This is a genomic window from Streptomyces sp. NPDC006529 (genome assembly GCF_040611795.1).
Classification (GTDB): Bacteria; Actinomycetota; Actinomycetes; order Streptomycetales; family Streptomycetaceae; genus Streptomyces.
In genome coordinates this window covers 1-47201 of record NZ_JBEXPB010000049.1, presented here as the reverse complement: position 1 = coordinate 47201, position 47201 = coordinate 1, and the positions used below count along the sequence as shown (strand labels likewise).

Genomic DNA, 47201 nt, shown 5'->3' with positions numbered 1-47201 from the left:
GGCTACAACGTGGTCAACATCGGGATCAAGCAGCCGGTCTCGGCGATCCTGGAAGCGGCGGTGGAACACCGCGCGGACGTGATCGGCATGTCCGGGCTGCTGGTCAAATCCACGGTGATCATGAAGGAGAACCTCCAGGAACTCAACCAGCGCAAACTGGCCGCCGACTACCCCGTCATCCTCGGCGGCGCCGCCCTCACCCGCGCCTACGTCGAACAAGACCTCCACGAGATCTACGAAGGCGAAGTCCGCTACGCCCGCGACGCCTTCGAAGGCCTGCGCCTCATGGACGCCCTGATCGCGGTGAAGCGCGGCGTCCCGGGCGCCGCCCTGCCCGAGCTGAAGCAGCGCCGCGTCGCCAAGCGCGACACGCCCCTGGTCGTGGAGGAGGAGCCGGACGGCGGCCCGGCCCGCTCCGACGTCTCCGTCACCAATCCGGTGCCGGTCCCGCCGTTCTGGGGGACGCGGGTGGTCAAGGGCATCCCGCTCAAGGACTACGCGTCCTGGCTGGACGAGGGCGCCCTCTTCAAGGGCCAGTGGGGGCTCAAGCAGGCCCGCGCGGGCGGGCCGACGTACGAGGAGCTGGTCGAGAGCGAGGGCCGGCCGCGGCTGCGCGGGCTCCTGGAGAAGCTGCACACCGAGAACCTGCTGGAAGCCGCCGTGGTCTACGGCTACTTCCCGTGCGTGTCCAAGGGCGACGACGTGATCATCCTGGACGAGCAGGGCAACGAGCGGACCCGGTTCACCTTCCCCCGCCAGCGCCGCGGCCGCCGCCTGTGCCTGGCCGACTTCTTCCGCCCCGAGGAATCCGGCGAAACCGACGTCATCGGCCTCCAGGTCGTCACCGTCGGCTCCAAGATCGGCGAGGCCACCGCCAAATTGTTCGCCGCCGACGCCTACCGCGACTACCTCGAACTGCACGGCCTGTCCGTCCAGCTCGCCGAAGCCATGGCCGAGTACTGGCACGCCCGCGTCCGCGCCGAACTCGGCTACGCCGGCGAGGACCCGTCCCGGGTCGAGGACATGTTCGACCTGAAGTACCGCGGCGCCCGCTTCTCACTCGGCTACGGCGCCTGCCCCGACCTGGAGGACCGCGCCAAGATCGCCGACCTCCTCCAGCCGGAGCGCATCGGGGTCCACCTCTCCGAGGAGTTCCAGCTCCACCCCGAACAGTCCACCGACGCCATCGTCATCCACCACCCCGAAGCGAAGTACTTCAACGCACGCTGACGCGGACCGACGTACACTTGTCGGTCCCATACAGGCCGGTCGCCTGTTTCCCCGGGACATACCGGACGGGAGCGGTGACCGGCCTTCTCGTCCCCTCAGAGAGGTGTGCCGGATGACCAGCACCGTTCCCGCGCCCGTCGCCCGTACGGCCGACGGACATGCCCTCCAGGCGGTGCTGCTCGACATGGACGGCACGCTCGTCGACACGGAGGGGTTCTGGTGGGACGTCGAGGTCGACATCTTCGGCGAGCTGGGCCACCGGCTGGACGAGTCCTGGCGCGACATCGTCGTCGGCGGCCCCATGAGCCGCAGCGCCGCCTTCCTGATCCAGTCCACCGGCGCCGACATCGGCCTCGCCGAGCTCTCCGTCCTGCTCAACGAGCGCTTCGAAGCCCGCATCGCCGACGCCGTGCCCATGATGCCCGGCGCCGAGCGGCTGCTCTCCGAGCTCGCCCGGCACAACGTCCCCACCGCCCTCGTGTCCGCCTCGCACCGCCGGGTCATCGACCGGGTCCTGCGCTCGCTGGGCCCCGACCGCTTCGCGGTCAGCATCGCCGGGGACGAGGTGCCCCGCACCAAGCCCCACCCCGACCCCTACCTGATCGCCGCACGGACGCTGGGCGCCCACCCCTCGCGGTGCGCCGTCGTCGAGGACACCGCGACCGGGGTCGCCTCCGCCGAAGCCGCCGGCTGCCGGGTGGTCGCCGTACCGTCCGTGGGCCTCATCCCGGCCGCCCCCGGCCGTACCGTCGTCCGCTCCCTGGAGGACGTGGACCTGACCTTCCTGCGCTCCCTCATCACTTTGATGAACTGACCGCGCACGCTGGGTTTCCGAACGGAATGGGGGTCAGGGGCAGCTCCCACCGCAGACCGTCCGGTACGGAGCCCCGGAGGCCGAAATTCCATCCTTGCCAGGGCAGTTGTCCGGGTGACCTTCGTCACCGGGACGACTGCCCTGCGGCGTCTCCGGAGCCCCCGAGGGCTTCCCATGTGTCCCGATTGATCAGCTCCTGACCGAATCCGCGCGGACATCGGTGTGAGCCGCCGTACTCCCGCCCTCACGGTGCGCGTACACCCCCGCCGCGACCGATTCAAGCCATCCCTTCCAGGCCCACTAATGTCGACGCGGGCACTGCGCCGCACCTCAGCCGCCCCGTGCACACACCCCTGTGCCGGAGTCGCGTGGACCGATCGTCACACCACCGGCCCGATCGTTCCGCCCTGAACGGGCGACGCACGCAGCGCCCTTTTCACCGCTGTGAACAAGTGCCGGGTTGAGGGAGTTTTTCGAGGATGAACCGCAAGACCATGGTGCTGACGGCCGCGGCCGGCCTGCTCACCCCCGCGCTGACCGCCTGCGGCAGCACCAGCGGAACCGGAGCGGGCACAGGAGCGATCGTCGTCGGCACCACCGACCGGTTCGAGGCCGCCGACACGGTGCCCGCCCCGTTCGACCCCGCCTACGCCTACGACGCCGGGACCTGGAACGTACTGCGCCAGACCGTCCAGACCCTGATGCACACCCCGCGCGGCGGCGGACAGCCCGTCCCCGAAGCGGCCTCCGACTGCCGCTTCACCGACGCGGGCAACGAGAGCTACCGCTGCACCCTGCGCACCGGGATGAAGTTCGCCAACGGCGACCCGCTCACCGCCAAGGACGTCAAGTTCTCCATCGAGCGCGTCCTCGCCATCAAGGACGAGAACGGCCCGGTCTCCCTGCTCTCCACCCTCGACACGGTCGAGGCCAAGGGCGCGGACACCGTCGTCTTCCACCTGAAGACCCCGGACGCCACCTTCCCGTACAAGCTGTCGACGCCCGCCGCCGGCATCGTCAACCAGAAGACCTACGACGCCAAGAAGCTCCGCGAGGGCTTCGCCGTCGACGGCTCCGGCCCGTACACGATGAAGGCCGAGGTCAAGGACAACCACCTCGTCCGCGCCGTCTTCAGCAAGAACCCGAACTACAAGGGCGACATCAAACCGCAGAACGACAAGGTCGAACTGCGCACCTTCACGGACTCCGCCGCCATGGGCAAGGCCCTCACCGACGGCTCCATCCACATGGTCTCGCGCACCCTGTCGCCCGACCAGATCCAGGACTTCGCCGCCAAGCCGCCCAAGGGCGTCAAGCTCGTCCCGCTTCCCGGCCTCGAAATCCGCTACATCGGCTTCAACACCGAGGCCCCGGTCGTCAAGGACAAGGCCGTGCGCCAGGCGCTCGCCGCCGCCGTCGACCGCAGCGCCCTCATCTCCAAGGTCTACGGCAAGTCAGCGCAGCCGCTCTACTCCCTGGTCCCCACCACGGTCAACGGCCACGTCAACTCCTTCTTCAACAAGTACGGCGAGGCCAACACCGCCAAGGCCGCGAGCCTGCTGAAGGAAGCCGGCATCAAGACCCCGGTCAAGCTCACCCTGAACTACACCAACGACCACTACGGCGACGGCACCGCCGCCGAGTTCGCGGCCCTCAAGGCCCAGCTGAACTCCACGCAGCTCTTCGACGTCACCGTCCAGGGCAGCGACTGGGCCGCCTTCCGCCCCGCGCAGAAGAAGGGCGACTTCGCCGCCTTCGGCCTCGGCTGGTTCCCCGACTACTCCGACGCCGACAACTTCCTCGCCCCGTTCCTGGAGCAGGACAACTTCCTGGGCACGCCGTACGCCAACACCACGGTGCGCTCCAAGCTCATCCCCGAATCGCGCCGCGCCGTCGACCGCAGCGTCGCCGCCCCCGCGATCGCGGAGATGCAGGACATCGTCGCCGACGACGTCCCCGTCCTGCCCCTGTGGCAGGGCAAGCAGTACGTCGCCGCACGCGACGGCATCACCGGTGTGGAGTGGTCGGTCAACTCCATCTCCGACCTCCAGCTCTGGGAACTCGGCCGCGGCGTCAGCGGCTGAGCACCACGGCGACCGCCGGCCCGCGGCACCCGCGGGCCGGCGCCCACAAGACGGTTCGACTGTGAAGGACGTTCGTGATGAGACGTAACCAGTGGCTGACCGCCCCGCTCGGGGCGGTCACCGCCGCCGCGCTGCTCAGCGGTTGCGGCGCACAGGACGGCGGCGCCGCCGGCAACGGCAAGGGCGTCGTCATGGGCATGTCCGCGGACGTGCGCTCGACGGACCCCGCGTCCGGCTACGACCCCGGCTCCTGGCTCCTCTTCAACAACGTCTTCCAGTCGCTGCTCGCCTTCCCCAAGGGCGGCACCACCCCCGAACCGGACGCCGCCCGCTCCTGCGCGTTCGAGGGCAGCGACAGCAAGGTGTACAAGTGCACCCTGCGCGACGGGCTGAAGTTCAGCAACGGCGACAGCCTCACCTCCCAGGACGTCAAGTACTCCTTCGAGCGCACGCTGAAGATCAACGACGCCAACGGCCCCGCCGTCATGTTCGCCTCGGTCACCCGCATCGACACCCCCGACGACAAGACCGTCGTCTTCCACCTCAAGGCACCCGACGCGACTTTCCCCAGCAAGATCGCCTCGGGCGCGGGCTCCATCGTCGACCACCGCGAGTACCCGGCCGACAAGCTCCGCACCGACGGCAAGGCCGTCGGCTCCGGCGTCTACACGCTGGACTCCTTCACCACCAAGAGCGCCGCCTTCTCCGTCAACGGCGCCTACACCGGCACGGCCAAGGCCAAGAACACCGGCATCACGATGAAGTTCTTCCACGAGGACGAGGGCGCCCTCAAGACCGCCCTCGAAGCGGGCGACGTCGACTTCGCCTTCCGCGGCCTCGCCGCCAAGGACATCGCCGGCATGGCCGCCAAGACCGGCGACCAGAAGGTCCTGATCGTCCAGGGCGCCGGCGCCGAAGTCGAACACCTCGTCTTCAACATGAACGACCCCGTCGTCGGCAAGCTCCCCGTCCGCAAGGCCATCGCCTACCTCGTCGACCGCGAGGCCCTCGTCAAGAGCGTCTACGACGGCACCGCCACCCCGCTCTACTCGATCGTCCCCGCCGGCATCGGCGGCCACAGCACGCCGTTCTTCGACCGCTACGGCGGGAGCCCCCAGCCCGAGAAGGCCAGGGCCCTCCTCAAGGCCGCCGGCTACAAGGACAAGATCAAGCTCACCCTCTGGTCCACCCCGTCCCGCTACGGGCCCTCCACCGACCAGCAGTTCCAGGCCATAGCCAAGCAGCTCAACACCAGCGGCCTCTTCGACGCCGAGGTCAAGTCCGTCGAATTCGCCCAGTACGAGAAGGACATCCAGGCCGGCAAGTACGGCGTCTACGTCAAGGGCTGGGTCCCCGACTACCCCGACGCCGACAACTTCACGCAGCCCTTCTTCGGCCCCGACAACGTCCTCGGCAACAACTACGACAACAAGGAGATCACCGGGGCCATCATCCCGGCGACCTCCGCCAAGGCCGACCGCACCGCCACCACCGCCGACTTCACCCGCCTCCAGGACATCGTCGCCGACGAAGTGCCCATCCTCCCGCTCTGGCAGGGCAAGCAGTACGCGGTCGCCCGCCCCGACATCGCCGGCCTCCAGTGGTCCCTGGACGCCTCCACCGTCTTCCGCTTCTGGGAGATCAGCAAGGGCTGACCCGCCCAGGGCCGACCCGCCCCCACCCCAGCCGCCCGGCCGCCCCGCCTCAGGGAGTCACTGCGCTCCCGGGCGGACCAGGCCGCTCTCGTACGCGTACACCGCGGCCTGGACCCGGTCCCGCAGCCCCAGCTTCGTCAGCACATGACCCACATGCGTCTTCACCGTGGTCTCGCTCACGAACAGGTCCGCCGCGATCTCCGCGTTCGACAACCCCCGCGACACCAGCTTCAACACCTCCACCTCACGCTCGGTCAGCGTCCCCAGCGTGTTCGGCACGGCCGCCTCACCCGACGGCAGGTGCCCCGCGTACTTGTCCAGCAACCGCCGCGTGATGCTCGGCGCCAGCATCGCCTCGCCCGCCGCCACCACCCGGATCGCCTGCACCAGCTCCACCGCCGGCGCGTCCTTCAACAAGAACCCACTGGCCCCCGCGCGCAGCGCCTCCACCACGTACTCGTCCAGATCGAACGTGGTCAGCACCAGAACCTTCGCCGGACCGTCCCGCCCCGGACCCGTGATCTGCCGCGTCGCCTCCACCCCGTCCATCCGCGGCATCCGGATGTCCATCAGCACCACATCCGGCTGCAGCGCCCGGACCTGGTCGATCGCCTGCAGACCGTCCCCGGCCTCACCCACGACCACCAGATCCCCCTCGGCCTCCAGAATCATCCGGAAGCCGGTGCGCAGCAGGGGCTGGTCGTCGACCAGCAGGACGCGGATCGCCACAGGGTCTCCTTCGAAATAGGTCGGTCGGCAGGACGGCCCCGGACAACCGCGGCGGCCCGCCAGGACCCGGCCCATTCTGCCCTGACCCACCGCTCACGCCTGCGGCGCCCGCTCCACCTCCGCCCGCGGGGTGATGACCAGCGGATACACCGGGGGAGTACCACCGAACTCCGGACACACCGCCTGGTGATCACACCACCCGCACAGCTTCGTCGGCCGCGGGCGCCAGTCACCCGTCTCCGTCGCCTCCCGGATCGCCTCCCACAGCGCCAGCAGCTTGCGCTCCATCCGCTCCAGGTCCTCCACCACCGGGTCGTACGTGATCACATCACCACTGCCCAGATACACCAGCTGCAGCCGCCGCGGCACCACCCGCTTCAACCGCCACACCACCAGCGCGTAGAACTTCATCTGGAACAGCGCGCCCTCCGCGTACTCCGGCCGCGGCGCCTTCCCCGTCTTGTAGTCGACGATCCGCACCTCACCCGACGGCGCCACGTCCACCCGGTCGATGATCCCGCGCAGCCGCAGCCCCGAATCCAGCTCCGTCTCCACGAAGAACTCCCGCTCCACCGGCTCCAGCCGCGTCGGATCCTCCAACGTGAACCACCGGTCCACCAAAGACTCCGCCTCCGTCAGCCAGCCCGCCAGGGCCTCGCCCCCGTCATCCCCCGGAAACAGCTCCGTCAGCTCCGGCCGCGCCTCCACCAACCGCTCCCACTGCCCCGGAATCAACGCCTTCGCCCGCGGCGCCGTCCGCTCCACCGCCGGATGATCGAAAAGCCGCTCCAGCACCGCGTGCACCAGCGTCCCCCGCGTCGCCGCCGCACTCGGCTTCTCCGGCAACTTGTCGATCACCCGGAACCGGTACAGCAACGGACACCGCATGAAATCGCTCGCCCGCGAAGGGGAGAGCGAAGAAGGCCGCGCTGCTTCGGCCGGACCACTACCGGGGCTCGTCGTCATACCGAAACCCTACGACCCGCCGCCGACAGCACCGGCATACCATCGACGCCGACCCCCCTCGCACTGCATGATCGGAGCACCACACCGCGCCACCGCGCCCCCCACCCACCAGGCCGGACCGCACGGACAGCACCACACGGACAGCACCGACCGACCGAAGGACACCCGTGGCAGACACCGACGAAAACGGCGAGCACACAGGCCGCCGTTCCGGACCTGGCGGCGGAATCCTCATGGGACGCCCCTTCGGCGTACCCGTCTACGTCTCGCCCAGCTGGTTCCTCGTCGCCGCCCTCATCACCTGGATCTTCGGCAACCAGCTCGAACGCGTCCTGCCCGACCTCGGACCCGCCCGCTACCTCGTCGCCCTCTTCTTCGCCGTCGCCTTCTACGCCTCCGTCCTCGTCCACGAACTCGCCCACACCATCGCCGCCCTCCGCTTCAAACTCCCCGTCCGCCGCATCCAGCTCCAGTTCTTCGGCGGCGTCTCCGAAATCGAAAAGGAATCCGAGAGCCCCGCCCGCGAATTCGTCCTCGCCTTCGTCGGCCCCCTCCTCTCCCTCCTCCTCGCCGGAGCCTTCTACCTCGGCATGAAAGCCGTCGACCCCCCCACCGTCCCCGGCGTCCTCCTCGCCGGCCTCATGATCTCCAACCTCCTCGTCGCCGCGTTCAACCTGCTCCCCGGCCTTCCCCTCGACGGCGGCCGCATGCTCCGCGCCGTCATCTGGGGCCTCACCAAAAACCCCATGACCGGCACCATCACCGCCGCCTGGGTCGGCCGCGCCATCGCCGTCGCCGTCCTCTTCGGCCTCCCCCTCCTCACCGGCACCGGAATCATCAGCGGCGCCGGCACCCAGGACCTCGGCGGCATGGACACCGTCATGAACGCCCTCCTCGCCGCGATCCTCGCCGGCATCATGTGGACCGGCGCCGGAAACAGCCTCCGCATGGCCCGCCTGCGCCAGCACCTCCCCGAACTGCGCGCCCGCACCCTCACCCGACGCGCCATCCCCGTCGAATCCGCCACCCCCCTCTCCGAAGCACTGCGCCGCGCCAACGACGCCGGAGCCCGCGCCCTCGTCGTCGTCGACGGCCACGGCGACCCCACCGCCCTCGTCCGCGAAGCCGCCATCGCCTCCGTACCCGAACACCGCCGCCCCTGGGTCGCCGTCAGCACCCTCGCCCAAGACCTCACCGACGGCATGAAGGTCTCCGCCGAACTCGCCGGCGAAGACCTCCTCGACCGCCTCCGCGCCCATCCCGCCAGCGAATACCTCGTCCTCGAACCCGGCGGCCGGATCTACGGCGTCCTGTCCACCCTCGACGTCGAAAAGGCCTTCGTGAAGGCCATGGCACGCCCCCACCCATAGAGCCAATACACTGGTCACATGTCCGAACCGACCGGTGCCGCCCGCCGACGCGGGCCCTTCAAGGTCGGGGACCAGGTACAGCTCACCGACCCCAAGGGCCGCCACTACACGTTCACGCTCGAAGCCGGGAAGAATTTCCACACCCACAAGGGTTCCTTCCCGCACGACGAGCTGATCGGTGCTCCCGAGGGCAGCGTTGTCCGCACCACGGGCAACGTCGCCTACCTCGCGCTGCGCCCCCTGCTCCCCGACTACGTCCTGTCCATGCCCCGCGGCGCCGCCGTGGTCTACCCCAAGGACGCCGGCCAGATCCTGGCCTTCGCCGACATCTTCCCCGGCGCCCGCGTCGTCGAAGCCGGTGTCGGCTCCGGATCGCTGAGCAGCTTCCTGCTCCGCGCGATCGGCGACCAGGGCATGCTCCACAGCTACGAACGACGCCCGGACTTCGCCGAGATCGCCACCGCGAACGTGGAACGCTACTTCGGCGGCCCCCACCCCGCATGGCAGCTCACCGTCGGCGACCTCCAGGACAACCTGTCCGACACCGACGTCGACCGCGTGATCCTCGACATGCTCGCCCCCTGGGAATGCCTGGAGGCCGTCTCCAAGGCACTCGTCCCCGGCGGCATCCTCTGCTGCTACGTGGCCACCACCACCCAGCTCTCGCGCACCGTCGAATCCATCCGCGAGTTCGGCTGCTACGCCGAACCGCAGCCCTGGGAATCGATGATCCGCAACTGGCACGTCGAAGGCCTCGCCGTCCGCCCCGACCACCGCATGATCGGCCACACCGGCTTCCTCGTCACCGCCCGGCGCCTCGCCGACGGCGTCGAAGCACCCCTGCGCCGCCGCCGCCCCTCCAAGGGCGCCTACGGTGAGGACTACGACGGCCCCGGCAGCCGCTCCGCCGAACGCACCGCCGAGACCGAGCGCACCGCGCCAACCGACCGCGGCTGACCCACCCGCCGCACGGCCCGCACAACGCACCGGCGCCGGTGCGCAGTTCCCCGCTCACCGCGGGAACCGCGCACCGGCGCCTCTTCGTTGGACCACCACGGGCACCACCACGCACAACCACCACACAGGACCCCCGCGCAGCGCCACGACGGACCCGCCCGTTCCACCCCCGTGTGAGGTGTGGCACGATGCTGGCTCCCCGTCAGCGCCGCCCTCAGGAGACGCCCCGCGTGCCGCACACCCCCGCCGCCCCGGACCAGGCCCACACCGACGCCCGACCGGTGCACTGGATGGCCACCGCGGTGGCGCTGGCCGTCGTCATCGGCGCCGCCGCCCTCCTCCAGCCCGGCCCCGCCGCCGCCTCCGCCCCGCAGAACGCCGCCGCCGGACCCGCGGCCACCCCCGCCACCGCACCCGACCCGGCCGCCGTCGTCTTCCCGCTCGACTGCCACGGCGTACCCCAGCGCGTCATCGCCACCGCCCAGGGCGACCTCGACGGCGACGACCGCCCCGAAACCGTCGCCGCCGTCCGCTGCGAAGCCGGCTCCGGCACCCCGCCCCACGCCCTCTACGTCCTTACTGCGGCCCCGGCCGCCGACACGCCTCCCAGAGTCGTCGCCACCCTGCTCGCCCCCGGCGACCGCAAGACCGTCACCGACCTCGCCCTGCGTGACCACACCGTCACCGCGACCCTGCGCGGGTACTCCTCACCCCGGGTACCGGGCTACGCACCCGACGTGAAGCAGCAGTCCAAGTGGCGCTGGACCGGCGGAAAATTCAGCCAGGAGCTTACGGACCCGGACCCGAAACGGGTTTGATTCCGCAACCCCCGCTATTGCGCGTCGGGACCGTAGACCTCGACCCTGTCCGAAACCCGGCGCACGTGGATGCAGTCCCCCGGACATTCCTTGGCCGAATCGACCACGTCCCGCAACAGCGGCAGCGGAACCGGAGTAGTCGCCCCCGCCTCCTGCAACAGCTCGTCGTCCCCGCTCTTCACATACGCCAGACCATCGATGTCCAGCTCGAAGACCTCCGGTGCGTACTGCACACAGATCCCGTCCCCGGTGCAGAGGTCCTGGTCGATCCAGACCTCCAGCAGCTCCCCGCCCTCGCCGGCACCGCCCGTCTGAGCCTCGTGCTGCACGGTCATATCTCCTGCCGTTCCCTGTCTTCGGTGATCCACTCCGGTCACAAGTCGCAGCAAGTCGCGCGAGCCCTGACGGGTGTTGAACAGTTCGACCTTACAACCGGCTGCTTTCCGATGTTGAAGGGTGGGTATTTCCTTGGCGTGAGGGAGTACGCAAGGGTGAAGATCGGACACACCCCTACCGTCTTTGTGATCTAGGGGTTTCAATCACCACCAGCCCAGGTAGGGTCAGGAAGCGTCCAGCTCCCCTTGGAGGAGGTGAGGACCGTGGCAGCCCACGACGATGACATCACCCGCGGCATCCGGCCGGGGCGAGGGTCCGATGACCCCGCCGGTCAGGTTGCCTATCTCGAGCAGGAAATCGCCGTCCTGCGACGTAAGCTCGCCGACTCTCCGCGACACACGAGGATTCTCGAAGAGCGGATCGTCGAGCTCCAGACAAATCTGGCCGGTGTGTCCGCACAGAACGAGCGGCTCGCCAATACGCTCCGTGAGGCCCGCGACCAGATCGTGGCCCTCAAGGAAGAAGTCGACCGGCTCGCACAGCCCCCCGCCGGCTTCGGAGTCTTCCTCCAGTCGAACGACGACGGCACGGTCGACATCTTCACGGGGGGCCGCAAGCTCCGCGTGAACGTCAGCCCCAGCGTCGAACCCGAGGACCTCAGGCGTGGCCAGGAGGTCATGCTCAACGAAGCCCTCAACGTGGTCGAGGCCATGGCATTCGAACGGGCCGGGGACATCGTCACCCTCAAGGAGATCCTCGAGGACGGCGAGCGCGCCCTGGTGGTCGGGCACACCGACGAGGAAAGGGTGGTGAGGCTCGCCGAGCCGCTCCTGGACATCATCATCCGACCCGGCGACGCCCTCCTGCTCGAACCCAGGTCCGGCTACGTCTACGAAGTGGTGCCCAAGAGCGAGGTCGAGGAACTCGTCCTCGAAGAGGTCCCGGACATCGACTACGAGAAGATCGGCGGCCTGGGCGACCAGATCGAGCTGATCCGCGACGCCGTCGAGCTCCCGTACCTCCACCCCGACCTCTTCAAGGAACACGAACTGCGCCCGCCCAAGGGCATCCTCCTCTACGGCCCCCCCGGCTGCGGAAAGACGCTGATCGCCAAGGCGGTCGCCAATTCCCTGGCCAAGAAGGTCGCCGAGGTCACCGGCCAGCCCGCGGGGAAGTCCTACTTCCTCAACATCAAGGGCCCCGAGCTCCTCAACAAGTACGTCGGCGAGACCGAGCGGCACATCCGCCTCGTCTTCCAGCGTGCCCGGGAGAAGGCGAGCGAGGGCACCCCCGTCATCGTCTTCTTCGACGAGATGGAATCCCTCTTCCGCACCCGCGGATCCGGAGTCAGCTCGGACGTGGAGAACACCATCGTCCCCCAGCTGCTCGCCGAGATCGACGGCGTGGAAGGCCTGGAGAACGTCATCGTCATCGGCGCCTCCAACCGCGAGGACATGATCGACCCGGCCATCCTGCGGCCCGGCCGTCTCGACGTGAAGATCAAGATCGAGCGCCCGGACGCGGAAGCCGCGAAGGACATCTTCGCCAAGTACCTCAAGGCCAGCCTGCCCCTGCACACGGACGACCTGTCCGAACACCAGGGCTCCCCGGCCGTCACCGTCCACAGCATGATCCAGACCGTCGTCGAGCAGATGTACGCCGAGTCCGAGGAGAACCGCTTCCTCGAGGTCACGTACGCCAACGGCGACAAGGAAGTCCTCTACTTCAAGGACTTCAACTCGGGCGCGATGATCCAGAACATCGTGGACCGTGCGAAGAAGATGGCCATCAAGGCCTTCCTCGAGCACAACCAGAAGGGCCTTCGCGTCTCCCACCTCCTCCAGGCGTGCGTGGACGAGTTCAAGGAGAACGAGGACCTGCCCAACACCACCAACCCCGACGACTGGGCCCGCATCTCCGGCAAGAAGGGCGAGCGGATCGTCTTCATCCGCACGCTCGTCACCGGAAAGCAGGGCGCGGACACCGGACGCTCCATCGACACGGTGGCCAACACCGGCCAGTACCTCTGACACAGCGGGGCGGCTGCGGGTCCCCCCACCGGGGCACCCGCAGCCGACTGCTTTTCGGCCGCGGCCGGCCAAGCCGATGATTGAAATGATCTCCCCACCAGCGCGGAGCCGCTCTAGGCTCTTCCGTACCGCCGCATCCGCAGTGCGGGGACGGGCACCGCACACGCACCGGAGCACCAGCGGTACTTGAGCGCCGCTTCCGATCGGAAGCGCCGCCGGGCAAGGAGGGCCGCATGACCGTACGGCGAGTAATGGGGATCGAGACGGAGTACGGGATCTCCGTCCCCGGTCACCCGAACGCCAATGCCATGCTCACCTCGTCCCAGATCGTCAACGCCTACGCGGCGGCGATGCACCGGGCGCGACGCGCCCGCTGGGACTTCGAGGAGGAGAACCCGCTGCGGGACGCCCGCGGCTTCGACCTCGCCCGCGAGGCCGCCGACAACAGCCAGCTCACCGACGAGGACATCGGCCTCGCCAACGTCATCCTCACCAACGGCGCGCGCCTCTACGTCGACCACGCACACCCCGAATACAGCTCGCCGGAGATCACCAACCCGCGCGACGCCGTCCTCTGGGACAAGGCCGGCGAACGGATCATGGCCGAGGCCGCCGAACGGGCCGCCCAGCTGCCCGGCGCCCAGCCGATCCACCTCTACAAGAACAACACCGACAACAAGGGCGCCTCCTACGGCACGCACGAGAACTACCTGATGAAGCGGGAGACCCCCTTCTCGGACATCGTGCGCCACCTGACGCCCTTCTTCGTCTCCCGCCAGGTCGTCACCGGCGCCGGCCGCGTCGGCATCGGCCAGGACGGCCGCGAACACGGCTTCCAGATCAGCCAGCGCGCGGACTACTTCGAGGTCGAGGTCGGCCTGGAGACCACCCTCAAGCGCCCCATCATCAACACCCGTGACGAGCCGCACTCGGACGCGGAGAAGTACCGCCGCCTCCACGTGATCATCGGCGACGCCAACCTCTCCGAGATCTCCACCTACCTCAAGCTCGGCACCACCGCCCTCGTCCTCTCCATGATCGAGGACGGCTTCATCAGCGTCGACCTGGCCGTGGACCAGCCGGTGCGCACCCTGCACCAGGTCTCCCACGACCCCGACCTGCACCAGCTGATCACCCTGCGCAGCGGGCGCACGCTGACCGCCGTACAGCTTCAGATGGAGTACTTCGAGCTGGCCCGGAAGTACGTCGACGAGCGGTTCGGCTCCGACGCGGACGACCAGACCAAGGACGTGCTGGCCCGCTGGGAGGACGTGCTGGGGCGGCTGGAGACCGATCCGATGAGCCTGGCGGGGGAGCTGGACTGGATCGCCAAACGGGAGATCCTGGAGGGCTACCGCAGGCGCGACGGACTCGACTGGGACGCGGCGCGGCTCGGGCTGGTGGACCTCCAGTACTCGGACGTCCGCCCCGACAAGGGCCTCTACAACCGCCTGGTGGCCCGCGGCAAGATCAAGCGGCTGCTGGACGAGCCGGCCGTCGAACGGGCTGAGACCAAGCCCCCCGAGGACACCCGGGCCTACTTCCGCGGCCGCTGCCTGGAGCAGTACGCCGACGACGTGGCCGCGGCCTCGTGGGACTCCGTGATCTTCGACCTCCCGGGCCACGACTCGCTCCAGCGCGTCCCCACGCTGGAGCCGCTGCGGGGCACCCGGGCCCACGTGAAGGAACTCCTGGACCGCTGCCGCACGGCGGAGGACCTGGTCCGGGTCCTTTCGGGGCGCTGAAGGGGCCTGAAAGGCCCCCGGTCCGGGAATCATGAGAAGACCGGACGTTATGCCGGAGCTTTTCCGACAACTGCGGGGACGAATGTCGGACCCTCCTTGTAGGGTCCGACGTAGGGTCTGATCTTGAGGGATCCCGAATTCCCGGGTCTCTCGACGTGAGCGTGCGAACCGAGCGGGGTGAGGTAGACATGGCGACCAAGGACACCGGCGGCGGACAGCAGAAGGCGACGCGCTCGACCGAGGAGGTCGAGGAGACGACCGCCGAGGCGAGTTCGGACGTCCAGGAACGGCACGAGAAGCTCTCGGACGACGTCGACTCGGTACTTGACGAGATTGACGATGTCCTTGAGGAGAATGCTGAGGATTTCGTGAGGTCATTCGTGCAAAAAGGTGGCCAATAAGGCCATCCGGCCTTCGGATCGAAGCCATGGACGGTGCGGGCCAAAGGGTCCGTACCGCCCGGCCGCACATGGCAGCCCCAGTGCGAGGAGAGCGTCCGCACGGCGAATTCACCGACCGGGCGGGATGTCACGGCTCTGCCGAGAGAGTCCGGCGGAGCAGGTGGATGACGATCATCGGACGGGTAGGGTCCGAGGCGAACGCTGCTTCGGCCCCACGTAGGAACGGGCAGCTCAAGGATCGGCCGGACGTCATACGGCGTGCAGCCGCTTACGTGGAAGGAAACCTGTGGAACCCAACACTCGTAGCACAGGGCGTCTACCGGCAGCCTTCCTGACGCCGGGGTCGTCGTCCTTCATGGACTTCCTGGGCGCGCACTCGCCCGAGATGCTGCCGGGCAACCGCAAGCTGCCCGAGGGTGTCGTCGAGGCGCCGCACGGGACGACCATCGTGGCCACGACCTTCCCCGGCGGGGTCGTGCTCGCCGGTGACCGGCGGGCGACCATGGGGAACATGATCGCCCAGCGGGACATCGAGAAGGTGTTCCCGGCCGACGAGTACTCCGCGGTGGGCATCGCGGGTACGGCGGGTCTGGCCGTGGAGATGGTCAAGCTGTTCCAGCTGGAGCTGGAGCACTTCGAGAAGGTGGAGGGGACGACCCTTTCGCTGGAGGGCAAGGCGAACCGGCTCTCGACCATGATCCGGAGCAATCTGGGCATGGCGATGCAGGGGCTGGCCGTGGTGCCGCTCTTCGCCGGGTACGACGAGGCCAAGGAGAAGGGCCGGATCTTCTCCTACGACGTGACGGGCGGCCGCTCCGAGGAGCACGGTTACGCCGCCACCGGGTCGGGTTCGATCTTCGCCCGGGGGTCGATGAAGAAGCTCTACCGGCCCGACCTGACGGAGGAGCAGGCCACCACGCTGGTCGTGCAGGCGCTGTACGACGCCGCCGACGACGATTCGGCGACCGGTGGGCCGGACCTGTACCGCCACATCTATCCGATCGTCACGGTCATCACGGACGAGGGATTCCGCAGGCTGACGGACGAGCAGTCGCAGGAGCTCGCCCGCAAGGTCACCAACCGTCGGCTGGAGCAGCCCGACGGTCCGCGCGCCGCCCTGCTCTGACCATTCGCCGCCCCTCAGGAGCCCAGAAGAAAGGGACGGACAGCCGGTGTCGACTCCGTTCTATGTGTCACCCCAGCAGGCCATGGCCGACCGGGCGGAATACGCCCGCAAGGGCATCGCACGCGGCCGCAGCCTCGTCGTGCTGCAGTACGCCGACGGCATTGTGTTCGTCGGCGAGAACCCGTCCCGTGCGCTGCACAAGTTCAGCGAGATCTACGACCGGATCGGTTTCGCGGCCGCCGGCAAGTACAACGAGTACGAGAACCTGCGGATCGGTGGTGTGCGGTACGCGGATCTGCGCGGGTACACCTACGACCGTGACGATGTGACGGCCCGTGGGCTGGCGAACGTGTACGCGCAGACGCTGGGCACGATCTTCTCCAGTGCGGGTGAGAAGCCGTACGAGGTGGAGCTGGTGGTGGCCGAGGTCGGTGCGACCGCGGCCGGGGACCAGATCTACCGGCTGCCGCACGACGGGTCGATCGTGGACGAGCACGGTTCGGTCGCGGTCGGTGGCAATGCCGAGCAGATCAGTACGTTCCTGGATCAGCGGCACCAGGACGGGATGACGCTGTCCGAGGCGTTGAAGCTGGCGGTGCAGGCGCTGTCGAGTCAGGCGAACGGTGCGGACAAGGCGATTCCGGCGGAGCGGCTGGAGGTCGCGGTGCTGGACCGGACGCGGGATCAGCAGCGCAAGTTCAAGCGGATCCGGGGTCGTCAGCTGTCGCGTCTGCTGGAGGCGGACGTGCCGGCGGCGGCGCAGGCGGATGCCGTGTCGAACGATGAGGAGCCCGAGGACGCCGAGTAGGCGTCGCGGTCGTTTTGCCGGGTGCCCCGGTCGGTCTCTGTGGAGGCGGGCCGGGGCACCGGTGCGTTCAGGGGGCGGTGCGCGGCGGGGGCGCGGTGGAGTCGCGTACGACGAGTTGGACGGGGAGGTCGGGGGCGGTCCAGGGGGTGCCGTCGAGGACGGCGAGGAGGGCGGTCATGCCGTGTTCGCCGACGCGTTCGGCGGGGAGGGCGACGGTGGTGAGTTCGGGTTCGACGGCGGTGGCGAGGGCGAGGTCGTCGAAGCCGGTGACGGAGAGGTCGTCGGGGACGCGCAGGCCGAGGCGTCGGGCGGCTTTGCAGGCGCCGGCGGCGAGGATGTCGTCGTCGCAGATGATGGCGGTGGGCCGGTCGCCGGGGGTGCTGAGGGCGGCTTCCACGGCCTGTCTGGCGGCGTGGACGCTGAGGGCGGACCGGGTGGTGCGCAGGTCGGTGCGGGGGCCCAGGAGGCGGTTCAGGGCGGTGGCGCGGACGTGGAAGGTCCAGGAGTCGACGGCGGAGGCGAGGTGGAGGTAGCGCTGGTGGCCGAGGTGCTGGAGGTGTTCGGTGACTTGGCGCATGCCGTCGGCGATGGCGAGGTTGACGTGGGCGGCGGCGCGGTCGGCGGTGGGGTCGCTGTCGAGCATGACGAGGGGGAGGCGGTCGCCGCCGATGGCTTCGAGGGCGTGGGTGGCCATGGAGGAGGCGATGATGCCATCGAGGGCGGCTCGGGCTGAGGGGAAGGGGTCGCGGGCGGGTCCGGTGCCGTCGGGGGAGGGGTAGAGGACGACGCCGAAGCCGTGTTCGGCGGCGACGCGGGCGGCGCCGGTGTAGACGCGGGCGAAGAATTCGTTGGTGAGGGCGGGGACGACGAGGAGGGCGGTGCGGGTGCTGCCGAGGCGGAGGTTGCGGGCGGCGAGGTTGGGGCGGTAGCCGAGGTGTGCGGCGCTTTCGCGGACGTGGGCGGCGGTGCGTTCGGAGACGCGGCCGCGCCATTTGTCGGCGAGGACGAGGGAGACGGTGGCCTGGGAGACCCCGGCGGCGTGGGCGACGTCGCGGCTGGTGGGTCTCGTCACAGGGGGCTCCTGGGTGGGGCTGTGGCCGGGGGGCGGGGGGTTGTGGGGCGGCCGCGGGCGGGGTGGGTGGGGTGGACCGGGGTGGTGGGGCCATGGTACGTATGACGCGTCAGGTTATACGTATTACCCCGGCTGGTTCCGGGCGGAAAGGGGCGGTCATGGCCGCGGGATACGCGGAGCTGCTCAGGACCCGGCACGCGACGAGGCTGCTCGTGGGCACCCTGATAGGCCGGCTGCCCAACGGCACCGCCCCGATCGCCATCGTCCTGTTCACGCGGGCGGAGGGCGGCAGCTACAGCCTGGCGGGGGCGCTGGCGGCGGTGTACGGGGTGGCGAACGCGGTGGGGCAGCCGTTGCTGGGGCGGGCCGTGGACCTCTTCGGGCAGCCGCGGATCCAGTTGCCCGCGGCGCTGGTGTCGGCGCTGGGCATGGTGTGGCTGGCTCTGGCGGGGACGGGGTCGGTGTTCTCGGCGTATGCCGCCGTGGTGGTGGCGGGTCTCTTCACGCCGCCGCTGGAGGGCGGGCTGCGGGCGCTGTGGCCGGGGGTGCTGGGCGGCAAGGAGGAGCGGGTGCACGCCGCGTACGCCATGGACGCGGTGGCGCAGGAGGTCATGTTCACGGTGGGTCCGCTGCTGGTGACCCTGTTCGTGGCCCTGTGGGATCCGGCGGTGGCGCTGCTGGTGATCAATGGGATCGGGGTGCTGGGTGCGCTGTCGGTGGTGGTGAGCGAGCCGTCGCGGGCGTGGCGTTCGGCGCCGCGGGAGGCGCACTGGCTGGGGGCGCTGCGTTCGCGGGGGCTGCTGGCGCTGTTGGGGGCGTTCTTCTTCGTGGGGACGGCGCTCGGTTCGATCACGGTGGCGGGGGTGGCGTATGCCGACGGGCACGGTGGGCAGGCGGTGTACGGCTGGTTGATGGCCGCGCTGGGGCTGGGGGCGCTGGTGGGCGGGGTGGCCTATGGTGCGCGGCACTGGCCGGGTGCGCCGGAGCGGCGGCTGCGGGTGCTGGTGGCGTTGCTGGCGGTGTGTTATCTGCCGTTGATGCTGGTGCCGGGTCCGGTGGCGATGACGGCGTTGGCGGCGTTGGCGGGGGTGTTCCTGGCGCCGGCGATCGCGTGTGCGTTCATCGTGGTGGACCGGCATGCTCCGGCGGGGACGGTGACGGAGGCGTTCTCGTGGCTGGTGACGTTCTTCGGGGTGGGTGCGGCGATCGGTACGGCGGTGGCGGGTCCGGTGGTGGAGCTGGGGGGTACGGCGTCGGGTTTCGCGGTGGCGAGCGTGGCGGGTGCGGCGGCGCTGTTGGTGCTGACGGGTACTCAGCGGGTGCTGGCGGCGCGCGCGGCGGGTGCGGTGGGATCTGCGTCGGACGGGGTCTCGGACGGGGCGTCGGGCGGGGGTCCGGACGGGGACCCGGATGAAAATGATCGGAACGGCGCTCTCGAACCCGGTTTCAGAACACAGCAGAAGGCGTAATGTTCAGTCATGGACCGCCGCATTTTCGGGCTGGAGAACGAGTACGGCGTCACGTGCACGTTCAGGGGACAGCGCCGACTGTCACCTGACGAAGTGGCGCGCTACCTCTTCCGCCGTGTCGTCTCATGGGGCCGCAGCAGCAATGTCTTCCTGCGGAACGGCGCCCGCCTGTACCTCGATGTGGGTTCGCATCCGGAATATGCAACTCCCGAATGCGACAACGTGACCGAACTGGTCACCCACGACAAGGCCGGCGAGCGCATTCTGGAAGGTCTGCTCGTCGACGCAGAACGCCGCTTGCACGAGGAGGGAATCGCGGGCGACGTCTACCTGTTCAAGAACAACACCGACTCGGCGGGCAATTCGTACGGCTGCCACGAGAACTACCTGGTGGCGCGGCACGGTGAATTCTCCCGCCTGGCGGACATCCTCATTCCGTTCCTCGTCACGCGCCAGCTGATCTGCGGTGCGGGCAAGGTGCTGCAGACGCCGCGGGGCGCGGTCTACTGCGTGAGCCAGCGGGCCGAGCACATCTGGGAGGGCGTCAGTTCCGCGACGACCCGTTCGCGGCCGATCATCAACACCAGGGACGAGCCGCACGCGGACGCGGAGCGCTACCGGCGTCTGCACGTCATCGTGGGCGACTCGAACATGTCCGAGACGACCATGCTGCTGAAGGTCGGCGCGACCGATCTGGTGCTGCGCATGATCGAGGCGGGCACGGTGATGCGGGACCTGACCCTGGAGAACCCGATCCGGGCGATCCGTGAGGTCAGCCACGACATCACGGGGCAGCGCAAGGTGCGTCTGGCGAGCGGCCGGGAGGCCTCGGCGCTGGAGATCCAGCGGGAGTACTACGACAAGGCCGTGGACTTCGCCGAGCGCCGGGGGATCCGTACGGGGGTCGTCGACCAGGTGCTGGAGCTGTGGGGCCGGACGCTGGACGCGATCGACGCGGAGGATCTGGACCGGATCGGCACGGAGATCGATTGGGTCATGAAGTACCAGCTGATCGAGCGGTACCGGGCCAAGCACAACATGACGATGTCGAATCCGCGGGTCGCGCAGATAGACCTCGCCTATCACGACATCCACCGGCGGCGGGGTCTGTACTACCTGCTGGAGCGCAAGGGGCAGGCGGCGCGGATCTGCAACGACCTGAAGATCTTCGAGGGCAAGTCGGTGCCCCCGCAGACCACGCGGGCGCGGCTGCGCGGTGACTTCATCCGTCGGGCGCAGGAGCAGCGGCGGGACTTCACGGTGGACTGGGTGCACCTGAAGCTGAACGACCAGGCGCAGCGCACGGTGTTGTGCAAGGACCCGTTCCGGTCAGTGGACGACCGGGTGGAGAAGCTGATCGCCGGCATGTAGGTGCCGGTGGCGCGTTCCGGGGCCGCTTGCGGGTGGTCCCGGGGCGGGATCTTGTCGTGTCACATCTCACGGGCCCCGTACGTCTCTCGTACGGGGCCCGGTGCACGCCTTAGAGTTGGCGGCGACCGATGTGCCGTCTGAGATCTGAGGAACACGTGCGCCGAATTGCCGGCCTGCTTGTCGTCCCCCTCCTGCTGCTGTCGACAGCGGCCTGTGGTGGCGGTGACGACAAGGGCTCCGACTCCGCCCAGTCGAAGAACGGGGTGCCCGCGATCACGAAGGGCGCCAAGTTCGGCGAGGAACCCACCATCGCGAAGGGCAAGGGCGATCCGCCCAAGGACCTGAAGGTGGAGGTGCTCAGCGAGGGCAAGGGCCCGGCGCTGAAGAAGGGTGACGCGGCCCAGGTGAACTACCTGGGTCAGGTCTGGGACGCTTCCGAGCCGTTCGACAAGAGCTTCGGCCGCCCGGCGCCCTTCGATCTGAACATCGGTGCGGGCATGGTCATCAAGGGCTGGGACCAGGGCCTGGAGGGCAAGAAGGTCGGCAGCCGTGTCGAGCTGGTGATCCCGCCGGAGCTGGGCTACGGCGCGCAGGGGTCGGGCGACAAGATCAAGCCCAACGCCACGCTGGTCTTCGTCGTGGACATCGTCAAGGGGACCACCATCCCGGCGTCGGCCACGGGCAAGGAGATCCCGCAGGACGGCAAGGACCTGCCGAAGATCGGTACGAACACCGACGGCAAGGAGGTGTCGGTCACGATTCCCAAGGACGTGACCCCGCCGGCCAAGCTGGTCTCGCAGTACGTGCTGGAGGGTGACGGCGCGGTCGTGAAGGACAGCGACAGCGTGGCGGTCCGGTTCAACGGCAAGACGTGGAAGGACGACAAGACCTTCGAAAGCACGTACACCACCGGGACGTCGGTGACGTGGCCGATGGCCCAGATGTCGGTGAAGGGCCTCAAGGACGGCATCGTCGGCAAGAAGGTCGGCAGCCGTCTCCTGCTGGTGATCCCGCCTGCCGAGGGTTTCGGTGAGAAGGAGCAGGGCACCATCCCGGCGAACTCGACGCTGGTCTTCAGTCTCGACATCGTCGCCGTGATGTAAGACTTGTCCGGTTGTCCCCCCGGCTCCCGCCGGGAGGTACCCCCTTGTTCGTACGTATGAGGAGCAGTTCCGTGAGCGACAAGCTCGAGAAGCCCGAGATCGATTTCCCCGGCGGCGAAGTCCCCACCGACCTCGTGATCGAGGACATCTGGCTGGGCGACGGGGCGGAGGCCAAGGCGGGCTCCAACATCAAGGTCCACTACGTGGGTGTCGCGTTCTCCACGGGCGAGGAGTTCGACGCCTCGTGGAACCGCGGTGAGCCGCTCCCGTTCACCCTCGGTGTCGGTCAGGTCATCAAGGGCTGGGACCAGGGCGTGCAGGGCATGAAGGTCGGCGGCCGTCGCAAGCTGACGATCCCGGCCCACCTGGCCTACGGTGACCGCGGCGCGGGCCGGGCGATCAAGCCGGGCGAGACGCTGATCTTCGTGTGCGACCTGATGGCCGCCTGATCCACGCTCTGTTCACCCGGAGGGCCCCCGCCGTACGGCGGGGGCCCTCCGTGCGTGTCGGCGGGGCCGGGCGGGCCCTGTCCGCGGCGCCGCCCTCACTTTTGCCGAGGGGCCGCAGGGCGGTACGGTCAACGGTCACGAGTGTGTCGTGGGAGATCGGGGGAAGGGCGTCGATGGCGATTGCCAAGGCCGAGCGGCTGATGAACCTGGCGCTGTGTCTGCTGGGGACGCGCCGGCCGCTCAGCAAGCGCGAGTTGCGCGGGTCCATCGAGGCCTATCTGGAGGCCGGCAACGACGAGTCCTTCAACCGGATGTTCGAGCGGGACAAGGACGATCTGCGCGAGCTGGGGCTGGTCATCGAGACCGTCGAGAGCCTCGACGGGGACATCGGCTACCTGGCGCGGCGGGACAGCAACCGGCTGCCGGCGGTGTCGCTGGACGCCGAGGAGGCCGCGGCGCTGGGGCTGGCGGCGAAGGTGTGGCAGCAGGCCCGGCTGGCGGGGGCGGCCAGTGGCGCGCTGCAGAAGCTGCGCGCCGGGGGCATGCCGGAGGCGGGGGATCCGTACGACGGCCAGCACAGTGCCATCGAGCCGCGCATCCCGGTCCACGAGGCGGCGTTCGAGCCGCTGATGCTGGCGTGCCGGGACCGGCGGCCGGTGGTCTTCGACTACCGCAACTCCAACGCGGCGCGTCCGGCGACGCGTCAGGTGGAGCCGTGGGCGCTGGAGTGCTGGCGCGGGCACTGGTACCTCGCCGGTTTCGACCGGGACCGCGGTGCGGAGCGGGTGTTCCGGCTGTCGCGGATCACCGGCAAGGTGCGGTCGCGGGCGGGGCGGTACACGGCTCCGGTGCCGGACGTGGTGACGGTGCGGGAGACGGTGGCGGGCTGGGCCGGGGACACCGCGGACCGGTCGGCGCTGATCCGGCTGCGGGCGGGTGCGGGTTATCCGCTGCGGGCGCGGGCGACGGCCGTGCGCGAGGGCGCCGACGGCTGGGACGAGCTGGAGATCCCGTACGGTCACGGGCTGGACGCGTGGCTCGTGGAGTTCGGGCCGGACGTGGTGGTGGTGGAGCCCGCGGATCTGCGGGCCGATGTGGTGGACCGGCTGCGCGCCGTGGCCAAGGGCTAGGGGGGACACGTACCAGCATGGCTGCCAATGCCATTGACCAGACGCGACGGATGCTGTCGCTGGTGACCTATCTGCGCGAGCGTCCGGGGGCGCACGTCGCCGATGTCGCGCGGGCCTTCGGGATCACGGAGGACGAGCTGATCTCGGACCTCGACGTGCTGCCCATGTGCGGGACGAGCTTCCGCGGCGGGGACCTGCTGGACATCGACACCGACGGGGAGCGCATTTGGTGGCGCAACCCCGACGCGTCGGGGGAGTCCACGGCGGAGCCGCTGCGGCTGGCCGCGGACGAGGCGACGGCGCTGCTGGTGGCCGCGCGCGCGGTCGCCACGCTGCCGGGGCTGCGCGAGAGCGACCGGGACGCTCTGCTGCGGGCGACCGCGAAGCTGGAGGCCGCGGCGGGCGAGGCGGCCGGAGCCAGCTCGCGGCTGTCGGTGACCTTCGAATCGGAGGGCGGGGTCTTCGCGGACGTCGACCGGGCGATCGCCGAGCGGCGCCGGGTGTGGCTGCGGTACTACTCGCCGGCCCGGGACGAGCTGACCGAGCGCACCGTGGATCCGATCCGGCTGTTCGCGGTGGGGCACACGTACATGGAGGGGTGGTGCCACCTCTCCGAGGCGCGGCGCACCTTCCGGCTGGACCGGGTGGCCGAGATCCGGCTGCTGGACGAGCGGGCGGAGCCGCCGGCGATCGAGCCGCGGGACCTGTCGGTGGGCCTCGTGCAGCCCGCGGCGGGGGATCCGGAGGTCGTCATCGAAGTGGGGCCCGGCGGCCGCTGGGTCGCCGAGTACTACCCGCACGACAGTGCCGAGGAGCTGGCGGACGGCGGGCTGCGGATCACGCTGCGCACGCCGGATCCGGCGTCGCTGCGCCGGCTGGGGCTGCGGCTGGGCGGGGACGGCCGGATCGTGTCGCCGGCCGGGCTGGCGGACAGTGCGCGCCGGGCGGCGCGCGAGGCGCTGGCGGGGTACGGAGAAGAGGTCTGAGGACCGCGACCGAGGGGGATCGCCGCACGATGTCAGTCACCTCCACGCCCGGCGCGGCCGTGCCGTCGGCGCCGGGAGCCGGCGCGGTCAGTTTCAAGGCGGCCTGTCCGGACTGCCGGGGCCGCTTCGAGCTGACCGCGGGTGCGCTGCGCCTGGCCATCGGGGCCAGCCGTCGCACCACCTTCTACTCCTTCACCTGCCCGGAGTGCGGGGCGGCGGTGCGCAAGCACGCGGGGGAGCGGATCATCGAGCTGCTGACGGGTGGCGGCGTGAGCACCCTGCGCAGCGTGTAAGGGCCCGGGCGATCGCTGCGGGCCCGGGCTGCGGTCCCGCGGGCGGCGGGTGCGCTGGAAGGTCACTGGACCGCCCCTGGTGCGGACGGGCCGCCGCGCCCTGGCGGCGTCCGGGTGCGGGGCACGCGCTAGGCTCGCTCCATGCTGTGGCCGATGCTCGCAATTGCCCTGGGGTTCCTCGGGGTCGCCGTCCTCGCCGTCCTCGCCGTGCGCGTGTTCGTCGAGGTCCGCAGGCTTTCCGGACAGGTCGCCGAGGCCAGTCGCAAGATCGCCGACGCGTCGGGCGAGCTGGAGCGCGCGACCGCGGATCTGGCCCGTGCGGGCCGCACGGGGTACTAGGCGCCCGCAATCACGGGGGCCCCGGGGGATTGCCGGGCGTTTACCCCTGGGGGTTACGATCCTTGTCAGAGCGGTATCCGATTTGCTGTCCCGGTCCGCCGCCTCCTTACGACCAGCCGCTTCGGTGAGAAGGAAGTCAGACGTTATGGGCAATCTGAAGCCTCTTGAGATCCTCCTGATCATCGCTGTGATCTTCCTGCTGTTCGGGGCGAAGAAGCTCCCGGACATGGCCCGCTCGCTGGGCAAGTCCGCCCGCATCCTCAAGAGCGAGGCCAAGGCGATGAAGAAGGACGGCGAGGCCGAGGACGCCGCGGCGGCTGCGGCCGCGCCCGCGGACCAGGCCCCGCAGACGGCTCCGCGGACCATCCAGGCCGCTCCGGGTGACGTCACCAGCGCGCGTCCGGTCAGCGAGCCGAACCGCTCCACCCAGGCCTGACCCCTACGGGTCGCGTCACTCATCTGCAACGAGCCAAGGGACCTGGGTTGCTCAAGTCTGCCCGAAAGCAGGAGAAGAGGGAGAAGGACGCCGAAGGGCGGATGCCTCTCATCGAGCACCTGCGTGAGCTGAGAAACCGCCTGGTGAAGGCGGTCGTGGCGATCCTGGTGATCACCATCGTGGCGGCCTTCTACTACAAGAACCTGATCGACTTCATGCTGAAGCCGATGCTGGATTCGGTCGGCTGCAGCAACGGAGTGGTCTCGCAGCGCAACGGCCGGCCCTGCGCGGACATGACCGTCAACGGTCTCATCGCGCCGTTCTCGATCGCCTTGAAGGTCTCGCTCACCGCGGGCGTGGTGCTCTCCGCCCCGGTCTGGCTCTACCAGCTGTGGGCCTTCGTCGCGCCGGGCCTGCACAACCACGAGAAGCGGTACGCGATCGGCTTCGTCGCGCTCGGCGCGCCGCTCTTCGGCACCGGCGCGGTGCTCGCGTACAAGATCCTTCCGCAGACCGCCCAGATCCTGCTGGAGTTCACGCCCGACAACGCGCGCAACCTGCTGCCCGTCGACGACTACCTCGACCTGGTCACGCGCATGGTCGTCGTCTTCGGCCTGGCCTTCGAGCTGCCGCTGCTGCTGATCCTGCTGAACGTCACCGGTGTGCTCACGGCCCGGCGCCTGGCGAGCTGGTGGCGGATCATGGTGCTCGGCATCACGGTCTTCGCGGCCTTCGCGACGCCCACTGGTGACCCCCTGACGATGATGTCGCTCGCGGCGCCGATCATCGCGCTGTACTTCATCGCGCTCGGCGTCTGCATGCTGAACGACCGCAGGCGCAGGCACAACAACCCCGACGCCGGTCTCGACGACGACGAGGCCTCCGCGCTGGACCTGACCCCGGCGCCCGTCGGGGAGATCGAGCCGGTCGCGGCGCCCGGCGCGCTGCCCGGCCAGGACGACGGCGGACGCCGGCGGATCAACGGTTACGACGACGCCACCTGACGGGTACCGTCCGCAGGGTGAGTGCAGAGATCACCCTCTTCGTCAATCCCACCGCAGGACGCGGCCGGGGCGCGCACGCCGCGCAGCCGGCCGCTTCCGCGCTGCGGGCGGCCGGCTTCTCGGTGCGCACGGTGGTCGGCGCCGATGCGCCGGACGCGCTGGTCCGGCTGCGCGCGGCCGTGCGCGAGGGCACGGGGGCGGTGATCGCCGTCGGCGGCGACGGGATGGTCTCGCTGGCCCTGCAGGCCGTGGCGGGCACGCTGGTGCCCCTCGGGGTGGTCGCGGTGGGGACCGGCAACGACTTCGCGCGGGCGCTGGGGCTGCCCGTGCGGGAGCCCGCGGCGGCCGGCCGGCTGGCGGCGCGGGTCCTGAAGGAGGGCCGCTTCCGCGAGATCGACCTGGGGCGTGTGGACGGCCGCTGGTACGGGACGGTGCTGTGCTCGGGTTTCGACTCCCGGGTCAACGACCGGGGCAACCGGATGCGGCTGCCGGCGGGGCGCTTCAAGTACGACCTGGCGATCCTCGCCGAGCTGGCCGCCTTCCGGCCCCTGCGCTACCGGATCACCCTGGACGACGGCCCGCCCGTGGAGACCGAGGCCACGCTGGTCGCCGTTGGCAACGGGTCCTCGTACGGCGGCGGCATGCGGATCTGCCCGGACGCGCTGCCCGACGACGGGCTGTTCGACGTGACCGTGGTCGGCGACTGCTCGCGCGCCACCCTGCTGAAGGTCTTCCCGCGGGTCTACAAGGGGACGCATACCGGCCACCCGAAGGTGAGCGTCCACCGGGCCGCGAAGGTCACGCTGGAGGCCGCCGGAAGCACCGCCTACGCGGACGGCGAGCCGGTGGGTGCGCTGCCCGTCACGGCCGTGTGCGTGCCCTCGGCGGTCCGGCTGCTGTCATAAAGATCGCGCTTGTTGTCAGAGGTGACGGGTAGGCTCGATGACAAGATGACCGAGGAACTCTCACCCGCCGACGCGTACGCCGCGTTCCGCCGCCGCGCCGCCGAAGAAGCCACGGCCCTGCACCCCTTCCGGCAGATGTACGAGTTCGATCTGGATCCCTTCCAGATCGAGGCGTGCAAGGCCCTGGAGGCCGGAAAGGGCGTGCTCGTCGCCGCCCCCACCGGGTCGGGCAAGACCATCGTCGGCGAGTTCGCCGTCCACCTGGCGCTGCTCCAGGGCAAGAAGTGCTTCTACACCACGCCGATCAAGGCCCTGTCGAACCAGAAGTACGCCGACCTCGTCAAGCGCTACGGTGCGACCAAGGTCGGCCTGCTCACGGGTGACAACAGCGTCAACGCCGACGCCCCGGTGGTCGTGATGACCACCGAGGTCCTGCGCAACATGCTGTACGCGAAGTCCCCCGCGCTGACGGGTCTCGGCTACGTCGTCATGGACGAGGTGCACTACCTCTCCGACCGGTTCCGCGGCGCCGTGTGGGAGGAAGTGATCATCCACCTCCCCGAGTCGGTCACCCTCGTCTCGCTCTCCGCCACCGTGTCCAACGCCGAGGAGTTCGGTGACTGGCTGGACACCGTCCGCGGCGACACGGAGGTGATCGTCTCCGAGGAGCGGCCCGTTCCGCTGTGGCAGCACGTCATGGCCGGCCGCCGGATCTACGACCTCTTCGAGGAGGAGAGCGACCACGGCGGTCGGGGCAGCGGGCGCCGCGAGGTCAACCCCGACCTGCTGCGCATGGCGCGGGAGGAGAACACCCGCACGTACAGCCCGAAGGACCGGCGGCGCGGCAAGATGGTCCGCGAGGCCGACCGCGAGCGCGAGCGGCGCTCCCGCAACCGGATCTGGACCCCGGGCCGGCCGGAGGTCATCGAACGCCTCGACAACGAGGGCCTGCTCCCGGCCATCACCTTCATCTTCAGCCGCGCCGGCTGCGAGGCGGCCGTCCAGCAGTGCCTGTACGCGGGACTGCGCCTGAACGACGACGCCAAGCGGGCCCGGGTGCGGGAGATCGTCGAGGAGCGCACCGCCTCGATCCCCTCCGAGGACCTGCACGTCCTCGGCTACTACGAGTGGCTCGAAGGCCTGGAGCGGGGCATCGCCGCGCACCACGCCGGGATGCTGCCGACCTTCAAGGAGGTCGTGGAGGAGCTCTTCGTCCGCGGCCTGGTCAAGGCCGTCTTCGCCACCGAGACCCTGGCGCTGGGCATCAACATGCCCGCACGCACGGTGATCCTGGAGAAGCTGGTCAAGTGGAACGGCGAGCAGCACGCCGACATCACCCCCGGCGAGTACACGCAGCTCACCGGCCGGGCCGGGCGCCGCGGCATCGACGTCGAGGGCCACGCGGTGGTGCTGTGGCAGCGGGCGATGGACCCGGCGGCCCTCGCGGGTCTGGCCGGTACCCGCACGTACCCGCTGCGCTCCAGCTTCAAGCCCTCGTACAACATGGCCGTGAACCTGGTCCAGATGTTCGGGCGGCACCGCTCGCGCGAGCTCCTGGAGACCTCCTTCGCGCAGTTCCAGGCGGACCGCTCCGTCGTCGGCATCTCCAAGCAGGTGCAGCGCAACGAGGAGGGGCTGTCGGGCTACACCGAGGGCATGACCTGCCACCTCGGCGACTTCGAGGAGTACGCGCAGCTGCGCCGCGACCTCAAGGACCGCGAGACGGACCTGGCCAAGCAAGGCGCGGCCCAGCGGCGGGCGCAGGCGGCCGGTTCCCTGGAGAAGCTCAAGCCGGGCGACGTCATCCACGTGCCGACGGGCAAGTTCGCCGGTCTCGCACTGGTCCTGGACCCGGGCGTGCCCGCGGGGCGGTCCAACGGGCATCGCGGCCACGAGTACACGGAGGGTCCGCGCCCGCTGGTGCTGACCGCCGAGCGGCAGGTCAAGCGGCTCGCGGCGATCGACTTCCCGGTGCCGGTCGAGCCCATCGAGCGGATGCGGATCCCCAAGTCCTTCAACGCGCGCTCCCCGCAGTCGCGCCGCGACCTCGCCTCCCAGCTGCGCACCAAGGCGGGGCACATCGCGCCCGAGCGCAGCCGGCGCGGCCGGGCCGAGGCTGCCGACGACCGGGAGATCGCGCGGCTGCGCGCCGCGCTGCGCGCGCACCCGTGCCACGGGTGCGACGAGCGCGAGGACCACGCGCGATGGGCGGAGCGCTACCACCGGCTCAAGCGCGACACCCAGCAGCTGGAGCGCCGCATCGAGGGCCGGACGAACACCATCGCCCGCACCTTCGACCGGATCCACGCGCTGCTGACGGAGCTGGACTACCTGCGCGAGGACGAGGTCACCGAGCACGGCAGGCGGCTCGCGCGGTTGTACGGCGAGCTGGACCTGCTGGCGTCGGAGTGCCTGCGGGCCGGGATCTGGGAGGGCCTGAGCCCTGCCGAACTGGCCGCGTGCGTCTCGGCGCTGGTGTTCGAGGCGCGGCAGTCGGACGACGCGGTGGCGCCCAAGGTGCCGGCCGGTGCGGCGACGGTCGCGCTGGCGGAGATGGTCCGCATCTGGGGCCGCCTCGACGCGTTGGAGGAGGAGCACCGCATCAACCAGGCGGAGGGCGTGGGCCAGCGCGAGCCGGACCTCGGTTTCGCGTGGGCGGTGTACCAGTGGGCCTCCGACAAGAGCCTCGACGAGGTGCTGCGCGAGGCGGGGATGCCCGCCGGTGACTTCGTGCGCTGGTGCAAGCAGGTCATCGACGTGCTCGGCCAGGTCGCGGCGGCCGCGCCGACGCACTCCCGCGGGGGGACCAGTACGGTGGCCCGCAATGCCCGCAAGGCCGTGGACTCCCTGTTGCGGGGCGTAGTGGCCTACAGCTCGGTCGGCTAGGGGCTTTTGGGGCTTCCTCCTAACACGGGTGTGGCTCGATCTCATCTCTTGCCATGATCCTTTGGGCGTGCGCTGTGCGACGATCGGCGCATGAGTGGGGCAGCGGGCGAAGGGGCGAGACGGGTCGGACGGCCACGTGCCGATCAGCGAAGACCGGTCAGCGGGCAGCCGCCGCGCGAGGAACTCCTCGCCGCGGCGGCGCAGCTGTTCACGGTGCGCGGGTACGCGGCCACCACCACCCGGGCCGTGGCCGAGCTGGCCGGTATGCGCCAGGCGACGATGTACCACTACTTCGGCGGCAAGGAGGAACTCCTCGCCGAACTGCTGGAGTCCACCGTGGCCCCCTCTCTGGCCCTGGCCCGGCGGCTGCTCGCCGCCGACGGTCCCAGCGCCGAGCGCCGGCTGTGGGAGCTGTGCCGGGCCGACGTCTTACTGCTGTGCTCCGGGCCGCACAACCTGGGCGCCCTCTACCTGCTGCCCGAGGTCGGCGGCGGCGAGCGGTTCGCCCGCTTCCGCTCCCTGCGCGCCGAACTGCGCGATGCCTACCGGGCGTTGCTGCGGGCCACGGCCGCGGGCGCCGAACTGGCCCGGGACGCGGCCGGCCTGGCCCTGCGCAACGACCTGGTCTTCGGCCTGATCGAGGGCGTGATGCTCGTCCACCGCTCGGCTCCGGAGCGTCCCGTGGCGGCCTTCGCGGAGGCCACGGCGGACGCGGCGCTGCGGGTCGCGGGCGTGGCGCCGGGCCCCTCTCAGGCGTCCGGCTCGGGCGGGATCCCGGCGGCCCACGCGTCGTAGTCGGTCCAGGCTCCCAGAGCGCGGGTGCTCTCGAAGCGGTGTGCGAGACCGGTGACCGGATCGGTGAACGACAGGCTGCGCGCCAGGAGTTGGAGCGGGCGCCGGTAGTCGTCCGGGGCCGGGTCGGCGACCTCCGGGTAGACCGGGTCGCCGAGGATCGGGGCGCCGAGGCTGTTCATGTGGACGCGGAGCTGGTGGGTGCGGCCGGTGTGCGGGGTCAGCCGGTAGTGCCCCAGGCCGCCGCGGTGCGCGAGGAGTTCGATCCGGCTCTCGGCATTGGGCTCGGCGCCCGGGACCTCCGCCGCGGCCATCACCCCCCGGGTCTTCTCGATCCGGCTGCGCACGGTGCGGGGCAGGGTGAGTCCCGGCACGAGGGGCGCGACGGCCTCGTACTCCTTGTGCACCAGCCGGTTCTGGAACAGGAGCTGGTAGGCCCCGCGGTCCTCGGGGCGGACGCTGAACATCACCAGGCCCGCGGTCAGCCGGTCGAGGCGGTGCGCCGGGCTGAGGGCGGGCAGCTCCAGGCGGTGGCGCAGCAGGGCGAGGGCGGTCTGGGTGACGTGGCTGCCGCGCGGGGTGGTGGCCAGGAAGTGCGGCTTGTCGGCGACGAGCAGGTGCGCGTCCCGGTACAGCACGCGGGGCGCGTAGGGCACCGGGCTCTCCGGGGGCAGTTCGCGGTGGAACCACAGGAAGGTGCCCGGGGCGTACGGGTCCTGCGCGCGCCGGGGCCGCCCGTCGGCGCCGACGACCCGCCCCGCTGCCAGCAGTCGCGCCATGGGCGCCGCGCCGGAGGTGCCCGCGTAGTGGGCTTCGAGGAACGCGCCGACGGTGGCGTGCGGGGAGTCGGCGGGCAGCCGGAGCCGGACCGGATCGATGCCGTCGAGCTGGGGCAGCGGGGCGGCGGGAGGGGTCTGGGCTCTGCGTCTCATCGGGGCCAGCGTATGCGGCCCGGCGCGGGTCACCGGCCGCGCGTGAAGGTGCCCAGGTGCCCGGGGCCGGCGTCCAGGTATTCGATGCGGACCGTGCCGTCGGCGAAGGTGACGCCGGTGCGGCCGACCGCGTTCTCGCCGGTGGTCTCGAAGCTGAAGGTGTCGCCGTCGTAGTGGGTCAGCGGGAAGCGCTGCGGGCGGGGGCCGAGGGAGAGGGTCAGGCCCTCACCGGCCCGGCTGCCGGGTGCGGCGCTCACGGTGAGCCTGCCGAAGTACGGGTTGTCGTAGGTGCCGGTGTACGCCGTGTCCGCGCGGGCGGGCTTCGCTCCGGCGGGCGGGTGGACGTAGTCGGTGGAGGAGCGCGCGGCGTCCTCCTGCTGCGCGTAGAGCGAGCCGGTCAGCCGCAGCCAGTCGGTGGTGGGTTTGCCGTGCTCGGCGGTGTCGAAGAAGTCGAGGGCGGCGGCGTCGGCGAGGCCCACCGGGGCGCCGTTGGTGAGGACGACGACGGCCAGCTGTTCCAGGGGCAGCATCGTGACGTTGGTGTTGGCTCCGAGGGCGAAGGCGCCGGAGTGGCTCAGGCGCAGCCGGCCCGCGTCGTCGTAGGACACGTTCCAGCCCAGTCCGTAGAAACCGGCGCGGCCGGTGGGGGTGGCGGGCGGGGAGGCGACGATCTCGGGGAGGTGGGTACGGGCGAGGGGCTCGGCGGGGATGATGCGGTGGCCGTCCAGGGTTCCGCCGGAGAGCTGGAGGCGCAGCCAGCGGCTCAGGTCGCGGGCACTGGAGCTGACCCCGCCCGCCGGGGCCTGGGCGTCGGGGTCGCGGACGGAGCGCGGGCTCCACGTGCCGTCGGCGTTCCGGACGTGGGTGACCGCGTGGTTCGGCGCGTCCTGGAAGGCCTTGAAGGTGGTCGAGGTGTGGGCCATCCCCGCGGGCCTGAACAGGGTGTCCCGGCTGAGCTTCTCCCAGCTGACCCCCTTGGCGCGGGCCACGGCCTCGGCGGCGGCGGTCAGGCCGAAGTTGGTGTAGGCGTAGCTCGCGCGGAAGGGGGCCAGCGGCTGCTCGCGCAGGTGGGCCAGGATGTACGCCTGGTCGTAGCCGAGGTCTTCGAGGAGGTCGCCGGCGTGGTCGGGCAGGCCGCTGCGGTGGGAGAAGAGATCGGTGGTGGTGACGTGGCCGGTGACCCAGGGGTCCTTCAGCGCGAAGCCGGGCAGCTCCAGGTGACGGTCCCAGCCGGCCGCGTCGGCGAGGGTGCCGGCGACGACGGTCGAGGAGACGGGCTTGGAGAGCGAGGCGATCTGGAAGACGGTGTCGGGGCCGACCTTCGCCGGGTCGCCGGTCCTGCGGACGCCGAATCCCTTGAGGTAGGCCACCTTGTCGTGGCGGACCACGGCGACGGACACCCCGGGGACGCCGGTGCGGCGCATCAGGTCCGGGATGGCGGTGTCGAGGCGGGCGAGGGCCTTGTCGACCTGGGCGTCGGTGAGCGAGGGCTTCGGCTGCGGCGGTCCGGTCGTGTCGTCCGGGCCGGTCGTCTTGTCCGGGCCGGTCGTGCTGCCCGGACCGACCGGGGCCGCGGGGTCCGCCGGGTCCGACGGGTCGGCCGCGGAGGGCGGTGCGGCCGCCGCCGCGGCGCTCGTCGCGCCCGCAGTGAGGGCGGCCGTCGCGGTCGTGGCCAGGAGCAGGGCGGCTCCTGCGGCGCCGAGGGTGCGGGCACGGATGCGTGAGCTGCGCATGCGGCCATTGTCCGCCGGGTACGGGCCCGGCGCGCGCGGGGGCGGAGCCCGGCCGGACGGGGCCGCGCGGGGGCCGGGCCCGGCGCGGTGCGGAGGCACGTCGACCGGCCGCGGCACGTCGGCCCGCCGGCGCGGGGCGGGGCGCCGTACGGGGCCGGTTCCGGCGCGGTGCGGGGCGACGTCGGCCTGTCGGCGCGGGGCGCGCCGTGGCGCGGGCACCCGGACCGGGGCCCGTGGGGGTCAGGCCCGGGCGCCGACGGGTTCCTGTTCGGCTTCGACCTGGGCGTTCCAGTCGCGCTTGATGGCGCGCCAGCCCTCGTCCGTCTCGCCCAGGCGCCAGTAGCCGGAGATCGAGAGCTGCTTGGCCGGGATGCCGCGCTCGGTGCGCAGGTGGCGGCGCAGCTCCTTCACGAAGCCCGCCTCCCCGTGCACGAAGGCCTGGACCCGGCCGGTCGGGAACCGCAGCGCCGTGACCGCCTCGACCAGGGCTTCGCCGACGGGCCGCGCGCCCCGGTGGATCCAGATCGGGGTGATCCCGTCCGGCGTGGCGATCTTCTGCTCGTCGTCCGGTCCGGAGACCTCCACCAGCGCGATCACCACGGCGCCCCGCGGCATGTGCTCCATGGTGGCGCCGATCGCGGGCAGGGCGCTCTCGTCACCGGCCAGGAGGTGCCAGTCGGCCGTCGGGTCGGGGCCGTAGGCGCCGCCGGGGCCCAGGAAGCGGACCGTCTCGCCGGGCTGGACGCGCGCCGCCCACGGGCCCGCGAGGCCCTCGTCGCCGTGGACGACGAAGTCGATGGTCAGTTCGTGGCGCACCGCGTCCCAGGAGCGCACCGTGTAGGCGCGCTGCCGGGGCCAGTGCTCGCGGGGGTGGGTGGATCTGATCTCTTCCAGGTCCCACGGTTCCGCGTAGGTGACGTCCTCCGGGGCGAAGAGCAGTTTCACGTAGTGGTCGGTGAAGTCCCCGACCGTGAACCTGGCGGCCAGGCCTTCTCCGCCGAGGACGACGCGCACCATGTGGGCGCTCAGTCGCTCGGTCCGAACCACCTCGGCGGTGGCGATCCTGCGGGCTCGTCCTTCTGCCACGGCGTCTCCCCGGTGTTCCGCGCTGCTTCCTACTTAGGATTACCTAAGTTACCACCTCACGGTCGAAGTGCGGTGGTGAGGCGCGCAACCGCGCCTCCCAGGCCCCATCGGTGGGCCAGCGCGTCCACGACGTCCTGGTGCGCCGGAGCGGCGGGCAGGGCCGCGTCGAAGACGGGAAGCGGCACGTCAAGGGCCACCTGGACCACCTTGGGGGCCACCGCGAGGTAGGGCCGGGCCTCGTCCAGCCGCTTGCGCTGCACGGGGGTGAGTTTCGACGCCGGATCCGCGACCGCGGCGAGGATTCCGGCCAGGTCACCGTAGGTGTCGAGGAGTTTCGCGGCGGTCTTCTCACCCACTCCGGGCACGCCCGGCAGCCCGTCGCTGGGATCGCCGCGCAACAATGCCAAGTCGGCGTAACCGGGACCGTCCACTCCGTACTTCTCGCGCAGCCACGCCTCGTCGGTCACCTGGAGCGAGCCGACCCCCTTCAGCGGGTACAGCACGCGCCGCGCCCTGGCGTCGTCGACGAGCTGGTAGAGGTCCCGGTCGCCGGTGACGATGTCCACCGGGCCGGTGGCCCGCGCGGTCAGTGTGCCGATCACGTCGTCCGCCTCGTACCCCGCCACGCCCACCCGGGCGATGCCGAAGGCGTCCAGCGCGGCCTCGATGATCGGGACCTGCGGGGCGAGCGTGTCGGGGGTCTCCTCCTCGTCGGGGCCGGTCTCGGTCTCCACGGCGACGCGGTGGGCCTTGTACGAGGGAATCAGCTCCACCCGCCAGTGCGGCCGCCAGTCGGCGTCCATGCAGGCCACCAGGTCGTCCGGCCGGTGGTCCTGGACCAGCCGCCCGATGAAGTCGAGGAGCCCGCGCACGGCGTTGACCGGGGTCCCGTCGGGCGCCCGGACGGAGTCCGGTACGCCGAAGTAGGCGCGGTAGTACAGGGAAGCGGTGTCGAGGAGCATAAGGCGTCGGGTCACCCTGACGATGATGCCGTACCCCACCGACACCCCCCGGCACGCGCGTCACGGGCAGCGGGGGAGCGCGTACGCAGCGCCGCCGTCGGCACTGGAGCACCGCTCGGAATTCGCCTGGGCCCCGATCCGGTCGTGCCGTGCGAGCGGTGCGCGCGGCCGATGCTGCGTAAGGTGCTTACAGCACACCCATGTGCGACGGACAAGGGGAGGGCAGCCCCGCCATGGACGACAAGGAAAAGGACAGAGACACCAAGGAACCGCTCCGGGTGGGCGTGGCCGTGCGCAAGCGGCGCCGCGCGCTGCGGCTCACCCTCGCCGCCGTCTCGGCGCGCAGCGGACTGTCGGTGCCCTTCCTGAGCCAGATAGAGAACGAACGGGCCCGGCCCAGCATGCGCTCCCTGGAACGGGTCGCGGACGCGCTGGAGACCACGGCCGTCGAACTGCTGGCCGCGTCCGACACGGCCCGCACGGTGGACCTCGTCAGCGCCGCCGACCAGGACGGCCTGGAACCGGCGCCGGGCGTCCGTCCCCTGGTGCGCGGGCACCACCAGCTGCACGCCCTGGAATTCAGCGGGGACCGGGACGCGGGCCGCGAGTACCAGCACCGCAACGACGAGCTGATGTACGTGGTCTCCGGGTCCTGCCAGGTCGAGGCCGAGGGGCGCGCGTACCGGCTGGAGTGCGGCGACGCGCTGTTCCTCTCGGGCGGGGTGCGGCACCGCTGGCGGGCCATGACCGAGGACACCAAGCTCCTCGTGGTGGCCGTCGGGGACCACATCCACGCCACCTCCGAGCCCCCCTCGCCGGAACACTGACCGGCGTGCGGGGGCCGCGGACCGTCTCCCTGGTGCCCTCCCTGACCGAGGCGGTCGAGGTCACCGCTCCCGGGCTGCTCGTGGGCGTCACCGACTGGTGCACGCACCCGGCCGACCTCGGCGCCGCGGTGCGCGTCGGCGGCACGAAGAACCCGGACGTGCGGGCCGTCATCGCCCTGCGCCCGGACCTGGTCGTCGCCAACGAGGAGGAGAACCGGGCCCAGGATCTCGACGCGCTGCGCGCCGCCGGGCTACGGGTCCTGGTCACCGAGGTCCGCGACCTGCCCGGCGCCCTGCGCGAGCTGGAGGCGCTGTTCACCGACGCCCTGGGACTGGCCCGGCCCGGCTGGCTGGCGGACGCCGGGGCGGCGTGGGAACGGGTGGTACCGCAGCGAGCGCGGAGCGCGTTCGTACCCGTGTGGCGTCGGCCCTGGATGGTGCTGGGGCGGGACACCTTCGCGGGCGACCTGCTGGCCCGCCTCGGGGTGCGCAACGTGTACGCCGGGCACGCCGAGCGGTATCCGCGGGTGCCGGCCGGGGAGCTGCGCGCGGCCGGCTGCGACCTGGTGGTGCTGCCGGACGAGCCGTACCCCTTCGCCGCCGGGGACGGTCCGGAGGCCTTCCCGGGGCTGCCCGCCGCACTCGTCAGCGGCCGGCACCTGACCTGGTACGGGCCCTCCCTGACCGAAGCACCGACGGTCCTGGCCGAGGCCCTGCGGGCGGCGCTGCGCCCGTAGGGGTTTTCGTGGCTCAGCGGGGTGCGGCGAGGAGGCGGCCGGTGGCGAGGCCGCGCAGGGTGTGGAACGCGGCGGCCAGCCAGGCGGCCACCAGCAGCAGGAACAGGGCTGCGGCCAGCCAGGCGAAGGCGTCCAGTCCGGTGTGCCGGGCCAGGCCCGCCGCGCCGGTGACGCAGGTGCCCAGGGGGAAGGTCAGCGCCCACCAGGTCATCGCGAAGCCCATGCCGCGCCGGGCCGCGCGGACCAGCAGGGCGACCGCGAGCGCGAGCCACAGCAGGGCGAACCCCATGACGGGGACGCCGTAGACGACGGCGAAGGCGCCGAGGCCGTCGGCGTAGGGCGCCCCGATCGACCGGGGGGCCATGTCGGCGAGCTGGTTCACGGCGGTGGTGGACTGCCCCAGGGGTCCCAGGACCAGGAACAGGGTGGGGGTCAGGGCCAGGGGCAGCGGGCCCTGGAAGATCAGCCGGCCGAAGACCAGGGGGAGCATCAGCAGGGTGGCGAGCAGGCTGACGCCGAACATCGCGTAGCAGGCCAGCAGCAGCGCCTCGCGGGGCTGGCCGGCGGGCAGGTGGGGGATCAGCAGGGGGCCGAGCGCGGCGGAGACCATCGGGGCGACCAGCGGCAGCAGCCAGACGGGGGTGGCCTGGGCGGCCTCGACCTTGTGCCGGACCACCATCAGGTAGGGCACGGCCACGGCCATCACCAGGCCTATCGCGGTACCGGCGGTGAAGAGCACGGTGTCCGCGGCGATCGCGGCGGGCAGCCCGATGAGGTCCTTGCCGACGATGAGGGTGCCGCCGCCGACCGCGAGCAGGGCCATCGACAGGCAGCCGTAGAAGGGGGCGACCGCGGGGTCCAGCAGGTGGGCCCGGGCCTGGTCGCGGTGGTGCAGCCAGTGGCCGGCGCGGGCGGTGAGCAGGACGAGCAGGAGGGCCGCGGACAGGGCCCAGACGGCCTGGCAGGCCACGCGCTGACCGGGGAGCTGGTAGGGCAGGGTCGCACCGGCGTTGGCGATGATCGCGGTGCCCATGACGCAGGCGTACCAGTTCGGGCCGAGGTGGCGCAGGGCGGCGAGCGGGCGCCGGGGGGTGGCGGCCGTTCCGGGTGCCTGGGCGGAGGGGGCGGGGGGTGCCTCGGGTGCCTGGTGGGCGGCGGGGCGGGGGTGCGCGGTGGTGACCATGCCTCCAGCGTGCGCCCCGGGTGGGGCGGGGGGCAGAGGTGATCTCCCTATCAGGTCATAAACTGGTGTTATGAGTGACGGTGGCGCGGTCGGTGGGGCAGTCGGTGGCGCGGGTGCCGAGCAGGTGGTCCCGCTCTCGCACCGGGTGCCGGATCTGGGGGCGCTGGAACTGCTGATCGCGGTGGCCCGAGTGGGCAGCCTCGGCGCGGCCGCGCGGGAGGTGGGGATCACCCAGCCCGCGGCGAGCAGCCGGATCCGGGCCATGGAGGCGCGGCTGGGGGTGGCCCTGGTGGACCGTTCGCCGCGCGGGTCCACGCTCACCGCGCAGGGCGCGCTCGTCACCGACTGGGCGCGGCGGGTCGTGGAGGCGGCGGAGGCCTTCGACGCGGGGGCGCAGGCGTTGCGGGGGGCGCGGGACTCGCGGCTGCGGGTGGCCGCCAGCATGACCATCGCGGAGTACCTGCTGCCGGGCTGGCTGATCGCGCTGCGGGCGGCGCGGCCCGGCACGGCGGTGTCCCTCCAGGCCGACAACTCGGCGCTGGTCGCGGAGCGGGTGCTGGCGCGGGAGGCCGACCTCGGCTTCGTCGAGGGGCTCGCGGTGCCGGACGGCCTGGACGCCGTGGTCATCGCACAGGACCGGCTGGTGGTCGCGGTGGCCCCGGGGCACCCGTGGGCCCGGCGGCGGTCGGGGGAGGTGGCCCCCGCCGAACTGGCCGCGACCCCGCTGATCCTGCGGGAACGGGGCTCCGGCACGCGGCAGGTGCTGGACGCTGCGCTGGCCGGGTGCGGGGGGCTGGCGCGGCCGCTGCTGGAACTCGCCTCGACCACGGCGGTGAAGGCGGCCGCGGTGAGCGGGGCGGGGCCGTGCGTGCTGTCGGAGCTGGCGCTGCGGGAGGAGCTGGCGGGGCGGCGGCTGGTGGCGGTCGCCGTGGCCGGTGTGCCGCTGGGCCGGTCGCTGCGGGCCGTCTGGCCCGCGGGCACCCGCCCCGCGGGCCCGGCCCGCGACCTCCTGTCCCTGACCCGGGCCACCCCGTCATGACGCCGGCCCCTGCCGGGTGCGTGATGGGGGCGGGCGCGGAGCGGTCGCCCATCCGGCGGGGGGCCTCCGGCGGCGCCTCAAACGCCGGCGGGGCTGGAGGGGGGTTCGGCGGGCTGGAGGAGGTCGGGTGGCGTTGGGCGATGGCTCAGGGCTTGTCCTGACGCCAGCCGGGAAAATCCAGCCAAGCCGGGAAAATCCAGCCCAGCCGGGGAAAACCCAGCCCAGCGGGGGAAACCCCAGCTCAGCCGGGGAAAACCCAGCTCAGCCGAGCGAAAACCAGCCCGCCCGGCGTTTGAGGGCGCCCGCCGCAGGCGTGTGTGGGCGGGCCCGGGGATCGCTCCGGCGGAGGGAAGGGTGCGCCCCGCGGGTCAGTGCACCCGGGTCGGGACGCGGGTCGCGGCGGTGATCAGGGCGGACATCACGCGGGTGTCCTTGTCGCGTTCGGGGTGCCACTGGACGCCCAGGGCCCAGGCGGCGCCGTCGGCCGGGAGTTCGATCGCCTCCACCGTCCCGTCCAGCGCGTGCGCCGAGGCGATCAGGCCCCGCCCCAGCCGCTCCACGCACTGGTGGTGGTACGTCGGCACCTCCGCCACCTCCGGCACGAGCGCCCCGTACAGCGTCCCCCGCACCGGCCGCACCGGATGCCAGGCCACCGGCCCCGGCTCCCCGGCGTGCCCGTCGATGTGCTGGACCAGCGTGCCGCCCAGGGCCACGTTCAGCGCCTGCATGCCCCGGCAGATCCCCAGCAGCGGCGTGCCCTGCGCCAGGGCGGCCCGGATCAGGGCCAGTTCCCAGGCGTCGCGCACGGTCGCGGGGGAGCCCGTACGGGGGTCGCGGGGGGCTCCGTAGTGGGCCGGGTCCACATCGGGGCCGCCCGCGACGACCAGGCCGTCCAGCCGGCTCAGGACCACCCCCGCCTCCCCGGGCTCGTCCGGCGGCAGCAGCACCGCCGTGCCGCCGGACGCCTGGACCAGCTCGTAGTACCCCGCGGGCACGAGGGCGGTCGGAAGGTCCCACACGCCGTAGCGCGTGGACGCCTCGACGTAGGTGGTGATGCCGATGAGCGGCTTGGGCACGGTGCGTACCTCCGGGAGGGGGAGCGGGGACAGGGGCGGCGCGGGCTCGACGGCGGTCAGTCCCGGGACAGTTCCGCCTCGGCCGCCGCCAGTGCCGCGAACTCCTCCTCGGGCGCCGAGGCCACCAGGTGGTGCCGACTGTAGAACGCGAAGTAGGCGAGGGCGACGGCGTACACGGCGAGCGCGATGAACGCGGCGTCCTTGTCCACCAGGAAGGTGGCGACCAGGGCCGACAGGGCGAGTACGAAGGCGACCGTGGAGGTCAGCACCCCGCCCGGGGTGCGGTAGGGCCGCTCCAGGTCCGGTTCCCGGCGGCGCAGCACGATGTGCGAGAGCGCCATCAGGGCGTAGGAGATGGTCGCGCCGAAGACCGCGATGTTGAGCATCCGGGCCCCGTCACCGGTGGCCGCGGCCAGCGCGAAGCCGATCGCGCCGGGGATGACCAGACCGAGGTAGGGGGCCTTGCGGCTGCTGGTCAGGGAGAGGAAGCGGGGCAGGTAGCCCGCGCGGGAGAGGGCGAAGAGCTGGCGCGAACCGGCGTAGATGAGGGAGAAGAAGGAGGCCACCAGGCCCGCCAGGCCCGCGTAGTTGACGAAGCGGCTCAGGGCGGTCGGCCCGCCCTCCCCCTCCAGCGCGACGACCAGCGGATTGCCCGCGTCCTTGACGGCGTCCGCGCCCTGCGCGCCGGTCGCGGCGAAGAAGGTGATCAGCGCGAGGAGCGCCAGGATGCCCATCGAGATGGCGAGCGCCTTCGGCATGGAGCGGACCGGGTCCTTGGCCTCCTCGGCCGCGAGCGGTACGCCCTCGACGCCGAGGAAGAACCACATGCCGAAGGGGAACGCTGCCCAGATCCCCAGCGCGCCGTACGGCAGCCAGGAGCTCAACCCCGCCGCCCCCGCGTCGACGGCGATGTCGTCGAGGCCGCTGACGGAGAAGTCGGTGAAGGCGCCGACGGCGAAGATCAGCAGGGCCGCGACGGCTATGGCGGTGACGACGAGGCTGAACCGCAGCGCCTCGCCCACGCCCCACAGGTGCACGCCGATGAAGACGACGAAGCAGCCGAGGTAGACCGGCCAGCTGGAGGTGAGGCCGAAGAGTCCGAGGGACTCGACGTAGTCGCCGATGAAGATGACGATCGCGGCCGGCGCCAGGATGTACTCGATGAGGATCGCGGTGCCGGTGAGGAAACCGCCCCAGGGGCCCAGGGCGCGCCGGGCGAAGCCGTAGCCGCCGCCCGCGGTGGGCAGGATCGTGGAGAGTTCGGCGAGGGAGAAGACCAGGCAGGCGTACATGGCGCCCATGAGGACGGTGGCGATGGCGAGGCCGCCGAAGCCGCCCTTGCTCAGGCCGACGTTCCAGCCGGAGAAGTCGCCGGAGACGACGTAGGCGACGCCGAGACCGGTCAGCAGCAGCCAGCCGGCGCTGCCGCGGCGCAGGGTGCGGCGTTCCAGGTAGTCGTTCCCGCCGTCGCCGGCGGCGCCGCCCGCGCCGTCGGGCCCGGACGCGGGTCCGGAGGGCGCGGATCCGGGTGCGGCTTTCGTCAGCCGGGCATCGAAGTCGTCGGCCATGTGCGCTCCTGCCTAGGGCAATGCAATGGTTGTGGAGCGTACCTTTGCGGTAAGCGGGTGGAGCGCGCAAGACCCCTGCGTTAAACGGCGGTTACGAAAACCTCCCCGCGGCCGGAGGTCGGGGGCCGGGCGCCCGGACGGCGTGCCCGGCGGCCCGTCACGCCAGGAACCCCCGCAGCAGCGCCGCCGTGCCCCCGCAGTGCTCCCGCATCACCTCGCGGGCCGCCTCCGCGTCCCCGTCCAACACCGCCTCCACCACCGCAGTGTGCTGCTGCTGCGAGTGCTCCAGGTTCCGCACCAGCAGCGGGATGCAGTCCAGCAGGTCGTTGACCGTCGCCCGGACGGCCGCGTACTGGGCCGTCAGGGTGGCGGAGCCCGCCAGTTCGCACAGGGTGAGGTGGAAGAGGGTGTCCTGGCGGCGGTAGTCCGCGAGCGGCGCGTCGTGGGTCGCGGCGAGCGCCCCGCGCAGCCGCTGCGCCCGGGCGTCGTCCAGCCCCTGCGCGGCGCAGAGCCCGGCCGCGCCCGTCTCCAGCACCTCGCGGAAGCGCAGCGCGTCCTCGATGTCCACGCCGGCGACGCGGCGCCGCAGCTCCTGCTCGGCGGCGCCGGCCGGGGGATCGGGGCGGTGCAGCACGAACGTTCCGCCGTAGCGCCCGCGCCGCGCCTCGACCAGCCCCTGGTCCTGGAGCACCTTCAGCACCTCGCGCAGCGTGACCCGGCTGATCCCCATCCGCTCGGCCAGCTCGCGCTCCGGCGGCAGCCGTCCGCCGCCCGGCACCAGTCCCAGCCGGACCACCTGGAGGATCTGCTCCAGGGCCTCCTCGAAACCGTTGCCCGCCCGCACCTGGCGCAGGACGGGGTTCAGCCGCGCGAGCGCGCCGCCGTCACCCGGGCCGTGCGACAGGTCGTGCGACGGTCCGCGCACCCCGTCGGCCGCCCCGCCGCTCGCCCCCCTGTGCGGCGCGCTGTCCGGCGTGTCGTCCGGCGCGTTGTTCGTCATGTCGGCCCCTCCCCTTCCCAAGCAATGGTTCTATTCAATACCTTAGGCCTCCTCGGCTCACCGAAGGAGAGATTCCCGTGGTAGACCGCATGCCGCCGCTCGCGCCCGAGGAGCTCCGCTCCCTGGTCGCCGACGGCGAGATCGACACAGTGGTCCTGGCCTTCCCCGACATGCAGGGGCGGCTCCAGGGCAAGCGGTTCGCCGCGCAGTTCTTCCTCGACGAGGTCATGTCCCACGGCACCGAGGGATGCAACTACCTGCTCGCCGTCGACACCGACATGAACACCGTCGACGGCTACGAGATGTCCTCCTGGGACCGGGGCTACGGCGACTTCGCCATGCACCCCGACCTGTCCACCCTGCGCCGCATCCCCTGGAACCCGGGCAGCGCGCTGGTCATGGCCGACCTCGCCTGGAACGACGGCTCGCCCGTCGTCGCCGCGCCGCGCCAGATCCTGCGGCGCCAGCTGGAGCGCCTGGCGGAGCACGGGTACACCGCGATGGTGGGCACCGAGCTGGAGTTCATGGTCTTCCAGGACACCTACGAGCAGGCCTGGGACGCCAACTACCGCGGCCTGACCCCCGCCAACCAGTACAACATCGACTACTCCGTCCTCGGCACCGGCCGGATCGAACCGCTGCTGCGCCGGATCCGCAACGAGATGCAGGCCGCGGGCCTGGTCGTCGAGTCCGCCAAGGGCGAGTGCAACCTCGGGCAGCACGAGATCGCCTTCCGCTACGACGAGGCCGTGATCACCTGCGACCAGCACGCGGTCTACAAGACCGGCGCCAAGGAGATCGCCTCGCAGGAGGGCGTCTCGCTCACGTTCATGGCCAAGTACGACGAGCGCGAGGGCAACTCCTGCCACATCCACCTCTCCCTGAACGACGCCGACGGGCGCAACGTGATGGCGGGCGACGCGGGCGCAAAGGACGACGTGCACGGCGGAATGTCACCCGTCATGCGTCACTTCCTGGCCGGGCAGCTGGCCGCGCTGCGGGACTTCTCCCTTCTCTACGCCCCCAACATCAACTCGTACAAGCGTTTCCGGCCGGGATCCTTCGCGCCGACCGCCGTCGCCTGGGGGGTGGACAACCGGACCTGCGCCCTGCGCGTGGTCGGCCACGGCCGCTCTATGCGCTTCGAGAACCGCCTCCCGGGCGGCGACGTCAACCCGTACCTGGCGGTGGCCGGCCTGGTCGCGGCCGGCCTCCACGGCATCGAGAACCGGCTGGAGCTGCCCGAGGCCTGCGCGGGCAACGCCTACACCGCCGACTACGCGCACGTCCCCACCACCCTGCGCGAGGCGGCCGAGCTGTGGGAGAACAGCGACATCGCCAAGGCCGCCTTCGGCCCCGAAGTCGTCGCCCACTACCGGAACATGGCCCGCGTCGAACTCGACGCCTACGACTCCGCCGTGACCGACTGGGAGCTGCGCCGCTCCTTCGAACGCCTGTAACCGCCGCACGCCCCGCCCCCCTTGGAACCGAGCGAACGACTGAGAGGCACCACGTGTCATCCGATGCGCTGGACGTACTGAACCCGGCCACCGAGGAAGTCGTCGCCACCGTCCCGGCCGCCACACGGGACGACGTCGACGCCGCCGTCGTACGGGCCGCCGCGGCCCAGCGCGGCTGGGCGGCCGCCGCGCCCGCCGACCGGGCCCGGCTGCTGCGCCGCTTCGCCGCCGCGGTGGACGAGCACCGCGAGGAACTGGCCCTGCTGGAGGTCCGCGAGGCCGGCCACACCATCGGCAACGCCCGCTGGGAAGCGGGCAACGTCCGCGACCTGCTGGAATTCGCCGCCGGGGGAGTGGAGCGGCTCTCCGGCCGGCAGATCCCGGTGGCCGGCGGCCTCGACGTCACCTTCCTCGAACCGCTCGGCGTCATCGGGGTGATCGCCCCCTGGAACTTCCCGATGCCGATCGCCGCCTGGGGCTTGGCGCCCGCCCTCGCCGCGGGCAACGCGGTGATCCTCAAGCCCGCGGAGACCACCCCCCTCACCGCACTGCGGCTGGCCGAGCTGGCCCTGGAGGCGGGCCTGCCCGAGCACCTCTTCCAGGTGCTGCCCGGGCGCGGACCGGTCGCGGGCGACGCGCTCGTCGAACACCCCGGCGTGGCGAAGATCGTCTTCACCGGCTCCACCGGAGTGGGAAAGCGGATCATGGCCGCGTGCGCCGGCCGGCTCAAGCGCGTCACCCTCGAACTCGGCGGCAAGAGCCCCAACATCGTCTTCGCCGACGCCGACCTCGAAGCCGCCGCGGCCGCCGCCCCCATGGCCTTCCTCGACAACACCGGCCAGGACTGCTGCGCCCGCACCCGGATCCTGGTCCAGCGCTCCGTGTACGACCGCTTCCTCGACCTGGTCACGCCCGGGATCGAGGGCGTGGTCGTCGGTGACCCGGCCGACGAGAAGACCCAGATGGGCCCGCTCATCTCCCGGGCCCAGCTGGAGCGCGTACGGTCCTACGTCACCGACGACCTGACCGCCGTCCGCGGCACCGCCCCCGAGGGCCCCGGCTTCTGGTACCCGCCCACCCTCGTCACCGGGGCCGACCCCACCGCCCCCGTCGCCGCCGAGGAGGTCTTCGGCCCGGTCGCCGTCATCCTGCCCTTCGAGGACGAGGAGGACGCCGTACGGCTGGCCAACGCCACGGAATACGGGCTCTCCGGCTCGATCTGGACCCGCGACGTGGGCCGCGCCCTGCGCGTCTCGCGCGCCGTCGCCGCGGGCAACCTCTCCGTCAACTCCCACAGCAGCGTCCGCTACTGGACTCCCTTCGGCGGGTTCAAGCAGTCCGGCCTCGGCCGGGAACTGGGACCCGACGCCCTCACCGCATTCACCGAGACCAAGAACGTCTTCATCAGCACGGAGGCCTGAGAACCATGTCCAGTCGAGCCCCTGAAGAGATCGTCTGCCGCCGCCTGGTCGGCCGTACCGCCGTCATCACCGGAGCCGGCAGCGGCATCGGCCTCGCCACCGCCCGCCGGCTCGCCTCCGAAGGCGCCAACGTCGTCTGCGGCGACATCGACGAGACGGCCGGCAAGGCCGCGGCCGAAGAGGTCGGCGGCACCTTCGTGAAGGTCGACGTCACCAGCCCCGAGGAGGTCGAGGCGCTCTTCAAGACCGCCTTCGACACCTACGGGTCCGTCGACATCGCCTTCAACAACGCGGGCATCTCGCCCCCGGACGACGACTCGATCCTCACCACCGGGCTGGAGGCCTGGAAGCGGGTCCAGGACGTCAACCTGACCTCCGTCTACCTGTGCTGCAAGGCCGCGCTGCCCTACATGCAGCGCCAGGGCCGCGGATCCATCATCAACACCGCTTCCTTCGTGGCGATCATGGGCGCGGCCACCTCCCAGATCTCCTACACCGCCTCCAAGGGCGGCGTCCTGGCGATGTCCCGCGAACTGGGCGTCCAGTTCGCCCGCGAGGGCATCCGCGTCAACGCCCTGTGCCCGGGCCCCGTCAACACCCCGCTGCTCCAGGAGCTGTTCGCGAAGGACCCCGAGCGCGCCGCGCGCCGCCTCGTGCACATCCCCGTCGGCCGCTTCGCCGAACCCACCGAGATCGCCGCCGCCGTCGCCTTCCTCGCGAGCGACGACTCCTCCTTCGTCAACGCCACCGACTTCCTGGTCGACGGCGGCATCGCGGGCTGGTCCGGGCCCGCGTCCGGGGCCAGCAGGTCCGTTTCCTCGAACACCAGCAGGGTGCGCGTCGACAGCACCTCGGGGATGGCCTGGAGCCGGG

Annotated in this window: 42 protein-coding genes and 2 pseudogenes; 31 read left to right on the top strand and 13 right to left on the bottom strand. The window is 71.3% G+C overall.

Translation table 11 applies throughout. The annotated features are described in order from the left end of the window. The 4 genes from ABZY31_RS26530 to ABZY31_RS26515 all read left to right on the top strand — a co-directional run. Window positions 1–1230, top strand: a 1230-nt coding sequence (locus tag ABZY31_RS26530; RefSeq protein ID WP_356414829.1) for a vitamin B12 dependent-methionine synthase activation domain-containing protein, incomplete at its 5' end; no start/stop codon positions are given. A gap of 112 nt (window positions 1231–1342) precedes the next feature. Further along, complete coding sequence (locus tag ABZY31_RS26525) at window positions 1343–2044, top strand: HAD family phosphatase (RefSeq protein ID WP_356414826.1); 702 nt, start codon at window positions 1343–1345, stop codon at window positions 2042–2044. 479 nt (window positions 2045–2523) lie between these two features. Beyond that, window positions 2524–4128, top strand: a complete 1605-nt coding sequence (locus tag ABZY31_RS26520; RefSeq protein ID WP_356414823.1) for an ABC transporter substrate-binding protein — start codon at window positions 2524–2526, stop codon at window positions 4126–4128. Window positions 4129–4205: 77 nt separating this feature from the next. Beyond that, a complete protein-coding gene (locus tag ABZY31_RS26515) occupies window positions 4206–5783 on the top strand; it encodes an ABC transporter substrate-binding protein (RefSeq protein ID WP_356414820.1) in 1578 nt (525 codons plus the stop codon). Between the two features lie 57 nt (window positions 5784–5840). Here ABZY31_RS26515 and ABZY31_RS26510 read toward each other — a convergent pair whose 3' ends face one another. Both ABZY31_RS26510 and ABZY31_RS26505 read right to left on the bottom strand, forming a co-directional pair. Then, complete coding sequence (locus ABZY31_RS26510) at window positions 5841–6512, bottom strand: response regulator transcription factor (RefSeq protein WP_356414818.1); 672 nt, start codon at window positions 6510–6512, stop codon at window positions 5841–5843. A 93-nt stretch (window positions 6513–6605) separates the two neighbouring features. Continuing rightward, complete coding sequence (locus ABZY31_RS26505; protein WP_356414815.1) at window positions 6606–7478, bottom strand: PD-(D/E)XK nuclease family protein; 873 nt, start codon at window positions 7476–7478, stop codon at window positions 6606–6608. A 167-nt stretch (window positions 7479–7645) separates the two neighbouring features. Here ABZY31_RS26505 and ABZY31_RS26500 point away from each other — a divergent pair, with 167 nt between their 5' ends. The 3 genes from ABZY31_RS26500 to ABZY31_RS26490 all read left to right on the top strand — a co-directional run bounded on the left by ABZY31_RS26500 (window position 7646) and on the right by ABZY31_RS26490 (window position 10623). Beyond that, a complete protein-coding gene (locus tag ABZY31_RS26500) occupies window positions 7646–8848 on the top strand; it encodes a site-2 protease family protein (RefSeq protein WP_356414813.1) in 1203 nt (400 codons plus the stop codon). Window positions 8849–8866: 18 nt separating this feature from the next. Continuing rightward, on the top strand, window positions 8867–9805 hold the full coding sequence (locus tag ABZY31_RS26495; protein ID WP_356414810.1) for a tRNA (adenine-N1)-methyltransferase: 939 nt from the start codon (window positions 8867–8869) through the stop codon (window positions 9803–9805). 188 nt (window positions 9806–9993) lie between these two features. Beyond that, window positions 9994–10623: a hypothetical protein gene (locus ABZY31_RS26490; protein WP_356414808.1), complete on the top strand. Its 630-nt coding sequence runs from the start codon at window positions 9994–9996 to the stop codon at window positions 10621–10623. Window positions 10624–10637: 14 nt separating this feature from the next. On the opposite strand, the gene ABZY31_RS26485 is transcribed toward ABZY31_RS26490, so the two are convergent. Further along, entirely contained in the window at window positions 10638–10958 is a 321-nt protein-coding gene (locus ABZY31_RS26485) for a ferredoxin (protein WP_356414805.1), read from the bottom strand. Window positions 10959–11222: 264 nt separating this feature from the next. Here ABZY31_RS26485 and arc point away from each other — a divergent pair, with 264 nt between their 5' ends. The 5 genes from arc to prcA all read left to right on the top strand — a co-directional run bounded on the left by arc (window position 11223) and on the right by prcA (window position 17069). After that, the gene (gene arc, locus ABZY31_RS26480) at window positions 11223–12989 is read left to right on the top strand and encodes a proteasome ATPase (protein WP_356414802.1); all 1767 of its coding nucleotides are present in this window, start codon (window positions 11223–11225) and stop codon (window positions 12987–12989) included. 233 nt (window positions 12990–13222) lie between these two features. Next, on the top strand, window positions 13223–14734 hold the full coding sequence (dop, locus tag ABZY31_RS26475; protein ID WP_356414799.1) for a depupylase/deamidase Dop: 1512 nt from the start codon (window positions 13223–13225) through the stop codon (window positions 14732–14734). A 188-nt stretch (window positions 14735–14922) separates the two neighbouring features. Then, window positions 14923–15135 carry a ubiquitin-like protein Pup gene (locus ABZY31_RS26470; protein WP_330329580.1) on the top strand — a complete coding sequence of 71 codons (213 nt, stop codon included), beginning with the start codon at window positions 14923–14925 and terminating at the stop codon, window positions 15133–15135. 286 nt (window positions 15136–15421) lie between these two features. Next, a complete protein-coding gene (gene prcB, locus ABZY31_RS26465) occupies window positions 15422–16261 on the top strand; it encodes a proteasome subunit beta (RefSeq protein ID WP_356414796.1) in 840 nt (279 codons plus the stop codon). 46 nt (window positions 16262–16307) lie between these two features. Beyond that, complete coding sequence (gene prcA / locus ABZY31_RS26460; RefSeq protein ID WP_356414793.1) at window positions 16308–17069, top strand: proteasome subunit alpha; 762 nt, start codon at window positions 16308–16310, stop codon at window positions 17067–17069. Window positions 17070–17136: 67 nt separating this feature from the next. Here prcA and ABZY31_RS26455 read toward each other — a convergent pair whose 3' ends face one another. Then, window positions 17137–18141 carry a LacI family DNA-binding transcriptional regulator gene (locus ABZY31_RS26455; RefSeq protein WP_356414790.1) on the bottom strand — a complete coding sequence of 335 codons (1005 nt, stop codon included), beginning with the start codon at window positions 18139–18141 and terminating at the stop codon, window positions 17137–17139. A gap of 158 nt (window positions 18142–18299) precedes the next feature. Between ABZY31_RS26455 and ABZY31_RS26450 the strand changes: the two genes are divergently transcribed. From ABZY31_RS26450 to ABZY31_RS26390, 13 genes are all read left to right on the top strand, one after another. Next, window positions 18300–19610, top strand: coding sequence for an MFS transporter (locus ABZY31_RS26450; protein WP_356414787.1), 1311 nt, complete (start codon window positions 18300–18302; stop codon window positions 19608–19610). A 9-nt stretch (window positions 19611–19619) separates the two neighbouring features. Then, entirely contained in the window at window positions 19620–20981 is a 1362-nt protein-coding gene (pafA, locus tag ABZY31_RS26445; protein WP_030016332.1) for a Pup--protein ligase, read from the top strand. Window positions 20982–21136: 155 nt separating this feature from the next. Further along, on the top strand, window positions 21137–22084 hold the full coding sequence (locus ABZY31_RS26440; RefSeq protein WP_356414785.1) for an FKBP-type peptidyl-prolyl cis-trans isomerase: 948 nt from the start codon (window positions 21137–21139) through the stop codon (window positions 22082–22084). A 56-nt stretch (window positions 22085–22140) separates the two neighbouring features. Then, window positions 22141–22533 carry an FKBP-type peptidyl-prolyl cis-trans isomerase gene (locus ABZY31_RS26435; protein WP_356414782.1) on the top strand — a complete coding sequence of 131 codons (393 nt, stop codon included), beginning with the start codon at window positions 22141–22143 and terminating at the stop codon, window positions 22531–22533. A gap of 173 nt (window positions 22534–22706) precedes the next feature. Then, window positions 22707–23663, top strand: a complete 957-nt coding sequence (locus ABZY31_RS26430; RefSeq protein WP_356414779.1) for a WYL domain-containing protein — start codon at window positions 22707–22709, stop codon at window positions 23661–23663. Window positions 23664–23680: 17 nt separating this feature from the next. Further along, window positions 23681–24649 (top strand): WYL domain-containing protein, encoded by a 969-nt coding sequence (locus ABZY31_RS26425; RefSeq protein ID WP_356414778.1) that lies wholly within the window; start codon window positions 23681–23683, stop codon window positions 24647–24649. A gap of 29 nt (window positions 24650–24678) precedes the next feature. Beyond that, entirely contained in the window at window positions 24679–24942 is a 264-nt protein-coding gene (locus tag ABZY31_RS26420; protein ID WP_356414775.1) for a hypothetical protein, read from the top strand. Between the two features lie 141 nt (window positions 24943–25083). Continuing rightward, a complete protein-coding gene (locus tag ABZY31_RS26415) occupies window positions 25084–25281 on the top strand; it encodes a hypothetical protein (protein ID WP_356414772.1) in 198 nt (65 codons plus the stop codon). Between the two features lie 145 nt (window positions 25282–25426). After that, window positions 25427–25717: a Sec-independent protein translocase subunit TatA gene (gene tatA / locus ABZY31_RS26410; protein WP_356414769.1), complete on the top strand. Its 291-nt coding sequence runs from the start codon at window positions 25427–25429 to the stop codon at window positions 25715–25717. Between the two features lie 47 nt (window positions 25718–25764). Further along, the gene (gene tatC / locus ABZY31_RS26405) at window positions 25765–26721 is read left to right on the top strand and encodes a twin-arginine translocase subunit TatC (protein WP_356414766.1); all 957 of its coding nucleotides are present in this window, start codon (window positions 25765–25767) and stop codon (window positions 26719–26721) included. A 17-nt stretch (window positions 26722–26738) separates the two neighbouring features. Beyond that, window positions 26739–27626 carry a diacylglycerol kinase gene (locus ABZY31_RS26400; protein ID WP_356414764.1) on the top strand — a complete coding sequence of 296 codons (888 nt, stop codon included), beginning with the start codon at window positions 26739–26741 and terminating at the stop codon, window positions 27624–27626. 45 nt (window positions 27627–27671) lie between these two features. Next, window positions 27672–30512: a DEAD/DEAH box helicase gene (locus tag ABZY31_RS26395; protein WP_356414761.1), complete on the top strand. Its 2841-nt coding sequence runs from the start codon at window positions 27672–27674 to the stop codon at window positions 30510–30512. 90 nt (window positions 30513–30602) lie between these two features. Then, entirely contained in the window at window positions 30603–31307 is a 705-nt protein-coding gene (locus tag ABZY31_RS26390) for a helix-turn-helix domain-containing protein (protein WP_356414759.1), read from the top strand. On the opposite strand, the gene ABZY31_RS26385 is transcribed toward ABZY31_RS26390, so the two are convergent. The 4 genes from ABZY31_RS26385 to ABZY31_RS26370 all read right to left on the bottom strand — a co-directional run bounded on the left by ABZY31_RS26385 (window position 31262) and on the right by ABZY31_RS26370 (window position 36017). Beyond that, complete coding sequence (locus ABZY31_RS26385; RefSeq protein ID WP_356414757.1) at window positions 31262–32236, bottom strand: RluA family pseudouridine synthase; 975 nt, start codon at window positions 32234–32236, stop codon at window positions 31262–31264. The genes ABZY31_RS26390 and ABZY31_RS26385 overlap by 46 nt on opposite strands. A 29-nt stretch (window positions 32237–32265) precedes the next feature. After that, the gene (locus ABZY31_RS26380; protein WP_356414754.1) at window positions 32266–33969 is read right to left on the bottom strand and encodes a serine hydrolase; all 1704 of its coding nucleotides are present in this window, start codon (window positions 33967–33969) and stop codon (window positions 32266–32268) included. Between the two features lie 240 nt (window positions 33970–34209). Beyond that, window positions 34210–35055 carry a siderophore-interacting protein gene (locus ABZY31_RS26375; protein WP_356414751.1) on the bottom strand — a complete coding sequence of 282 codons (846 nt, stop codon included), beginning with the start codon at window positions 35053–35055 and terminating at the stop codon, window positions 34210–34212. A 56-nt stretch (window positions 35056–35111) separates the two neighbouring features. Beyond that, entirely contained in the window at window positions 35112–36017 is a 906-nt protein-coding gene (locus ABZY31_RS26370) for a 5'-3' exonuclease (protein ID WP_356414835.1), read from the bottom strand. A 233-nt stretch (window positions 36018–36250) separates the two neighbouring features. Between ABZY31_RS26370 and ABZY31_RS26365 the strand changes: the two genes are divergently transcribed. Together ABZY31_RS26365 and ABZY31_RS26360 are read left to right on the top strand one after the other, a co-directional pair. Then, entirely contained in the window at window positions 36251–36844 is a 594-nt protein-coding gene (locus ABZY31_RS26365) for an XRE family transcriptional regulator (RefSeq protein WP_356414748.1), read from the top strand. Continuing rightward, window positions 36841–37581: a helical backbone metal receptor gene (locus ABZY31_RS26360; protein WP_356414832.1), complete on the top strand. Its 741-nt coding sequence runs from the start codon at window positions 36841–36843 to the stop codon at window positions 37579–37581. Before ABZY31_RS26365 ends, ABZY31_RS26360 begins: the two co-directional genes overlap by 4 nt. 13 nt (window positions 37582–37594) lie before the next feature. On the opposite strand, the gene ABZY31_RS26355 is transcribed toward ABZY31_RS26360, so the two are convergent. Further along, window positions 37595–38764, bottom strand: coding sequence for a TDT family transporter (locus ABZY31_RS26355; RefSeq protein ID WP_356414745.1), 1170 nt, complete (start codon window positions 38762–38764; stop codon window positions 37595–37597). A gap of 70 nt (window positions 38765–38834) precedes the next feature. Here ABZY31_RS26355 and ABZY31_RS26350 point away from each other — a divergent pair, with 70 nt between their 5' ends. Beyond that, complete coding sequence (locus ABZY31_RS26350; RefSeq protein WP_356414742.1) at window positions 38835–39803, top strand: LysR family transcriptional regulator; 969 nt, start codon at window positions 38835–38837, stop codon at window positions 39801–39803. A 368-nt stretch (window positions 39804–40171) separates the two neighbouring features. On the opposite strand, the gene ABZY31_RS26345 is transcribed toward ABZY31_RS26350, so the two are convergent. The 3 genes from ABZY31_RS26345 to ABZY31_RS26335 form a co-directional block, all read right to left on the bottom strand. After that, window positions 40172–40879, bottom strand: coding sequence for a gamma-glutamyl-gamma-aminobutyrate hydrolase family protein (locus tag ABZY31_RS26345; protein WP_356414739.1), 708 nt, complete (start codon window positions 40877–40879; stop codon window positions 40172–40174). 56 nt (window positions 40880–40935) lie between these two features. Further along, the gene (gene eat, locus ABZY31_RS26340) at window positions 40936–42447 is read right to left on the bottom strand and encodes an ethanolamine permease (protein WP_356414736.1); all 1512 of its coding nucleotides are present in this window, start codon (window positions 42445–42447) and stop codon (window positions 40936–40938) included. 157 nt (window positions 42448–42604) lie between these two features. Then, complete coding sequence (locus tag ABZY31_RS26335; RefSeq protein ID WP_356414734.1) at window positions 42605–43447, bottom strand: FCD domain-containing protein; 843 nt, start codon at window positions 43445–43447, stop codon at window positions 42605–42607. 77 nt (window positions 43448–43524) lie between these two features. On the opposite strand from ABZY31_RS26335, the gene ABZY31_RS26330 reads away from it, so the two are divergent. The 3 genes and pseudogenes from ABZY31_RS26330 to ABZY31_RS26320 form a co-directional block, all read left to right on the top strand. Continuing rightward, complete coding sequence (locus ABZY31_RS26330; RefSeq protein ID WP_356414732.1) at window positions 43525–44907, top strand: glutamine synthetase family protein; 1383 nt, start codon at window positions 43525–43527, stop codon at window positions 44905–44907. A gap of 53 nt (window positions 44908–44960) precedes the next feature. Continuing rightward, on the top strand, window positions 44961–46328 hold the full coding sequence (locus ABZY31_RS26325; RefSeq protein WP_356414729.1) for an aldehyde dehydrogenase family protein: 1368 nt from the start codon (window positions 44961–44963) through the stop codon (window positions 46326–46328). 5 nt (window positions 46329–46333) lie between these two features. Then, window positions 46334–47107: pseudogene (locus ABZY31_RS26320) on the top strand (3-oxoacyl-ACP reductase); the annotation flags it as partial. Here ABZY31_RS26320 and ABZY31_RS26315 read toward each other — a convergent pair. Next, window positions 47104–47201, bottom strand: a pseudogene (locus ABZY31_RS26315) (Lrp/AsnC family transcriptional regulator); the annotation flags it as partial. The pseudogenes ABZY31_RS26320 and ABZY31_RS26315 sit on opposite strands and share 4 nt — an antisense overlap.

What these genes read in the sequence shown, in the direction of transcription:
- ABZY31_RS26525 (WP_356414826.1), top strand. Translation starts at nt 1,343, where the DNA reads ATGACCAGCACCGTTCCCGCGCCCGTCGCCCGTACGGCCGACGGACAT.
- ABZY31_RS26520 (WP_356414823.1), top strand. Translation starts at nt 2,524, where the DNA reads ATGAACCGCAAGACCATGGTGCTGACGGCCGCGGCCGGCCTGCTCACC.
- ABZY31_RS26515 (WP_356414820.1), top strand. Translation starts at nt 4,206, where the DNA reads ATGAGACGTAACCAGTGGCTGACCGCCCCGCTCGGGGCGGTCACCGCC.
- ABZY31_RS26505 (WP_356414815.1), bottom strand. Translation starts at nt 7,478, where the DNA reads ATGACGACGAGCCCCGGTAGTGGTCCGGCCGAAGCAGCGCGGCCTTCT.
- ABZY31_RS26495 (WP_356414810.1), top strand. Translation starts at nt 8,867, where the DNA reads ATGTCCGAACCGACCGGTGCCGCCCGCCGACGCGGGCCCTTCAAGGTC.
- ABZY31_RS26490 (WP_356414808.1), top strand. Translation starts at nt 9,994, where the DNA reads ATGCTGGCTCCCCGTCAGCGCCGCCCTCAGGAGACGCCCCGCGTGCCG.
- ABZY31_RS26485 (WP_356414805.1), bottom strand. Translation starts at nt 10,958, where the DNA reads ATGACCGTGCAGCACGAGGCTCAGACGGGCGGTGCCGGCGAGGGCGGG.
- dop (WP_356414799.1), top strand. Translation starts at nt 13,223, where the DNA reads ATGACCGTACGGCGAGTAATGGGGATCGAGACGGAGTACGGGATCTCC.
- ABZY31_RS26470 (WP_330329580.1), top strand. Translation starts at nt 14,923, where the DNA reads ATGGCGACCAAGGACACCGGCGGCGGACAGCAGAAGGCGACGCGCTCG.
- ABZY31_RS26450 (WP_356414787.1), top strand. Translation starts at nt 18,300, where the DNA reads ATGGCCGCGGGATACGCGGAGCTGCTCAGGACCCGGCACGCGACGAGG.
- pafA (WP_030016332.1), top strand. Translation starts at nt 19,620, where the DNA reads ATGGACCGCCGCATTTTCGGGCTGGAGAACGAGTACGGCGTCACGTGC.
- ABZY31_RS26435 (WP_356414782.1), top strand. Translation starts at nt 22,141, where the DNA reads ATGAGGAGCAGTTCCGTGAGCGACAAGCTCGAGAAGCCCGAGATCGAT.
- ABZY31_RS26430 (WP_356414779.1), top strand. Translation starts at nt 22,707, where the DNA reads ATGGCGATTGCCAAGGCCGAGCGGCTGATGAACCTGGCGCTGTGTCTG.
- ABZY31_RS26425 (WP_356414778.1), top strand. Translation starts at nt 23,681, where the DNA reads ATGGCTGCCAATGCCATTGACCAGACGCGACGGATGCTGTCGCTGGTG.
- ABZY31_RS26420 (WP_356414775.1), top strand. Translation starts at nt 24,679, where the DNA reads ATGTCAGTCACCTCCACGCCCGGCGCGGCCGTGCCGTCGGCGCCGGGA.
- ABZY31_RS26415 (WP_356414772.1), top strand. Translation starts at nt 25,084, where the DNA reads ATGCTGTGGCCGATGCTCGCAATTGCCCTGGGGTTCCTCGGGGTCGCC.
- tatA (WP_356414769.1), top strand. Translation starts at nt 25,427, where the DNA reads ATGGGCAATCTGAAGCCTCTTGAGATCCTCCTGATCATCGCTGTGATC.
- ABZY31_RS26395 (WP_356414761.1), top strand. Translation starts at nt 27,672, where the DNA reads ATGACCGAGGAACTCTCACCCGCCGACGCGTACGCCGCGTTCCGCCGC.
- ABZY31_RS26390 (WP_356414759.1), top strand. Translation starts at nt 30,603, where the DNA reads ATGAGTGGGGCAGCGGGCGAAGGGGCGAGACGGGTCGGACGGCCACGT.
- ABZY31_RS26385 (WP_356414757.1), bottom strand. Translation starts at nt 32,236, where the DNA reads ATGAGACGCAGAGCCCAGACCCCTCCCGCCGCCCCGCTGCCCCAGCTC.
- ABZY31_RS26380 (WP_356414754.1), bottom strand. Translation starts at nt 33,969, where the DNA reads ATGCGCAGCTCACGCATCCGTGCCCGCACCCTCGGCGCCGCAGGAGCC.
- ABZY31_RS26370 (WP_356414835.1), bottom strand. Translation starts at nt 36,017, where the DNA reads ATGCTCCTCGACACCGCTTCCCTGTACTACCGCGCCTACTTCGGCGTA.
- ABZY31_RS26365 (WP_356414748.1), top strand. Translation starts at nt 36,251, where the DNA reads ATGGACGACAAGGAAAAGGACAGAGACACCAAGGAACCGCTCCGGGTG.
- ABZY31_RS26355 (WP_356414745.1), bottom strand. Translation starts at nt 38,764, where the DNA reads ATGGTCACCACCGCGCACCCCCGCCCCGCCGCCCACCAGGCACCCGAG.
- ABZY31_RS26350 (WP_356414742.1), top strand. Translation starts at nt 38,835, where the DNA reads ATGAGTGACGGTGGCGCGGTCGGTGGGGCAGTCGGTGGCGCGGGTGCC.
- eat (WP_356414736.1), bottom strand. Translation starts at nt 42,447, where the DNA reads ATGGCCGACGACTTCGATGCCCGGCTGACGAAAGCCGCACCCGGATCC.
- ABZY31_RS26335 (WP_356414734.1), bottom strand. Translation starts at nt 43,447, where the DNA reads ATGACGAACAACGCGCCGGACGACACGCCGGACAGCGCGCCGCACAGG.